Below are 57,671 nucleotides of genomic sequence, written 5' to 3'. Positions count from 1 at the left end.
GCAACGATTCCGCGGCAAAGAGTGATGCGAAGGACTTTTCTACTTCTTCTTTTTCTTCCCATACTGATCTCTGCTCAGGATAAGGCAGACGATATCCGTTGGACCACCCGTTTGGATTTTATGGTGCCACAGCCAGTGGCTAATAAAGCATTCAAACTTTCCTTTACAGGAATTTTTGATCTTGGCTTCAGTGTAAACCGCAGGATCGGAAAAATGCTGAACCTTGGAGTAGCTTACCGCTTTAAACAATTTCAGGTACGGGGCAACAAGATTCCCGATGTAGATATGCTCCAGCATACGCACAATGCCCTTCTCCGCTTCTCCTTCGATAAGCCTGTAGGAAAAAACGCCCTCCTCACACCTGCTCTCAATACAGGCTACAACTGGTTAGATTATTCTAAAATACCGTGTGTGAATGGAAATCCGTTCGATAAAAATGTGGAGGCCATCAATCTCGAACCAAATGTTTCCTATGTGTGGATGATTGACGAGGGGTTCGGAATGGGATTAATGGTGAACTATAACCTGCTGACTTACGAGTTTAACCCCGATGGCGTTTGCCTGAATGAGCATAAAAGTTATTCCGAAAAAGAAAAGACGGGGCTCACCAGTTCTTTTTCATTCGGCTTTTCTGTATTTATTGATTTCGCGCACAGGGCAGAGGGCTTTGAGGAGTAAAGGTATCCTTCTTCTCTTCGACCCCGGCCTTATTCCTCCGCCAGATCATCCACCATCTACCATCTATTTATTCTATGAGAGCATTACTAAAAACGGTTAAGCGTACATTTATTGTTCTGGCAATCCTCTATATAGTTCTTTGCTCTGTAGTCTATTTCTTCCAGGAAGCCCTCATTTTTCATCCAAAGAAACTGGACCGCGATTTCGCCTTCCAGTTTCAACATTCCTTCACAGAATCATTAATTCCCAGTGCCGGCGACACAATACACGGGCTGCTATTCAGATCGGATTCATCCAGAGGGCTGGTGTTTTACCTTCACGGGAATGCAGGAGCCTTAGATACCTGGGGGAAAGCGTACGAGTTATATATTGACCTGGGATATGATTTCTTCATCCTGGATTATCCCGGTTATGGCAAAAGCAGCGGAAATATTTATTCCGAAGATCAACTTCACCGAGGGGTACAGGCTGCCTATGAAACGATGATGAAAGACTATCGGGAGGATCAGATCATCGTGATAGGATATTCCATAGGAACAGGCCCCGCAGCGCGCTTAGCTTCAGTGCAACACCCTTCCCGACTTATCCTGCAAGCTCCTTACTTTAACCTCGGTGACATGGCGCATCGCACCTATCCCTATCTCCCTTCATTTCTGATGAAATATACTTTTGCCACGAACGAATATTTGCCAAAGGTGACCTGTCCTGTTACCCTCTTTCACGGAGACGCAGACGAAATCATTCCCCACGAAAGCTCCACCATGCTTTCTTCCTTATTTAAGAAAGGTGACACCCTCATCACCCTCAGCGGAGCAACCCATAATGGCATGAACTTACGTCAGGATTACCGCGAGGCATTGGCCTCCTTATTAATTCAGTGATAGAAGCAGAAATACCTGATGCTTTCTTCGGCAAAACCCGTGAGATTAACCCTCAGCGTATCAGTTTCCGGAACTCCTCCTCCCCTATTACTTTCACTCCCAGCGATTCAGCTTTCCTCAGCTTTTCAGGCCCGGCTTCGTCACCTGCCAGCAGATAAGATGTCTTCTTTGAAACGGACCCGGTGGATTTTCCGCCATTCTTCTCAATTTCCGCTTTGATACCGTCGCGTGAGAAATTGGCGAATACCCCGCTCACCACGAAGGTCATTCCTGCCAGCTTGTCTGTTCGTCCCTTCAATACTTCGTCTGACAATTTGAAATTCAAACCATGTTTTTTTAAACGCCGGACCATTTCCAAATTATCCTTACTTGAAAAGTGATCCACCACACTCTTCGCAATCACTTCTCCGATATCGCCCACATCCAGTAACTGCATCTCATTCGCTATCATCAACGCATCAATTTCCCTGAAATGCCATGCCAGCTTTTTAGCGGTCGTTTCGCCAACATGTCGTATTCCCAGCGCAAACAAAACACGCTCAAAGGGGGCGGATCGGGATGCTTCAATGCCGTCCATAACATTTTGAGCGCTCTTCTCCTTAAAGCGTTCCAGTTTCAATATGTCATTCTTTTTCAGATCATAGATATCAGCCGCATTCTTCAAGAGTCCGGCTTCAAAAAACTGCAGAATCGTTTCGCTGCCTAAGGATTCAATATTCATAGCGCGACGATGCGTAAAATGCTCCATTTTTCCAACTATCTGCGGAGCGCAGCCGGTATCGTTTGGGCAAAAATGCTGCGCTTCGTCATCGCGCCTCACCAGAGTTGCACCGCACTCCGGACATTTGGAGATATAATGTGATTTGCGCGAGTCGGACGGGCGCTTTTTGAGATCGACCCCTACAATTTTGGGAATAATCTCTCCGCCTTTTTCTACGAATACCGTATCACCGATCCTCACATCCAGCTTCTCAATAATATCTGCGTTATGAAGCGAAGCCCGTTTCACAGTGGTTCCGGCCAGCTGCACCGGCTTTAAATTCGCAACGGGCGTGATCGCTCCTGTTCTTCCCACCTGGTAGGAAATACTCTCCAGCAGCGTGACAGCCTGCGCAGCCTTGAACTTATAGGCGATTGCCCAGCGCGGACTTTTTGCAGTAAAGCCTAACTGCTGCTGCTGCTTATATGAATTCACCTTGATCACCACGCCATCCGTATCGTAATCCAGTTCATGCCTGGCTTTGTCCCAGTACACCAGGTATTTCATAACCTCTTCCAGCGAACGACATATCTTCATGTGGGGGTTGATCCGAAAGCCCCATTCTTTCGATTTGAGCATATTCTTCACATGTTCATCGTACGGAAGATCTTCTCCCAGAAGGAAATAAAGAAAACAATCCAGTCTGCGCCTGGCAACTTCCGCGGAATCCTGTTGCTTCATGGTTCCTGCCGCTGCGTTGCGGGGATTGGCAAGTAATGCATCGCCTATTTCCTCCCTTTCCCTGTTGATTGCTTCAAATACCTTGCGCGGCATGTAAATCTCCCCTCGGATTTCGAATTCATCAGGGTATCCCCGGCCCTTTAAACGAAGCGGGATGCTCCGGATAGTCTTCACGTTTGCCGTTACATCATCACCCTTCTCGCCATCGCCCCGTGTAACAGCTCTGAGCAATTCACCCTGCGCGTAGGTAAGTCCGATCGCAAAACCATCGTACTTCAGCTCGCATACATATTCAGGTTTTTCGCTGAGAGATTTACGCACCCGTTCGTCAAAATCCCGCACATCATCTTCCGAGTAGCTGTTTGAAAGAGACAGCATAGGATATTTATGCTTCACCGTCTTAAATTCCCTGGTAACGGTTCCGCCTACACGCAAGGAAGGTGATTGCGGAGAAAGAAATTCGGGATATTTCTTCTCTAACAAGATGAGTTCTTCCATCATCTTGTCAAACTCAAAATCTGAAACAGAAGGCTCTGCCAGGACATAATACCTGTAATTATGCTCTTCCAGTTCCCCGGACAGCGCTGCAATGCGTTTTTTCGCCTGCTCTCTGGTCATGCCTTAAAAATAACGAATTTCACGGTGCATATGCGTGTATAAAGCGATCCTTTCCACTCAGATCCTTCCGTATGCTCACGCAGCGATATCCCTTCGTTTCAAAAAAGTCCTTAATCTCTGAAGTGTACTTCGCGTTACATTCCATCCATATTTGTCCGCCGCTTTTCAGCAGGATCAGACCATATGCTGCCAGGGCTCTGTAAAACTGAAGCGGGTCGTTTTCTGTGACAAACAGGGCAAGAGCAGGTTCATGATCGAGTACCAAATTCTCCATTTCCGCGGATTCTTCCATGGTGATATAGGGAGGATTCGACACTAAAACATCCAGTTCGCGGGGAAGAAATCCGGGGTCTTTCTGCAATATATCATGCAACCAGAATTCCACGTCAACTCTGTTGTCGGCTGCGTTTTTCACGGCCAGGCGTAACGCTGCGGAAGATACATCCGAGGCTACCACCTGCCATAGCGGACGTGCACGGGCCAGCGCAACAGAAATGCAGCCGCTGCCTGTTCCCATATCCAGTACCCGCATTACCGGCCCGGGATTCTCCTTCAGTATCAGACAGACCATTTCCTCCGTTTCGGGTCGAGGAATCAGCACCGAAGGATCCACCGCAATCCTGCAGTTCAGAAAATCAGTGTAGCCGGAGACATACTGCACCGGTTCACCGTTAAGCACTCTCCGGACAGCGTTCTCGAAAAGCTCCTGTTCCGTAAAATCCTGCTTCAATATCCGCAGAATGGCCTCTCCCTCACTCCGGCCATACAAGGCCGTCAGCTTCTTTCCGGCGGCCACCCGCTGCTCTTCGGATATTATTCCCATTTGATTTTGCAGATGACTATCTTTTCATTCTTGTTATAAGGATTCAAACGGTGAAGAATGTGGTCCATCAGGCTGGGTTCAATCGCTGTTACCGGCTCCAGCTTAAAGTAATTCTGCACAGAATCCATACGCTCCTGCACTCGCTCTTCAAACATGAACAGCATGTAATTAGGTCGCTCCTGCCTGGGTAAAAACATCAGCTGCTCATGAACCCAGGTCGCCGGAATATCAGACATGATGCGCCAGGAAGAATAGCCTTTCCCTGAATAAAAGTCCGGAAGCATGGTGATCTTAGAATGATTGCTGTCTTCAATGACATAGGAAACAAAATCCTCCTGTTTTCCAAGCCAGGACATTGTTTCCACCCGGCTGCGTTTGGAATACATCAAGGTTACCGGAATCAAGGCTAAAATGTTAAGACTCCAGAAAAATATCATAGAAATCCGTATGACTTTTTTCCATCCGGTTCCGTTCAGCTTACGTTCACACAGTAAGATCCAGCCACCGTATCCGGCGATCAGCAGAAAAGGAAGTACCGGCAAAATAAAACGTTCCTGTTTATTGGGGAACCAGGTATGAAACGCCAGAAAAATGAGCACCGGGACGGAAAGGAGCAATGCCCTCCTGAATCCCGCCACAAAACCGGAAAGTATAAATACACTGAAAGGCGGCAGGAGCATACCGGCCAGCACCACAAGGTACATATACCACTCCCTCACGAAATAATCGGTGGCTCCGGCCGACTGATTATAGGTAGTATACTCCCAGAATTCCGCAAACGGAACCCCCCAGATGATGTAATCCACCAGTCCCTGGGTAATAAGCACCGTAGCGGCAAGTGCAAGGGACCAGGCCATTGTTCTTAAAAAAGGAACTGTAAAAAGGAGAACGAGGCCTGTTCCCGCTGTAAATAGCACGGTTTGATAGCGAATGGAGAAAGCCATTCCGAAAAAGAATCCCGACAACAGCACCCATTTCCATTTCAGAGATTCTACGCGTAAAAGAAACCATGTACCTCCGAGCAGAAAAGGGATACAAACCATTTCAACCAGATTGCGCACCGAAAGAAACGGCATGAAATAAAACAATGCGAGCAGTAAACCGGTCGTCCGGGCCACGGGCATCCCATACAGGCGCTCCGCAATGCGGTATCCATAATATACTACAAGCAAAGAGAAGAGGGCGTGAATGAGCCGGATAAAAACCATTTGCCACTGCGGATCAGTTATTCCTGCGGTTTCGAGGAAACTGAATATACCAAACATGATTCCGCTGTATGTAAAGCTATGCCCTGAAGGCTTGAATGCGCCCTGATGCGAAGAGGGCAGCCAGTTATTATAATCCTGCCCGTGTACCCATGAATGCGGAGGCTCTATTGTCAGGAAATGATCATCATGCCATCCGTAACCCCGGGAGAACAGGGCGGCGATGATCCGTATGCTCAACGCAGCGTACAAAACAAGCTGCAAGGGGCGATGTTCCCAACTTCTACTGAAATGCTGAAATATCCTGTTCATGCGGTGTTGGTAAAATTATGAATTGCGGGGGCACAATTAGAATAAATTTGAAAGCCGTGGACGAGATTTGGATGAAACGTTGCCTGGAACTGGCCGCAAACGGGCTGGGGTGCGTAGCTCCCAATCCTATGGTTGGTGCTGTTCTGGTCAGGGACGGGGAAGTAGTGGGGGAAGGTTTTCATCGTGAATTCGGTGGCCCTCACGCCGAAGTAGAGGCAATTCAAACAGCAGGAAAGGGAGTGGATCTCAGCACCTGCACACTTTATGTTTCTCTGGAACCATGTTGTCATCAGGGCAAAACCCCACCCTGCACGGACCTCATACTCTCCAAAAAAATAAAAAAAGTGGTTGTAGGAACCACCGATCCGAACCCGCTTGTTGCCGGCCAGGGGCTCGAACAACTCCGCAGGTCGGGCATAGATGTCATCAGCGGGGTACTGGAAAATGAGTGCCGGGAGCTGAACCGCCGCTATTTCACCTTTTTGAACAAACAACGCCCGTATGTGATACTCAAATGGGCCAGGAGTGCTGACGGTTACATTGACCGGAAACGGTCCATGGCAGAAGTGGGAAACCAGGAACGTATTACCTGTAATGAATCGAACATCACCGTTCACCGCTGGCGCTCGGAAGAGCAGGCTATAATGGTGGGGACCACAACAGCGCTCATGGACAATCCCAGTTTGTCCGTCAGACATGTTAAGGGCCGTAATCCTTTGCGGGTGGTGGTAGACAAAGACCTGAGAATCCCTGACCATTACCGCGTATTCGACAAAACACAAAAAACAATTGTTTTCACTGCGTCCTCTCATCACTCCGAGCCTAATATTGATTTTGTGCAGGTGGATTTCCTGGAAGAAGTTATTCCAAGGATACTAGGGGAATTATATAAACTGAACATTCAATCCATCATTGTAGAGGGAGGCAGGGAACTGGTGAATAGTTTCATTCAGGGAAACAATTGGGATGAAGCACGGGTGTTCACGGCACCCCTGAAACTGGGAAGCGGAGTGAAAGGCCCATCCCTGCCTGTTCCTCCGGCCGGACAACATAAATCCGGACTCGACCACTTGCATATCTACCGGTCGGAATGATCTGGCTGCTGATTAGTATTTTCTGCAATGCCATGATGTTCGTGGTATTACGGTCCTTCAGTCATTTCGGTGTCCGTTCCCTACCAGCCCTTGTGATCAATTACTTCACCGCAGGGATCTGTACTTTCTTCTTCCCGGGAACCATAACTGTACTGCTGAATGCGCCCGAACAGCCCTGGTTCACGGCCGCGCTCGGAACAGGAGCGGTCTTCATATCCGTATTCATACTGGTTACCCGGACTGCAAACACGCTGGGGATCGCCACCGCGAGCGTTGCGAACAAGATGTCCTTTATCCTGCCGGTGCTAATCGGAGTTTTTTTCTTTAACGAAGAGTTATTCATCAGCCGGGTGATTGCCTTTCTTCTAGCCATGGCTGCCGTTGTTTTAGTTTCGATAAAACGGCCGGAAACATTTCCCTCCGGGTCAGCCGGAAAAGTTTCCTTCCCTCTTCTGCTCGGACTGGTGGTTTTTGTGGGATCCGGACTGGTGGACGCCATCATCAGTTATATGCAGCAGACCTTTTTCATGGAAGGAGGATTTATTCCGTATGTGGGCCTTAGCTTTCTTTCCGCGGGAACCATCGGCGCTGTCGCTTTGCTGATACGCAGGGAAGAACCCTCGCTGAAAGAGATCAGAGCCGGTATTCTGCTGGGAATTCCTAATGTAGCTTCCATCGTATGCATGATGGCAGCAATAGGCGAAAAGCTGGTGGACAGCGGTGTACTTTTCGCTGTCTGCAATATGGGAGTGGTAATCCTGTCAACACTCAGTTCAATCGTGTTCTTCCGTGAACGACTATCAGCACTTAACTGGGCAGGGCTGGCGCTGGGGGTGATAGCCATAGCCATATCGGCCGCGCGTTAAATAATCTTAACGGGTTAATAAAGCACTCCCGCTTTTCGTTAATTTCGTAATGCAAACCCTGAACATGACCCTCATGCGGTTTCCGACCCGCCTCCTTTTGTTTCTCTCCGGATTATGTACCCTCATCGCATGTTCACAAACACCCGTAAACGAAATGAAATCCAAACAAGCCACCGGCGCGGATTCCTCCTTTGAGATCCGCCGCACAGAAGAAGAATGGAAGAAATCGCTGAGCCCTGAACAATATTACATACTAAGGGAAAAAGGCACGGAACGTCCCTACTCCGGGAAATTTCTGATGCACCGGGAAGAAGGCCATTATAGTTGCGCTGCCTGCGGAAATATTCTTTTTGCGTCCAGCGCTAAATTCGAGTCGCATTGCGGATGGCCCAGCTTTGACGCACAGGTTAACAGTAGAGCCATTGTGATGCAAAAGGACAGCAGTCACGGCATGCTCCGGGAAGAGATCCTGTGCGGGAAATGCGGCAGTCATATCGGACACATCTTCGATGACGGGCCCACCGCGACCGGAAAAAGGTACTGCGCCAATTCGGTGTCACTGGGATTTGAATCTGCATCAGATAAGCACCTTTCCGGCATGGGCAGTACGGACACACTTGTGCTGGGTGGCGGATGTTTCTGGTGTATAGAAGCCATTTACCGGGAACTGAAAGGAGTGCTCAGCGTGGAGTCCGGATACTGCGGAGGAACAACAGAAAATCCTACTTATAAGGAGGTATGCACAGGAACCACCGGCCATGCCGAGGTTGCCCGGATTGTTTTCGATCCTTTCAAAATCAACGCAGCGGATATCCTCAAAGTTTTCTTTACCGTACATGATCCAACAACGCTGAACCGGCAGGGAGCTGATGTGGGTACGCAATACCGTTCGGTAATATTTTACAGGAATGAGGATCAGAAAAAACTGGCACAGGAAATTATCGCAGGGCTCACAAAGGAAAAAGCTTACGATGGTCCTGTTATTACAGAGCTGTCACAACTTGGAAAGTTTTACAAAGCCGAGGACTATCATCAGAATTATTACAGCAGCAACAAGGAGCAGCCTTATTGTAAAATGACCATTCCGCCGAAAATGGAAAAACTGGAAAAAGTATTTGGAAATCTGTTGAAGAAGGATTGATGAAAAGTAGGCGCCGGTTCAGGCATCCGGGCGATCCAGACTGAAAACATGTTCCAGTATGTCCCTCTCGGCACCAGTCAGCCGGAGTCCGCGGCGTTCCATTACACGATCCGCAGTTTCAAATGCGTCCTTTAATTTGTAGGTGGTAATCCCGGCGGCACCACCCCATCCGAAGGAAGGAAAATAATTGCGGGGAAATCCGGAGCCGAATACATTGGCGAACACTCCCACCACGGTGCCTGTGTTGAACATGGTATTAATACCGCACTTGCTGTGATCACCCATCATTAACCCGCAAAAAATCGTTCCGGTACCTTCAAAGCGCCTGGTAATGTAGTTCCAAAGTTTCACCTCCGCGTAGTTGTTCTTGAGATTAGAATTATTAGAATCGGCACCAATATTCACCCACTCACCGAGAACAGAATTGCCCAGAAAGCCATCGTGCGCCTTATTGGAATAACCGAAGATGACGGAGTTATTGACTTCTCCCCCGACTTTGCAGTGCGGTCCGACGGTGGTTGCCCCGTAAATTTTTGCCCCCATCTTAAGGGCAGAATGCGCTCCCAGCGAGAAGGGACCTCTTACCATGGAACCCTCCATTATTTCAGAATCTTTTGCAAGATAAACAGGTCCGGTTCCGGCATTCAGCACCGCACATTCCACACGGGCGCCTTCCTCAAGAAAAATATTCTCAGCGCCAATTACCTTGTTGGTACCACTCAGCGGAGCAGATTTCCTTCCGCCGGTGATCAATTCGAAATCTGCCCTCAGCGCCATATCATTTTTCAGAAAGATATCCCACGGACGGGTAATACGGAAGAGCTCTCCTGTATATGGCTGCGGCTCCTTTACCGCTTTCCCGCCAAACGATGCAATGACCAGTTCATTCTGCACCAACGACTTTCCGGGCGGTAAGGATTTTATCGCCTGAACCAAGCCGGCATCCGGGAGCACCGAGCCGTTAATCCAAAGAGAGGAGGGATTGTTTCCGGATGGAAACTTTGCCGATAAATAATCCTCTGTATCAGTAGCCGAAGATACACCCAGTATCTTTTCCCATTTTTCGCGAATAGTTAGTATACCAATCCGGATGTCGGCTACCGGCCGTGTGAAGGTGAATGGCAGCAAATTTCCGCGCGTGTGGTCGTCGAAGAGAACGATCGTCTTCATCAGGCTATTATCGTGTGATCCTTCAATGCAGGAATGTGGTCTAATAAAAAACCCCCAACCGGGGATTCGCTGAGGGTTTTTCTTCTGTCTTGAGCCAGAAGTAAATTATTTTTTGTTCTTCTCGTAGCGCGAGCGGAATTTATCCACGCGCCCTGCGGTATCTACCAGCTTCATCTTACCGGTATAGAAAGGATGCGACATGTGAGAGATATCCAGTTTCACCAGCGGATATTCCTTTCCGTCTTCCCAGGTGATGGTATCTTTCGTTTCTGCAGTTGATTTTGTGAGAAACGCATAATCATTGGAAATATCCTTGAACACAACAAATCTGTAGTTCTCCGGATGCAGGCCTTTCTTCATGACATTCAGTGTTTTAAGGGACGCGAAGATAATCATTTTCCGGACAATTCAATGGCACAAGCTAAAAATAAATATTCTATGATACTGTATTTCAGTTGATTATCCTGTTTGTCGCACGTCAAAAGCCCCCCTTCCGGCCCGGTACTACAGCAGGTGGGAGCGAGTTTCGTAAGTAAATACCGCAAAGCCTGAGGCACTCAGTACCTTTTAGGTTTTCCGTTATATTTACCCGCATGCAAGAATTATCAGGAAAGGTGGTTTGGGTTACGGGGGCCTCGTCAGGTATTGGCGCTGCACTGGTACATGAACTGGCGGCAGCAGGCGCGAAAGTAATATTATCGGCACGGCAGGAGAAGGAACTTGAAAAAATCAGGATGGCCGCAGGATTAGGAGACGACCGATCGATGATCTGTTCATTTTCACTGGACGATATTGCCTCCTTCGGGAACCATGTTTCGGAAGTGATTGCAAAATTCGGACGCGTGGATGTGCTGATCAATAACGGCGGGATCAGTCAGCGCAGCAAGGCGGCGGAGACCGATCCGCAGGTAGAACGACAGATTATGGAAGTGAATTATTTCGGAACGGTGTCACTTACACGTGCGGTGCTGCCCCATATGATACAAAACAAATCAGGGCAGATTGTGGTAATCAGCAGCATCGCCGGCAAGTTCGGGTTTTTCCTCCGCTCCAGTTACTCAGCATCCAAGCATGCCTTGCACGGCTATTTTGAATCGCTGCGGCTGGAACTGAAAAGCCGGCATATTCATGTTATGCTGGTTTGCCCCGGCCGGATCCGAACCGCCATTTCCCAGCATGCACTTACCGCTACAGGAAAATCAGGCAATGTAATGGAGGAAGAACATGTGAAGGGGATGAGTGCAGAAGCATGCGCCCATCAGATCATTCGCGGCATCCGGTGCAGGAGAGATGAAATATTCATCGGCGGATCGGAACTTCGCGCGGTATGGATCAAGCGGTTCTTCCCCGCATTGTTTCAAAAACTTATTTTCAAACAAAAACCCAAAGGCTTTGACTTCTGAATCCAATGACCGCTATCTGATTGCAGGCATACAACAGATCGGACTCGGTGTTCCCGATACCCCGGCTGCTTTCGCTTTCTACCGCAAACTTTTCGGAGCGGATATACCGGTGATCAATGAATCCGCCGAGGCCAAGCTCATGCTTCCCTATACCGGAGGAAAGCCTCACCGCCGACACGCCATCCTTGCGATCAACATCAATGGCGGCGGAGGCTTTGAAATCTGGCAGTATATCAGCCGCAAACCGGTTCCGCCTTCTTTTGAAGTCCGGATGGGGGATTTGGGTTTCAATCTCGTTAAAATAAAATGCATGGATGTGCATGGCTTCCACCGGTCACTGGCCGGGGGAAATGCGGAGGTGATGGACAGCCCTTCGAATGATCCTGCAGGTCAGCCGCGATTTCATATCCGGGATCCATGGGGAACTATTTTTGAGATAACCGGTTCTGCCGACTGGTTCAGCCGCAAACGGAAGCTGACAGGAGGCACCTGCGGTTCCATTATCGGTGTTAGCGACATGGAAAAATCTATGCGTTTTTATTCAGAAATTCTGGGATACGATAAGGTGATCTATGATACCACCGGAGTATTCGCGGATCTGGCAGCTTTACCAGGCGGAACAAATAAATTTAGAAGGGTACTGATCGGGCACAGCAAACCACGGGAAGGAGCATTTTCCCGCTTACTGGGAAGCAGCACGATTGAGCTGATCCGGGTGTTGGATCGTGAGCCCCGTAAGATTTACGAGAATCGCTGGTGGGGCGACCAGGGCATTATTCATCTGAGCTTTGACATAGCCAACATGGAAGCACTTCGGCGAAAATGCGAGCAAATGGGCTCACCATTTACTGTGGACAGCGGTGCAGGCTTCGAGATGGGATCTACCGCGGGGCATTTCAGTTACATCGAAGATCCCGACGGAACTCTTATTGAGTTTGTGGAAACCAAGAAGCTCCCCATACTAAAAGCACTTGGCTGGAATCTGGACCTGCGCAAACGTGACCGCACAAAACCACTACCGGACTGGATGCTTAAAACGCTTTCGTTTAGCCGGGTGAAGGACTGATCAGTTCCGGCCCGGTATCTGCACGTTCCTGTATGCATTAATGAGTGAGGCAATGCGACCTGTTATCTTCTCTCGCAGACCCCGGATGCGTTCAGCTTCGGCGTGCTTACTCCGGAGCAAACGGCGCAACTTCCAAGCGCTGGAGATACTTCTCCAGGCATTCAGGAAGGGTGCCATCGTCAGGAGGGAGATTGGAGCCGCCACAACATACAGCAGTGACCAGATATAATGTGGGGCTAAGACTGCGATCAATGTGATACCAATGGCATAATAAGCAAACCAAAAGAGCATGCCCATCATGGCATGTACCGAAGCGTGGAATTCTATCTTGCGTACCTTCTTCTTTGCTCTCCGATAGGCGAAATCGAATACCATCCCACCCGAAAACCATCCGAACAGAAAGAACGGAAGAGACAAAACCAGCAACAGGGAACAGAACAACAGATGCGAAACGGAAGGATTTTCCTGATGGCTTCCGGACATCCAGTGCCGGTTAATATTTCCTTTATTCAAGCCCTCCGCCATTTCCCTTGTTTCTTCCGCAAGCGCACTCACCATTTCCGGATCCGATACAAATCCGTGATTCAGCGCTCCGGAAAATTCCATTAACCCACGGTATTCTCCATACATACCTCTCTCCCACTTTCCCTTATTCACCGGATGCCCCGAAACCCTGCTGATCAATCGCTGATAAACGGGATAGAGTGTTTCCTCTTCCACACATATAGTAATGGCCTTCATCGCCTTTTCAAGATCTGCAGTGAACTGGCGAAGGGTGTCCGCCTTATTCTCCTTATACCGTGCGGTATAATCTTCCAGGCTCAGGGGGTTCCCGACCACTATGAGCAATTTACTTCCAAAACGGGCAGGTTCCCAGTAATTCAATCCCACCGGATAGATCAGCACATTCCTGCGTAGTGCAGATTCTTCATAAACTCCAAACACAATGCGGGCCAATCCTTTCTTGAGCTTTCTCACCTTCGGCACCTGCTCACAAACTGCTTCAGGAAAAATCAATAATGCTTCGCCGCGCAGAAGACGTTGCTTACTTTCTTCAAAGGTGGCATCATTTTTCTTCAGGTCCGCGTATCCCTCCTGAATTCTATAAATAGGAGAAATGTTCATGCTTTCCAGCGCCCATCTCCCGAAGGCTGAGGTTCGGAAAACATCTCCCCGTGCGAAAAACCTCACCTTTCTTCTAATCCATGTTGCAATAATGGTCGGATCAATAAACGCATTCACATGATTAGGCGCCAGAACAACAGGAACTCCGGTAGCAATTTCAGCCTCATACCGTATTTCAACTTTGTAATAGGTTCTGTAAAAAAGCTGATAAAGAATTTTCAGAACATAATAGAGCATATTTCCGTCTTGTATCTGATATACCTTTTTGCTTTTACAAACCGGGGTCCTCTGCCGCTGATTCATTTTCTGTACCGGAATACCAGAGGTACATCCCGGCAGCGAGCAACCCAAGCAGGAGCAAATATACGAGTCCCGTTGTTCCTGAAGGCTGCCCCGTGATCATACTTAATACATCATTGCCGTTCCATGCCCCTTGCTTCACTGCGGGCCAGAGAATCTGCACCACGGGGTTTCTTTCCTCCGTTGGAAGGGAATAAGCATGAGTCATCTTCGCCATAAGGCTCATCAGGATTCCAGCGAAAGAGAAAGAGGCCGCCCAGGGAAACCAGGTCCTTTGAGACAGGAGCGGAAGGGCCCTGACCATCAGAAGAACAGCAATGGGAAAAAGGAGCCTGGGTCCATAGGTCCATCCGCCATGCCATCCAAAATAACCGGCAATAAATAGAAAGAAAATTAGAGAAGCCGGCACTACGTACTCTGCTCTCAGGCGTTGTAATATATTCCCCCGGCGCAGGGCTGACAAACCCGCGGCAAGAAAAATGATCAGCACAGGAGCGTAAAAAAACAAACCGCGGTAGGGGCTGAAACTGAGTCCCCATAAAGAATCCAGGGAGGGCAATGCAAAGCCGTAATCCTGGTGAAGCTCCTGGAAGGTATGGTATTTATAAAGCATCTCGAACGGAGAGCCGGTAAAAATGTAATTATAAAACATGAGAAAAAGTAATGGCGGGAGACTACCCAATAAAAAACGTGCGGTAATTCGCCATGATTTCTTCTTCAGATAGAGGTGCACAAGCCAGACCGGGATAAAAAGCAGCAGTGTATACTCGCAGAGAAAAGCGGCACCGGTAAATGCACCTGCCCGAACATATTGGTCCTCTTCCATGTCCAGCCACGCATGGAGAATAAAGAGCGCAGAGAGCATGTGGGCAAAGAAAGTACCAGCCATTATAAAGATAAAAGATCCAAAAAAAGAAAGCATTAGGAGAACAATACCTCTTGAAAGTTTCGTTTTCTTTCGTTTCATATATCGGAGTCCGCCCAGCAGTATCAGCGCAAACGGAAGCGAGCCGCAGATAAAATTCCCCAGATAATATACCTCGGGGCCAAAAAAGGATCCATTATGATCTGTAACCAGCCCGGTCCACTTCATCACGGCGAAAAATGGAATAGTCAGGAGTGCCGGAAGAGGGGCTTTATCGCTGTAATAATGCCCGTTAACGAAGCTTTTATCCTTGGTTTTTTCATGGTAGCGGTCAATGCAGAAAGTTCCGGACTCCACCACGCTCAGGACGGTAAGCGCCCTGCTGGTGGTATTGGCATTCGTGATCCACCGGTCAGTAAACCAGCACGACACGATCAGCACGGAAACGAAGAATATGCCGCTTTTACGATCCATCCTGTTAAATTACAAAATCCAATAAACCGGAGGTTTTCCCGTTCTTAGTATCTTTAAAAATTCATGTTCCGTAACCTGACCTTCCCCGCCCTTCTTCTGCTCCTGGCAGCATCCAGCTCCTGCCGGAAGGATCAGCTGCTAACCGACGCGGCGGCAAAGCTGGAAATGAGTACGGATTCTATTCTTTACGATACTGTGTTTACCAGCATAGGTTCCACCACCCGATCGTTTCTGGTGTATAACCGCCATGAACAGCCAATGAACATCAGCAGGATATGGCTGGAATCAGGCCAGGCATCCGATTTCCGATTCAATATTGACGGGTTTCCCGGACCTGTGGTAAATGATGTGGAGATACCCGCCAAAGACAGCCTTTGGGTATTTGTGGAAGTAACCGTTGATCCGAACAGTCAAAATTCCCCGCTGATCATCACCGATAAACTACTCTTTGAGACCAACGGAAACATCCAGCAGGTAGTTTTGGAGGCATGGGGGCAGGATGCGCATTATTTTAACGGCCAGGTGCTATGCAATCAGACATGGAATAACGACAAACCCTATCTGATCTATAATTCCATTCTGGTAGATTCCTTATGCTCCTTAACGATCAATGCCGGTTGCAGGATCCACTTTCATAAGGGTTCTGCCCTGCTGGTCCAGGGAACACTCATCGTAAACGGAACACGATCGAATCCGGCCGTTTTTCAGGGAGACCGCCTGGAACCCTTTTATGCGGAAGTCGCTGATCAGTGGTTTGGAATCTGGTTGCTGAACGGCAGTAGAGACAATATAGTAGACGGTGCCGTGATCAAGAATGCGTATATAGGAATCCGGTCTGATACCATGAATTATTCGGTCAATCCCACCCTATTGCTAAAAAATTCCATTCTGAAAAATCACGCTGCGGCCGCGCTTTACGGCGTAGGTTCAAAGGTTCGTGCATACAACTGCACATTTGGAAACTGCGGTCAATATGCAGCCGCTCTTGCGATCGGAGGTGACTACTCCTTTTATCATTGCACATTTGCAAACTACTGGAACCTGGACAACCGTCAGACACCGGCTCTGATCATTAATAATTATTATGAATCATCCGACCAGAATATCATCACCCGCCCGCTGGATTCCTGCAATTTCTACAATTGCATCATCTATGGTGACCTGGCCAACGAGATTGAGCTGGATCAAAGCACGAACACCTCCGTCAACTACCGTTACAAATTTCATTACTGCGTATTAAAAACAGAGTTGCCAGTGACCGGCCCTTACTTTATTTCTCCGGTCGTAAACCAGGATCCGGCATTTCTGGACAGCCTGAACGGAGATTATAAATTAAGGCCGCTATCCTCCGCTATCAACAAAGGCGACATGAATGTTATAAGCACTTTTTTTCCCGGCGAGTTGAATCTCGACCTGAAGGGGAACTCAAGGATCACCGATGGTCCACCTGATTGCGGAGCCTACGAATACAACCAATAGATGCTTTTTCTTCAAAAAAAACAGCTAAATCCTGTCGGCCATCATTTTGTTTAACATAGAATAATTCCTATCATTGAACAAAATCTAAAACCCCTCCACATGAAAATCTTATCAAGAAATTTTCTTCCGCTCCTCGTTGTTGCCATTGCAGTAACAGCATGTACGTTTGAAAAACGTCAGTATATGAGCGGCTATCACGTTGATTTTAAGCACAAGACAGTTGCTCAAACGGCACAAACCGGCCCCGAGAAGATTCAACCGCTGAAAACTACCACGCCGTCCGTTGATAAGGTGGAGCAAGTTGTAACCCTGTCCACTCCGGTGTATGCCGCACCGCCGGATGCAAACACCATCACTCCCAAAAAACCGGTAGTAAATAAATCCGGTGTTACTTCTACCACCACCGAATCATCGGATAACAACACACTGGTCAGAAGTACCAAGGTGGAAAGCAAGCAGGAAAGGAAATCCGGCAAAAAAAACAGCAGCGGACCTGACAAGGGATTGTTGATCGTTCTTGCTATCCTGATACCCTGGCTGGCCGTGGGACTTGTGACCGACTGGGAAGTGAAGCCGGTGGTGATCAATCTGCTGTTGTGTCTGACCTGTATCGGCGGTATCATTCACGCTATCATTGTTGTCAACGACAGGGCTTAGTTTACGAAGGACGGGTATCCTGTTCATTCTCTGCGGGATGATTGCATTGCCGGTGTGGCTGATGCTGTCTCCCGCAGATTATTTTGATTATGGCGAGTCCGTATGTCCCTCGGTGCTTCTATTCGACAGAGAGTGCCCCGGATGCGGGATGACGCGTGCGACACAGCATTTGCTGCATTTCGAATTCTCCGAGGCAATGGATTTCAACAGGCTAAGTATCTTTTTGATCCCGGTACTGGCGCTGCTTTACGCCAACATTTTCAGAAAATTAGTGATGCGTATAATCAAACAGGGGAAGAAGTCCGGGTCTTTATAATCTGTGTGATAATCTCACCATATAGTACAAACTGACACCGCTTAGGATATGTTTCAGCGTATGACCGCTCCATAATTTCAAAAGACTGAAAATTTCCTTATCGAAATGTTCTGTAACCTTTGCCAGTAGATAGCAGATCAGTATCCAGCTGACGCCCAAAACAACCGGTCGCCCTGGTTTTGACCAGTAAAGAATAAGCGGAAGAGAGATCATCGGAAAAAACTGCACAAGCACATACGGGCGCAAATCTCCATGACCCTGCACTTCCGATAAATACCAGTAAATAACACTCAGAATCCCCACCGGTACAAGAATAAAAAAAAGCATCCGTCCCAGCTTCTCTGAAAGCAGGCTGAAAACCATGAGAGAGAAAAAAGACATAAACACCAGGGTCATTGGCAGGCGATCCCAAACAAGTGTTGCGTTACCGGGAGTATGATGATAATACGCTGATCCTAGTCCGGTAAGCAACATGCCGGCAATCAGGACCCATTTCATGGCATTGCTCAGGCCTGTCATTTTTTTCCAGCAAAACAAAGCGTAAACACCTGCCAGAAAGATCACGGCATTGCTGATCACATCCCAAAAATTAGGAATTCCAAAATATGTTCTTGTATCCGCGAACTGGTGGTAGGAAGTGTCTTGCGGAATGGGACCATACACCACCAGTCCGGCAGTGATAACCAGGGCAAGAATAAGCAAAACTCGGCCGTATTTACTCATAAAAAATCTCCCGGCCTTTTAAGCCTGGGAAGGAAAAACAAGCAGAAACCGGTATCACCCCTTGGGAGTGAGTGTCAGCGTTTCTCCTGTTCTGAAAAGGTCCAGCTTCGTTGCATCTGAAGATTTTACTTCCCACTCACGGGTCGTACTTCCGCAAACTGTCGTGATTTTTTTCTTGGCAGGGTTATAGGACCAGGTGCCGGAACACTCTACACCGTTCCATATTTCAGTGTACTTCCCATCATTGAAAAAATAAATACGGTCGCCGCCTTTGTGAAGTTGCTTCACATCGTTCTTAAGGTGTTTGGCGAATGCCATCATTTTACCGTAATGAAAAGACAGCGGATCTGCATCCGTGGTGTTTGTCTGTGGTGCAGGTACTACTTCGTTGTTTTGAGAAAATAACGCTGTACCTGTGAAGAGTATACAAACAAGGAAAATAACTTTTTTCATCAGTGAGAGGTTTTGGGTTTGACCGGTCTTTCGGTATAATATTAACTGATATTCAAAAACAATGCCATAATTAATGCCTGCTGCTGTTTTTCCAAAGATAGGAGAAAGGATCTCTGTATCTGAGAGCTACTTCCAGTCCTCCTCTGCCAAATGTAGCATTGGTAAGCTCCGAAACATTCACATCGTAGGACAGACCGACTGTAAATGAATCATATTCATACATCGCATTGATCACTACCGCATCCATCAGGCGGTGATGTAAACCGAGATAAACAGAAGTTCCTTTTTCATATCCGGTTACTTTAGAATTTTCCTTCACCTGGTATTTTACATCCAGTCCGAAATTGAGTTCAGTCTGAGGCCCCTGCATAAAGAAGAGAACAGAGGGCTGCAGTGCGAGCCGGGAATTTTTAATTCCTTTCGACATCCAGAAATGTCCAACATACTTGGAATAAAGCACATCGCCAGATCCGCCAAATGCATTGACCATGGGAAGGATATGAAAGTAGGCAACACCGGCATCTATATGCACATGATCATTCGATGTCATATACATATCGCCTTTTCTCAACGTCCAGAATATTCCTGCTCCCAGATCCTGCTGCATGAAGGCATTACCCCCCGGTTCTCCGCTGGGATTCGATGCAGCGTAACTGCCGTTCACATACTGAGACTCCCACTTCAGTGCTCCGAATGAGGCGCTCCGTTGTGCAAATCCATAATAGGCGCCCGCACTCAGCATACTTCTTTCACTCAGGCGAAGATGATAGGCAGCATTTAGATTTCCCTGCAGGGTACTCATGGATGCATCCCCGGCCTTATCGTTGTAAAAAAATATCCCAAGTCCGAAAAAACCTTTTTTCTTTTCCTTTTTATGACCTATTGCCACATCCAGAGAGGCAGAATAGGTCCGGTAAGGATAGCCCACGCTGCCCCATTGCGACTTGTAATTCACACTCGCCTGAATCCCTGTGAGCCCGCCGGCTGATGCCGGATTCAGCTGAAGTGGTGTCAGGGTAAATTGCGAGAAATGTATGTCCTGGGCAGAGGCCGCCCCAAACAGAAGTAGTGCCGCAATGTAATAGAGGTGTTTCATGTTTAGGTTATCCGTTATATTCAATTTTATATTTTGATCATTCCTTCATTGATCCGTTTATCTGACCAGCGTAACATTCCCCTTTAGCTTTTCATCCTTGCCGTTTAACTGCCGGTAGTGGAAATAATACACAAAAACAGCGGCGTCCAGCGGAGCACCACGAAATGTACCATCCCACTTTTTCCCAGGATCATCTGATTCAAAAATCTTCTCACCCCAACGGTCATATACCGCCAGCCACATACTTTCGAAACAGGGTATGATGGGATAAAATTCGTCATTCTTGCCGTCACCGTCGGGACTGAATCCAGTAGGAAGAAAAACTTCCGGACAATTCTGGTCCACGAAAACCGTCATGCAGGAATCATCGGTACATCCATTCGCATCGGTAACTGTTACGCAATAGGTTGTTGTTACTGTAGGTGATGCGGTAGGATTCGGGCAGGCGGTACAACTCAATCCGGTTGCCGGTGACCAGGTATAGCTTGTTCCTCCGCCCACTGGCAGCACCGTACTTCCTCCAATAGGAATCGTAACGTCTGGTCCCGTGGTGGCCGTGGGCATTGGATTTACTGTAATACTTTGTGAGGTAGTGTCTGTTCCATTCGCGTTGGATACGATCAGTGTCACCAGGTAAGTTCCTGCCGCTGTCCAGCATACCTGTCCGGGATTCTGCTGGGTTGAAGTTGCCGGCGTTCCGCCCTGGAAAGTCCATGACCAGGAAGTAGGACTATTGGTGCTGTTATCAGAAAAGGTAATACATCCCGGCATACAAACAGCAGTAGCGGAAGCGGTGATGGCTGCTACCGGAGGTGCACAGGGGTTCACTGTGATGGGAACCGCAGCAGTGTTGGTACAACCGTTGGCATCAGTTACGGTAACAGTGTAAGTAGTACTGGCTGTTGGCGAGGCAGTAGGATTAGCACAAGTGGTGCAGGAAAGCCCTGTGCCAGGTGCCCAGGCATAAGTCTGACCACCGGTAACGGTGAGACCTATATTATTTCCTGCGCAGATTGTTGCAGACGGAGGAGTAACCGATACCGTAGGGAGAGGATTCACCGTGACGGTAACAGTAGCACTTGAAGTGCAGTTACCAGCACCCGTTCCTATTACGGTATACGTTGTGGTAGCGGTAGGATTGGCCAGGGGATTTGCGCAAGTGGTGCATGAAAGACCGGTAGCGGGGCTCCACAACCAGGCATTCGCTCCTGAAGCAGTGAGTGGAGCATTGCCACCCTGGCAAAAGGCCGGCGCAGGAGGCGATACACTAACCGTGGGAAGCGGATTCACAGTGACCGTTACGGTGGCTGTCACAGTCGGACAGGTTCCGCCGGAAACCGCCACTGTGTAGGTGGTGGTGGTAGTTGGAGTAGCATAAGTGTTTTGACACGTGCCGCAGGAAACAGAAGCGGTTGGCGTCCAGGAATAATTGGTTCCGCCGCCTCCGCTCAGCAACGTAGAATCCCCAAAGCATATGCTTGAAGGATTTGCAGACGCGGTACCCACAAGACTTGGCGTGACGGTTACCGTGACGGTAGTGGTTGAAGTGCAGTTACCGGGACCAGTGCCCGTTACGGTATAGGTAGTGGTAGTAGTAACATTCGTGGTTGGGTTTGCACACGTTGTACAGGAAAGTCCGGTAGCCGGCGACCAATTGTAGCTCGTTGCTCCCGACGCAGTGAGCGAAGCATTACCTCCCGTACAATACGTGGGATTAGAGGGCGAAACGGTAATGGTAGGGATGGGATTAACGGTAATCACCTGCGTGGTGGAATTACTTCCGTTCGCATTGGTGGCAGTAAGCGTAACCGTATATGATCCGGCCGTGTTGTAGCAAACATTATTGGGATTCTGGGAATTTGAACTGGCGGGTGTGCCTCCGGGAAACAACCAGGACCATGCCGTGGGTGTGTTGGTGCTGTTATCCGTAAAATTAATGCAGGAACCTGCACAGATAGTGTTGTTTGAGGTAGTAAAAGCTGCTACGGGTGGGGATCCGCTGACAACAGAAAGGGTAATATCATCAATGGCCGTCGAAGGATCCGTTCCCACACCGTCATCGTTGTTCGTCCAACGGAAGCCAATCTTCACATTCGGGTTATTATTTGCAGAAACCGGCAGATTAATAACCGGTACAGCTGCCCAGCGACCCTGGCCGCCCACACAATTTGTCAGCGTTTTCCCCGGATCGGTGAGTTGCGACCACGATACGCCGTCGTAATACCAGACCGTCATATTGTCCGTGCTGGCCTGTCCGCCTTCGAGATACAGAAAATTCAGCTGGATATTAGTATATCCGGTGCAGTTAATCACCGGTGATTCCACCCGTTTATCGGCCGCCACACAAAAAAGCACACCGCAAAAGCCGCCGGCATTGTAAGCCGCTCCCGGATCAGTAGGAGTCCAGCCGTCGTTGGCACCAATGTGCAGCGTTCGGTTCAACAAAGCCGGATTACTCAGGCAGCCATCTCCGCAATTGTTCAAACCCATACCGGCTTCGCAGGAACTTACATACCATTCATTCGACTCCGGATCATTGATAAAATTGGTTTGTGTCCATGTTCCATTGGTGGTAACAAGACCATTTGCTGCAGTACCCTGTGTGCATCCATTACCAAAAGTTTCCGTCCAGAATATCTGGGCCCGGATCAGTCCGGCTGAGCAAAGAAGAAGTACAAGAACGAAACGTCTCATAGATGAGAATTTGAGGAATAAATATAAGCAAATTAACTTAAACTGCAGCCAGAAAACGGAGCGTGTCTTCACCGTCAGCATAGTTCCACGGTGCCGGGCGTTGGGCGGACCCGAATGGTATATTACGACCTAAAACGTTTACGGATCCTACGATACACTGAATAGATTCTTCCAACATACGCAGTTTATCCTCCAGGGAAGCGATGTTCCGGTACCTTTCATAATAGAGTACAGCAGGCGGCGAATGCAGCCCTGCATCCTCCTTGAGGAGGAGAAAATTGTTATCCAGTATGGAGGAACTGTTCATAAGATACAGGGCACGGTAGTAATCATAATTATTTCCGTATTTCTTATTGAGCAGAACATCCCGAAAAGGATACATCGCTTCAAAAAACCGATTAAGATCATACTCTTCAGGTATGTAAAGTTTCGTTACGTTCCTGCATCCAAGTCCGTAATATGAAAAGATATCATTCCCCAGTGCTGCAAGATCCCTTCCGGACTCATTTCCATCCAGCACAGCCACGGAAGTACGGTTACGTCGAAAAAGATGAGGGTACTTACCAAAATAATATTCGAAATATCTTGCACTGTTGTTGCTGCCTGTAGCGATAACCGCATCGAATCCGGTCATTTTCCCTTCCACCAGCAGGATACGCTTCCGCAGCGCCGGGTCGGCGTTTTCCAGCAGGTCAAGAACGGCCGGAAGCAACACGGCATCGGCAGACGACATTTTTACCATTGCCCTGTGACCAGACACCAGCACACAAAGAATATCGTGAAATCCAACCAGTGGAATATTTCCCGCCAGAATAACAGCAATCGTTTTGGGCACAGCCACCGGAAAAGTGTAAGGCTTCAGCCATTTTTCCATTGTACCTGGCTCCAGCATTTCAGCGATCGCAGCAATTGCCCGCTTGATTTCGGTGGAGGTGAACCAACCATTGGATGCATAGGCGTTCGTGAGGAGCGCTTCCCCCGGAAAATCTGCTTGCCGCAATTGGGCTCCCCATACCGAAAGCGCTTCCTGCATGCTGCGAATTTACTTCATTTGAAGGCAGAACGCTCCGTCTGGAAGCATTCTTTCTGCCGGACCTCTGCCTCTGGCGGCAGAGACATTCTCCCTAAAAAAAACAATAAATCCCGAAACTCCCCGTAACTTTGGCATTCTCCTTGCGTATTGTCCCCATGCGAAGTACGGCTTTTTGTCTTTCATTGTTGTTATTGCTTTCCGCCCGGGGGCAGGATCTGCGTACGCTGGAAGACAGCATGGCCGTGGTCGTAAGAGCATCACTTCGTGCGAACGATGATGCAGAAAAGCTCATCCTCAACGCACGCCTTACGGATCTTGTGGAACGTGCACTTCAGGATCCGAAAAGCGCGGAATTCGCATTCGATTCGCTCAGGAAATTCAGAATGCTTGTTATTTCTCCCGACCACGAACTGAGGATTTATAACTGGGCGGTTCAGTTGGATGACAAAACGTTCCGGTACTACGGATATCTTCAACATTACAATTCGAAGAAAAAGCACTGGGATGTATTTGAACTAACGGATAAGTCAGATGAAATCCGTAATCCCGAACAGCAAACCCTGGATGCAAAAAAATGGTATGGCGCTTTCTACAGCACCATCATTGTCACAAAAGTAAAAAAGAAAAAAATTTACACTTTGCTGGGATGGGATGGGAACGATCGTATTACGCAGAAAAAACTGATAGAAACATTACTATTCACCTCCGGGGGGCTTCCGCTTTTCGGGGAAGCGGTTATCGAAACTGAAAAGGAGATTAATCCTTACAAGAAGATCAGAGTGTATAACAAACGGCAGATTTTTGAATACAAGCAGGGAGTGTATATGACTCTGAAGTGGCATGAAAAGGAAAGCATGATCGTCTATGATGTGCTCGGTCCGACCGATTCTTCCAGAAAAGGAGTGTTCAGCGACTATGGACCCACCCTTGCCATTGACGGCTTTACCTGGGAAAAGGGTAAGTGGAAAATGCTGCGTGATCCGGATGTTCGAAATGAGAAAACGGGAAAGGAAGGAGACCACAATATGCCCGACAGCAGCCCGAATCCCAATGCTCCAAAATAACTTTATAACAAGCTGTTTTTGAGCCACTTGCTGTTTTCAGATTTCCTCTTTTATCCCGGTTAAGAATCCCTATTCTTACTAATTTCGGTTTGAATTTTAACACACGATTAACCTTATGAGCAAAGTGCACAATTTCAGCGCAGGTCCGGGCATCCTACCTGCGGAGGTGCTGAAACAGGCAGCGGAGGCCTGCCTAAATTTTGATCATCTCCGCCTTTCCTTGTTGGAAATTTCACACCGGAGTAAAAATTACGAGAAGGTAATGGACGAAGCCCGCCAGTTGGTAAAGGAGTTATTGCTACTGGACGATAATTATGAGGTGTTATTCCTGGGAGGAGGTGCGAGTATGCAATTCGCCATGGTTCCCTATAATCTACTCCGGACGGACGGAACGGCCGGTTATCTGAACACCGGAGTATGGGCAGGTAAGGCAATCAAAGAAGCCAAATTAATTGGCAATGTGAAAGTACTGGCTTCCTCTGAGGATAAACAATTTTCCTACATTCCCAAGACGTACGGTATTCCCGGCGACATTGATTATTTTCACATCACTTCCAATAATACGATCTACGGTACCCAAATGCGAAAATTTCCGATCAGCAGGGTTCCGGTTGTTTGTGATATGTCATCGGACATATTCAGCCGGAAGGTAGACGGAAAACAATTTGCCCTGATCTACGCCGGAGCACAAAAGAATATGGGGCCGGCAGGGGCCACCATGGTAGCATTAGATAAGCGCGTCCTTGGGAAGACCGGCCGAAAGATGCTTAGTATGATGGATTACCAGGTGCATATTAAAAGCGGGTCGATGTACAATACTCCGCCGGTGTTTCCGATCTATGTTAGCTTACTCACTCTTCAATGGCTTAAGAAAAACGGAGGCATAGAGTGGATCGAAAGCCTGAACAATGAGAAAGCGCGGGTGCTGTATGATGAGATTGACAGAAACAATTTATTCCGCGGCACCACAGAGCGCGAAGACCGGTCGAATATGAACGTGACTTTCATTATGAATGATCCGAGTAAAGAGCCGGAGTTTGACAAGATGTGGAAGGACGCAGGGATCAGCGGATTACGCGGGCACCGGGATGTGGGTGGATACAGAGCATCACTTTACAATGCCCTGCCACTGGAAAGTGTAAAAGCACTCGTGGCAGTGATGCAGGAATTTGAAAAGAAATTCAGTTAAAAAACGTTGGAAATGAGCGCGAAGAAGATTTTAGCCAATGACGGGATTGATGCAACCGGGAAAGCATTGTTGGAAAAGGCAGGATTCGAGGTGATCACAGAAAAAGTGGCACAGGAAAAATTGGCAGACACCCTGAACAAGGAAGATTATGTGGCGCTTACGGTTCGGTCCGCAACCAAAGTACGTAAAGATATCATTGATGCCTGTCCGGGACTAAAAGTGATTGGCCGTGGCGGTGTGGGCATGGACAATATTGATGTGGAGTATGCCAGGGGTAAAGGCATTGAGGTGATCAACACACCGGCTGCATCCTCGAATTCGGTTGCGGAACTGGTGATGGGGCATTTACTAGGACTGGTTCGCTTTTTGCATGATGCCAACCGAAAAATGACGTCAGAAGGTTCCGTGAAATTCGATGCGTTGAAAAAAAGCTATGCCGGTGGAATTGAAATAAGAGATAAAACGATCGGGATTATCGGGTTGGGGCGTATCGGACAGGCGGTAGCGCGATTGGCCCTGGGTTGCGGGATGAAAGTGGTAGCACACGATCCGTTTGTTCCGGAGGCAGAAATCAACGTGGATATTTACCAGCGTTCTCCCATTAAAGTTAAGATTACCGGTATTTCACTGGAAGAGCTTTACGCTCAATCCGATTTTATCACGGTGCATGTTCCCGGCGGAAAACTAATTACAGCCAAAGAAATCTCAAAAATGAAAAAGGGTGCCATTCTGCTGAATGCTTCCCGCGGCGGTGTAATTGATGAAAAAGACCTTCTTGCCGCTTTAGATTCCGGACATCTGGCCGGAGCCGGTCTTGATGTTTTTGAGAATGAGCCCACACCCAATTCAACACTCCTCGCCCACCCTAAAATTTCACTGACCCCTCATATCGGCGCTGCCACACTGGAAGCGCAGGAAAGGATTGGAGTGGAATTAGCTGAAAAGATTATTGCAGCACTAAAGAGGAATTCCTGATCATTTACCGGAAGACGTTTTCTTCCGGTAGGAATAAACATACGTTATTCTGTCGCCGTTCATGGTATTGATCTTAAGCACCGGCAGGTTCTGCTTGTCGAACACCTCAATAACAAAGGGTTTCCCGGAAGAAGCGTCTGAAAAGCGCTCAATCCATACATAACATCCGGCACTCTTCTTTTCGGAGAACACAGGACTGTTGCTAAACGGATTTTTTGTATAACGAATCTTTTCAGCTGGCGGCGGAGGATCCCAGGGCAATCCATTATCGTTTTCGTGCCATCCATTGTTCATTTCCTTCTTCTTGTTATCAACGTCCGTCCACGAATAACTCTGAAAAAGTTTTCCTGCTTTATAATGTACAAGGCTGTCGAAATTTCCGTCCGGTTTGTAAACAGTCAGCATCTTTTCTGTTTCGGACCACACCCCTCCCCTTTTTTCTGTAACCAGGTACAGTTTCGTATTCCCTTTTCGGAGGTTTCTGATCCGCCGAACTGTATCGCCCTTGTGAATAGTCAGAATCAGCTGGTTGATAAATTCAGGATCCGCAGGAATCGTGTCAATGGTATGCAGTCCCCGGTCGAATTCACGGGTAATGCTTACCTGTGGACCCATGTTTTTTTTATAAAATACCAGTTTTTCATAGAACAACACCTCTTTCCCGTTTTCGGTGATATAAATAGTAGAAGAAGAAAGGAGACTGTCGGGAGAAATCGCGAACTTCCGGTATGCCCATTCATCTGTATGATGGCTGTGCCGGAAGCGGAAGAGCACAGCGCCGCCCAGGTGATTCAACATGTATTCCGCCATCAGACTATCCTGCTTCATCAGCGTATCGCGGAAATATTCACGAAAAGTCGTTACGCCGGCAGCCGAAAGTGTTTCCGGAGGAACGGGCGTTACAATAAACTGTCCATTGACCTTAAGAGACAAACAGAAAGCCAGGATTCCCAGGAGGCAGGTGTTTCGGCCCATGCCCCGGAAAAATCAAAAATTGTACCGGATTCCGGAACCACCCTGCCACCAGAACCGAAAGGGCTGATCCGCCACTTCCATAAACATCACGGCATCCGTGAATACTGACAGCGGCACTTCCTTGAAATTGAATTCCAGTCCGATCACTCCGTCAATACCAATATCGAAATTCGTATACGAGTCACTCGAATACAGGATGGGTGAGGTCGCCGTTTCCTGGTAGTGATAATAATACTTGATGGTTTGTATCCTCACCTGTGCACCTGCTCCGAAATACCAGCTCAGGTCGCCGTACTTCTCACTGGCATAAAGCGGCTTATGGAAAAGATAGTTTGCCTGCAGCCCGAACGGGAAGCTGCGGGAATACGAACTGTAACTGTACCAGTACCAGTTATATTGCTTTTTATAGTAATTATGAAAATAGCTGTTATACCATCCGTCGCCGTTCCAAAGATAACTGCGCCCAAAGCTGATCTCGAAAGCTTTGCTCTCTCCAAGGTACTTTTTAAAAGTGATGCCGGAAGGTTCTCCGAAACGGAACCCAATTCCCATATTGGGAGTGTCGCCCGCCAGCAGAACCGCAGGACAAAGGACTAAAAACAGAAAGATTGTTTTCATAAGGATACGTGTTAATAATAGGTTAACCGGCGAACATTACATAAATGCTTTGCGAACCGGATTACCTGCCGTGTATAACCATACTCATTATCATACCACACATACAGTATCACATTCTTCCCATCCTTCCCCACAATAGTAGCAGGTGAGTCAAAAATGGAAGCGCAAGAATTTCCGACACAATCGCTGCTCACCAGTTCATTGGAAAAAGAGAACTGGATCTGTTCCACGAGGTCGCCGTTGAGGGCGGCATCGCGCATCAGTTCATTCACTTCTTCCTTCGTGGTGGATTTGGATACCGTAAGATTTAAGATAGCGAGCGACACGTTCGGGGTCGGCACACGAACAGCATTACCTGTCAGTTTTCCGGCCAGCTGAGGAATTACCTTTGCAACCGCTTTATCCGCACCTGTTTCGGTGATTACCATATTGATGGCAGCGGAGCGGCCGCGTCGGTATTTTTTATGAAAATTATCCAGGAGATTCTGGTCATTAGTATAGGAGTGAATCGTTTCGATGTGCCCGCGGTCAATTCCCAACTTTTCGAAGATCACTTTGAGTACAGGCACAATCGCGTTGGTAGTGCAGGAAGCGGCTGAGAATACCCGCTCATCTTCCTTATACTGCGTATGATTAACACCATGCACCACGTTTGGAATATCTCCTTTTCCAGGGGCGGTGAGCAACACTTTGGCAATGCCTTTGGCTTTAAGGTGCTGCGATAATCCTTCCCGGTCGCGGGCTACCCCTGTGTTGTCAATCAGCAGGGCATCGTTGATACCAAATGCAGTGTAATCAATTTTGGAGGGATCGGCGGCTGAGATCATATGGATCACATGACCATTTACGACAAGGCAGCGGTTGGCGGCATCCGCAATCACAGTTCCGGGAAATGGGCCGTGAACGGAGTCGGTACGAAGCAAATCAGCGCGCTTGATCATATCATCATCGGATTTGTCGCGAGTAACAATGGCACGCAGGCGGAGCTGTTCGCCCTTTCCGGCCTGGGAAATCAGTTCCCGCGCCGCAAGGCGGCCAATGCGGCCGAATCCGTACAGCACTACGTCTTTGGGGCGGAGGGCGAATTTTTCTTTTCCTATCAGGTGCCCTAACTTTCCATTGAGAAAATCCCTGGCAGGTGTGGAACTCTCCTGGTTCCATTCCGCGACCAGCTTCCCAATATCAATACGGGAAGGAACAAGATCGAAAGTAAGCAATGCCTTAGCCAGTTCAAGTGTTCTGGACACTTCGATGGGTTTATTCACCACATCTTTGGAATACTGGTGGAGGTTCATTATCTCAGAAGCGGAGCGATCTACCAACTGATTTCTGAACATCATTAATTCCACGGAATGCTCGAACCATAATGTTCCGATCACTCCAATCAGTTCAATGGCTTCCTTCTCTCTGTGGATCCAGGTGCCGAGCTGAGATTCAAAATCTGATTTTGTTTTTCCTTTCGCTGTTGCGGTTTCCATGCGCCGGGGTGTTGACAGGTGACGAGACATATTAAATGCGAAAGACCGCAGAGGTGGGGATGTTGTTTCCGTTTCCTTTGCGGTCTTTCATAGTTTCCGTTTTCAGATCAGCCGAGGTAAGCTTTCAAAAGTTTGCTGCGCGAACTGTGACGCAAGCGCCGGATCGCCTTCTCTTTTATCTGGCGTACCCTTTCGCGGGTCAGGTCGAATTTCGCTCCGATCTCTTCAAGGGTGAGTCCGTGATTTTCACCGATTCCAAAAAAAAGACGGATCACATCCCTTTCCCTTTCGGTGAGTGTGGAAAGAGAACGCTCAATCTCCTTTTGAAGTGACTCGGTCATCAGGGAATTATCGGCACGGGGCGAATCGTGGTTCACCAGAACATCCAGCAAACTGTTCTCTTCGCCGCTGATCAGGGGAGCGTCCATGGAAACATGACGTCCGGATACTTTCATTGTGTCAGCCACCTTGTCTTCCGGGAGATCCAAAATCTGCGATAACTCTTCTGCGCTCGGCTCACGTTCAAATTGCTGTTCAAGGCGACCGAATGCCTTATTGATTTTATTCAGTGAACCTACCTGATTGAGAGGTAAACGCACAATCCGCGACTGCTCTGCAAGCGCCTGAAGAATGCTTTGACGAATCCACCAAACGGCGTACGAAATGAATTTAAAACCACGGGTCTCATCAAAACGGCGGGCCGCCTTGATTAATCCCAGGTTTCCTTCGTTGATCAGGTCGGGCAAACTGAGCCCCTGGTTTTGGTACTGCTTGGCCACTGAAACCACAAAGCGCAGGTTGGCTTTGGTCAGTTTCTCAAGAGCTACCTGATCTCCTTCCTTGATCCTCTTGGCTAAAGCCACTTCCTCTTCAGCGGTGATTAATTCCTCTCGCCCGATCTCCTGGAGGTATTTGTCTAATGATGCGGACTCTCTATTGGTGATTGACTTGGTAATTTTTAGCTGCCTCATTTTGCTTTCCTGGCTTTTAAATTAGGTAGGACTAATAACTATTCTTTAACAGACACTTCAAACTCACTTAACCGGCTGCAAAGGTACGCCATTATACGGAGTTTTCCAAGCCCTGATTTTCCCAGTATTTGCTGAAAGTCAATAACTTGTGAATAACTCAATAAAGAAAGGAAAGCGCTCCTTAAAGATGGCTTTCCTTTCGACGAACCTTGTGTGATTGTTAGTAATCCTACAGCCCAAAGGCATAGTAAGCCCTCATTCCGTTGGCATACACACCTTCTATAAGCACACCACCTTTTTTGTTTTCAAGTGCTTTCTTCAGGTCGTCCAGCGAATTCACCTTCTTTTTATCAATGGAGGTGATAATAAATCCTTCCTTAATACCGGCACTGCGCAGTTTGCCGCCCTCCATTTCAACAATCTTCAGTCCGCTTTCAATTCCAAGCTTCTTCTTCTCCGCGTCCGAGATATTTTCGAAGGTAGCCCCCAGCAGTTTCACTGACTCCTCCACATCCATTTTCTCCAGCAGTTTCGTTTCATTTTTTCGATTCTTCAGCACCACCGGCAGTGTTACTTCCTTGGCATCGCGGCGAAGGGTAACCGTTACCTTGTCGCCGGGGCGAAAGCGGGAGACCTGTTCCATGAGTTCAGCGGTATTGTTTACCGGAGCATCTCCCACCCGGATGATAATATCTCCCTCTTTAATACCTGCTTTGTCTGCTCCTCCGCCTTCGGTGAGTCCATTTACGTAGACGCCCTTCATATCCTTCAGAGATTTCTCCTCCTTCAGCCGGGAATCAATATCACGAATACTCACTCCGAGGAATGCCCTCTGTACCTGCCCAAACTCCAGCAAATCATTTACCACTTTCCGAACCAGGTTCACAGGAATGGCAAATCCATACCCGGCGTAGCTGCCCGTATTGGAAGCGATGGCGGTATTAATTCCCACCAGCTCCCCTTTCACATTCACCAGAGCGCCACCGCTGTTACCCGGATTAATAGCGGCATCGGTTTGAATAAACGATTCAACGGGGAACATTCCCTTCTCCGGATTCCCTTCAATGATGTTAATATTTCTTCCCTTTGCGGAAACAATACCGGCGGTGACCGTACTGGTAAGATTAAAAGGATTTCCGACCGCCAGCACCCACTCCCCCACTTTGCAATTGTCGGAATTACCATACAGCAGATAAGGAAGATCCTTTTCTTTGATCTTCAGGAGGGCCAGATCCGTAGATGGGTCTGTTCCGATAAGCTCTGCCGTGTAAGTTCTTTTATCGTTGAGTGTAATTTCAATTTTGTCGGCGCCGTTCACCACATGATTATTGGTTACAATATAACCGTCGCCGGAAACAATCACTCCGGATCCGGAGGCCACGCTGGGTCCTCTGGGCTGAAATGGATTGCCCCAGAAAAAATCATGGAAAGGGTTCATCTCGTTATAGGAGGTTTCGGGATGTTCCACGGTGGTATTCACGTGAACCACCGCATGAACGCTCAGGTCGGCCGCGGCCACAAAGTCAGGAGCAGCAGTATTGCCCGGCAGATTCACATAATAACCCGTTTGCCTGATGCCCTCATATTTTCCGGTTTCACTGCCCTTTTGATCGCCCTTCCACAAATCGTAGATTCCGAGAGAAACGGCACCACCCGCAAGAGCGGCTGCAAACACGATAAGGATCTTTTTCATAGCTATTCCGTTTTGAAGTTTAAACGATGGATGCAGTGCAAAATTGCAGCCAAATGTGCTCATCCTGACATTTTTAACAAAAATTAACCGCGCTCAGGCAGGGATTTGTAATTTTGTCAGGATGGTTAAAAGTTCAGGCAACCGGGTGATCTATTTTCTGTTCGGAATCACAGTAGGATTGCTGGTGGGCGCGGGCTTTTTTATTTTCAAGATTGACGAATACATTTCCCGCATTGAACTTTTTAATAAGCAGGGATCAGACAGCCTGCTTACTGAAACCATTGACGAACAACCAAGAAAGGTTTACGACCAACAGCCCACGGTAAAAAATACTGAGAAACAGCAGGGTGCAGACTCCGTGCAGATCACTTTGCAGACCAATCCAAAGGATTCTTTCTTTGCCGACAGTCTTTTCAGAACCACCAGGGGCGGAGATGAATTGTTTGAAGTAAAAAAGGACGAGCTGGTAACCACCCGCGAGATCAGTATTTCCACCCAGTCTTCGGAGATTCCCAATGCAAAAGATTCCGCATTGAAGGACATCTCGGGTATTCGTGAGGATAAAGATGCCTCCGGAAGTATCACTGTGGAATTCTGGCTTTCACCCATTAACTACCGGGGCTATAAAATGTCGAAGGGCAAACTGGTTCTCTTTGGCATGAGTGCTAACGCTGATGTTCTGCTCTTCCGATCCGGCGGTTTCACCGTTTTACGTCATGGGGACTCGTATTACCGGCTGGAGAACACCTCAGAATTCCGGCCGATGGAGAAAACATCACCACCGGAAGGGAGCGGTAACTGATTACCTCACCGGAAGGTGTTTACGCACCTCCTTGAGCACATCGTCCGGGCGAAGGTCTTTCATGCAGGATGCGCCTCTGACACAACTTCCTTTATAAAAGCATTCACACCCATCAGGAGGTTCCACAATACTGCCCCGGCCAAATAAATCGAACTCATGTTTGTTAAAAATATTATTCATAAGTACCACCTTCTTTTTCAGTGCGATACTGATGTGCATAGCCATGGTTACCTGCGTGATCACAAGGTCACATTGCGCAACGAGATTAATGAACTGCTCCAGTGAAAAATGCCCATAATAAGCCGCGCCAGATTTCTTCGCCAGCACCTGATTGTTCTTATGTTCTGCCTCGCCTCCCAGCAACACAGGGAAGTAGCCGGCCTGTTTAAGTTTCTTCACCATGTTAATCCAGTGCCCGTTCGGCCAGAGCCGTGTAGTCCACCGTCCACCACAGCCGGTGTTCAGTCCCACAATTTTCTTACCCCTGTTTCCGATTTTCCATTTGAATCCCTTGTCGGAATGATCATCAAAAAGATACTCTTCCCCTTTGTATTTCCATCCGCAGATATTAAAAATCTCCTCGCAATAAGAAAGCGTATTGGCTTTGCTTACGTCATCGAACATTCCCGTATTAAACTTATGGAAAGCCATTGGATTTGCAGGTTGGATCACATTATTCTTCAAAATGTATCCGAATTTCAATTCGGCACTGATACCGGCCAACAGCGCACCGGCTTCCTTTTCCTTGTCCAGGTTAACAGCAATATCAAATGAGGCTTCCTGCAGCCAGGTGATCCCCGCCAGATTAAACGGAACGATCTCATCAATGCCTTTTTTGGGAAGAATCGCCGGGGTGAGTGTAAGCCAGGTAATATAGCAATCCGGGTATTCCTCTCTGAATCTCCTGACCAGAGGCGTTGTACGTATCACATCGCCGATCGCTCCCAGTTTAATCACAAGTATCCTTTTCCCAACGCGGTCGTAAGACGGACAATCTTTACAATGGTAACCGTGTTCCTTATGCGGCGCGCAGGGAAGATCGCCCCGGTAATAACGGCAATCGGTGCGTATATAAAAACTCATTTTACCAAAGATTTCCTGACCGTGCGTTCCCTCTTTTTCATCAGGCGGATCAGTCGTCCGGCTTTCCATCGGTACTTCCCATGCATAGAAGCATGCAGTTGGCGCGAACCGGCTAAACCGTCCTGCACTATTTTCAGCGTTTTATCGGAAGCAAAACCGAACCGTGCACGGGTATAATCCACACGTATTCTGTAATAGAGCATGCGGCTGAGTACTTCCTTGCGGGTAACCGTACTCTTCAGAAGATCAGTCTGCTCCACTACTTTATCATACTGACCGATTTTATATAACTGGTAGATGTACTCCCCGGGAAGCCTGAGTTCATCCTCCCGTACTTCCTCCATCAGTGCTTTCATCTTACGGGCGTATTTGGGGCTGAGCCGCGGGCTGAACATTTTATCCAACCGGTAAAGAGAATCATAGTATACCTTTCGGAAATCCGGACGGACCAGGGAAATCTCATCTGCAGTATTCCAAAGGGAAAGCATGAAGTAATAAAAGCTCTTTGACTGGTGGTCATTTTTTTCGGTGGATGGGAAGAACTTCTGAAGGTTTCCCCGGCAAGCCTGGTAATTCCTGGAATCGTAAAACCAGAATCCTATTTCCTTTTCCACGCCGGCTTTAGCGGTCCGGATTTTTTCCATCCTGGCGTTCAACTCCGCTTTTCGTCCGGGATCGGCTACCGCCCCTTCCGCTTCCTTGAAAAAGTCTTCTGTGATTCTGCAGAGGGTGAGTGAGTTTACATCCTTCATGCGGAATACATCCTCCAGCTGGGAAATAACCCGGTCGATGGCCAGCCATGCCGCATCCTGCTTAAAAGCGGCCAGGGACGAAGAGTAGCGTTCGTTGATCAGGGGCGTATACTTCCCGGCATTCTTCTGATACTCACGGTACGCATTGATCACAGGATTTACTCCGTAGGACTTTTCAATATTTTGATACGATAGCTGAACCAGAAGAAAATACGAATCAGAAATGTATTCTTTCGCCTTATCTGCTTTGGGGCTCTCGGGGTAAAGTGTTAAAAACTCTTTAAACCCTTCAATGGCCTTTGCATACTTCCTGTTTTCGAAATTCAGGAAAGGTATCTCCCAGGCAGCCTTCTCCTTCAGGTTTTTTGCACCGATCCCGATCAGGTTTACCTCCGTCCGGTACTCTCCGCTGTCGCGGAAAGCGACCTGAAATTTATTAACCTGATCAACCACTTCCGTCAGCCGGACTATTTTCTTTTCGTCCACCGAACGGATCGCCTGTTCGTACCCTGCCTTTATGATATAATAATTAACTAATTCCCTGTATCGGGTGTCGGGATACTCCCTGAGAAGATTATTAAAGGAGGTCATCGCCGCTTTATAATCCTCCATGTGGTAATACTGGAGGGCGATCTCCATATCTTTTTTCTCCAGCTTCACCCGGAGTTTATCAATCAGGAGGTTGCAGGTATCCATCCTGGTGCTGTTGGGATACCTGTTAATGAACGTTTGCAATTCCCTGATCGCATTGCGGGTCTCTGTCTGGTCGAGGGTATAGCGGGGCGATTCCTGATAATAGCATAAAGCAGCCATAAAGGCACACTCCTCGGCGTGTTTACTGGTCGGATAACTCTTAGTGAATATCCGGAAATGATACGCAGCCAGCAGGTGGTCTCCTACACAATAGTGGCTATAGGCATAGTAAAAGTAAATGCTCTCGTATTTTGGCGTACCCTTATATACAGTGAGCAATTCATCGAACAACTGAAGCGAACGGACACAATCGCCCTTTTCGTAGAACCGGACTGCCTCACTGTACTTCTTATCCAAATCAGCACTTTTCAGTAACTTTTTATATTCCCGGCAAGAGACCAGGGAGCAGGCGGCAAGAAGCAGAAAAATAAATCGTACCAGCATAGAATAAGTTGCGAAGATACACATTTATCGCACAGGAAATCACCCGGAATCCTGTCAGTTTCAGGTTGATAAGTTCCGAAACTGCCTTTGGCAGGTGTAATCAAATGACTTAACTTCGCAACCAATAGCTAACGCTGCCATGAAAGATATATTTGACAAGATTCGAAACAACCGGGGCCCTCTCGGTCAGTATTCCAAAGATTCACACGGCTACTATACTTTTCCTAAGCTGGAGGGAGAGATCGGACCACATATGGTTTTCAGGGGAAGGGAACGTCTTAACTGGAGCCTGAACAACTACCTGGGACTTGCCAATCATCCGGAGGTAAGGAAGGCTGATGCGGAAGCAACTGCAGCGTATGGTCTGGCCTATCCAATGGGTGCCCGTATCATGAGCGGCAATTCCAATCATCATGAAAAGCTGGAATCAGAGCTTTCCGCCTATGTTCATAAGGAGGACACGATTTTGTGTAATTACGGATACATGGCGATGCTTTCCGCCATTGATTCACTGGTAGACCGCAGGGATGTGATCGTGTATGACAGTGAAGCACATGCATGTATCATCGACGGAGTCCGGCTCCACATGGGAAAACGGTTTGTGTATCCACACAATGACATTGCAAATCTTGAAAAACAGCTGGATCGTGCTACCAAAATGGTTTCTGAAACCGGAGGCGGTATTCTGGTGATCACCGAAGGTGTGTTTGGAATGCGGGGCGATATGGGCAAAATCAGGGAGATTGTTGAACTTAAAAAGAAGTTCAGTTTCCGTCTCTTTGTTGATGATGCCCACGGGATTGGCACCATGGGAAAAACAGGCGGAGGAACCGGCGAACACCAGGACTGCCAGGACGGAATCGACATTTATTTCGGAACCTTTGCCAAATCTTTTGCGCTCATCGGCGGTTTCATTTCGTCCAACGAAGATGTGATTGACTATCTACGCTACAACATGCGCTCTCAGATTTTCGCAAAGTCGTTGCCCATGCCTATTGTTATCGGCGCGTTGAAGCGACTAGAGCTGATGCGTACCAAGCCTGAACTTAGAGACAACTTATGGAAGATCGTAAATGCCTTGCAGAGCGGCCTGAAGAATGCGGGATTTGATATAGGCAATACGGAATCACCGGTTACACCGGTGTATATGAAAGGTTCGGTAGAGGAAGCCACCGGGCTGGTACTTGACCTTCGTGAAAATCACAATGTTTTCTGCTCAATCGTGGTTTATCCTGTAATTCCAAAAGGAATGATCATTCTGCGCCTGATACCCACTGCAGTTCATACGATTGGAGATGTTGATTATACGATCAAAGCCTTTTTGTCTGTAAAGGATAAACTCGCTTCCGGCGGCTACGCCGGTGCGAAGATCGCCACGATACCGAAGTAAGGTTAAAACGAGAAAGAGATTAAGAATAAAAGGTACTCCGGGGCGATCAGGAAACCAGATAAGGTAGCTGGTGAACGAACGACTTTTCATTCAGAATTTTACGAATGAAATGGACGATGTCCTCACGCTTAACATACCACCCGGGTGTTTTTCCTACCTGTCCTGCCCAGTAAGTTCCATTGCTCCGAGCCCCTAATTGCAAGGGTGTACGAATGATAGTCCAATCCAGACCGGATTCCATAATTACTTTGGCATGACAGACTCCGTCATTCACTCTCTGCGGATCCAGAAGGGCAATCACGCGGGTTGTAATTTCATTTACCCAGTGTAGAAATCCGGAACGCCTGTCGTTGGTAAGATCGGGAACACCGGAACCTGTGAGTGAGATCAGGCGTATGACGTTTAGCTCCATCATCAGGGGTACCAAACGAGTCATGAAGGCGGTTTGCAGATCCCCGGGCGAGCCTTTCTTATGTCCGAGCAAAGAAACCACCGCATCCATTCCCTTCAGTGCTTCCCGGAGTTGCGCGGCGCATTGAATGTCCTCCATGTAATACTCCATACCGGAGCCTTTTACACTTCCCTTGCGCCGGACTACGCAACGTACCGAATACTCTGCCGGTAATTGCTTGAGGAATTCCTGCCCGCACTTTCCTGTACCACCGAATAAAAGTATATTCATTTCATGTTAACAAACTGCAGGGGGATCCCATACTTTCCCACTTTACAAAAGGCAATCACTTCCTGCAGATCATCGATCTTTTTCCCTGTAACCCGCACCTGATCATCCATGATTTGGGCCTGAACCTTTAACCGGGTTTCCTTGACATCCTTCACAATCTTTTTTGCCGTTTCCTTGTCAATGCCTTCTTTAATTTTAATGTCCTTGCGCAACATATTTCCGCTGGCATATTGCTCTTTACCGAAATCCATACAGTTGGAATCAATTCCCTGTTTGATCATCCGGGAACGGATTACATCTTCAATATGCCCGAGCCGCATGTCGTTCTCGGTGGTCACAACCAACAACAGGTCTTTCTTGTTAAAGTCAATTATCGATTTAGAATCCCGGAAATCGTAACGGTTCAGTATCTCCTTCCGGGCGTTATTGATCGCGTTGTCGAGTGACTGGTGATCAATTTTAGATACGATATCGAAGGATGGCATAGGAATGGGACACTAAGATAATAAGATACCGGGAAACCATCCCCTTTGCCCGCAAAAATACCAGCCATTCCGGAAGAGCGAACGGCATGGTCTAGCGTTCCCAGGCATTCATATCTGCGATCATGCATCGAACACTGCCGCCTCCGGCAGATTCAATGGTTGGAACCGGGCAATGGATGATGCGTCCAAACCTTTCCAAAGAAGTTTTCTGCGCAGGGTTCAGACTTTCAAACGCTCGGCTCGACATTAAAATCAGATTCTCTCCTCCGCTGCTTACCAATTCATAACTGTTTCCGGCAAAAGAACGGATTTGGTCTTCCGTCAGGTGAATCACCTGCTTTCCTGATCGTTCAAGAAAAGAAATTACTTTTTCACGCTCTTTTTTGTCAGGAATCAGTCCGCTCCCGAGCATGGCAAAACCACTACCTACTGTCAGGATCACGTTTGTATGATAAATGTCTCCTGTAGTCCGGAATGTAACGGCAACCATTCCAAACATTCCCGCCCACTGGTTCACCAGCACCTCAGATGTTCTGGGAGAAAGCGCTGCATATACAATGCGGCGGCCGTAGTCCACCACCAAACTACCCGTCCCTTCAAGAAACAATCCTGCCCTTTCATGAATACTCAAATCCACTATGCGGCTTTCGGGGACGTAAGGTTTTAAAAACTCCAGGATTTCTGCCGAACGCTCTTTCCTCCTGTTTTCTGTCTGCATGGGGTAAAGAAACAGGCCCGATTCATGAAAACTTATCCAGTTATTGGGAAAGATACTATCAGGAGTATCCCGGTCGGAACGCTCCCTGAACATGATCACCTCCACTCCGTTATTCTTCAACAGATCTGCTAACGCATCGAATTCCTCCGCAGCCTTTGCAGACACCGCATCAGCCCCGGCCAATACCGGTTGCTGAAAGGAATTCGTAACGGCGGTTTGTTCATTGATCTTAAAGCGAAAAGGACGGATCATAAAGACCCTGCCTGCATTCTCCATGCTGCAAACTTACTTATCTTTGACTGTGAATTTATCGCGGTCTTCACATTTAAAATTTATCTTACCTCTGATTGCCGTTCTGGGACTGGAGGTTACCTACCTTGTAAAAGACCGCTATTTCAATTTCAATCCGGTAGCCGGCACCCCTGACACCTACGAGAAGACAGCAGACCTGCGTTACAGGAAGTGGCTAGCATCTGAACAAAAAAAAACCAACAAACCCGTTGAACCGGTGAAATTCCGTTTAGAAAGTTCCTACATCCGAAACGGGCAGATCTGGCTTTATTATATCGATTCCACCATTCAGCACGGCATCCATAATTTTCCGCATCATTCCAACCTTCGTCTGAACGCATATGGCGCCCTCTATGCCGTTTACCTTCCCGAAGAAGTGTGCAAGGCATTGTCCCTTGCTCAACAAGAACTTAAGCGGGAATATCCTTATTATAATCTCATAGTGCTCGATGGCACCCGTGCAGCGCATATAGACAGTGCGACCTACGACACCTGTCATAAGTTGAGTACAGGAAAGGCCGGACATTATATACACGGGAATCCGCATCATTACGGCAGTGCTGTGGATATGGGGATTGTGAATGAAAAAGGAGTTTTTCAAAGCATGGGACTACCTTACAATATCTTTGAGGAGTATGGAATGAAGGATCCTTACAGGAAGGATACGCTGGGTCCCATTCAAAGAGAACTGGCCAACCGCGAATTGCTGCGCAAAGTGATGACCAAGGCCGGATTCCGCCCCTCCGCTCTGAACTACTGGCATTTCGAATACGGTACCCCCGGATCATGGAAAGAAAAATTCCGCATTATTCCCTGAAAACTTAATCTTTTCTGCGATTTTTTCTGCGTTACTCCTCCTGTGAATAATTACGCGAAGGAAAGCAGGAGATTTTAGTTTAAATTGCAGGAGTGAGCAACCGCAGCTTTGTAGTCTACCGGTCTTCCGCCGGATCAGGGAAAACCTTCACACTGGTGAAGGAATACCTGCGGTTGGCGCTGGACGATGCCCACACCCCTCCTTCCCGGTACCGCTCTGTGAACGCCATCACTTTTACAAACAAAGCATCGGCGGAAATGAAAGAGAGGATACTCCTCACACTACGCCGTATGCAGGAAGGACACCCCGGTGCGGAAGTGCTAACGATGATGCTGGAGAAGGAGCTGGGATTGCCGCAAACAATTCTGCGCCAGCGGGTCGGGGTTCTGTTAAACAGTATTCTGCATCACTACTCGGATTTTTCCATCAGCACCATTGACAGCTTCACGCATCGGGTAATCCGCACCTTTGCGCATGACCTGCATCTTCCGCAACAGTTTGAATTAAGTACAGACCGTAATCATCTTGTTCGCCAGGCCGTGGACATCCTCCTGGATCGTTCGGGAAAGGAAGATAAAGTGACCAATTACCTGCTCGAATTCATGAAAAATCACATGGAGGAAGAGAGAAACTGGAATGTCAGGGACACCTTAATTGACGCAACCATCCGGATACTGAAGACGGAGGACCGGGTTCGTGGAGAGGAATTAAGTATTCCGGAGGAAGGAGCATTGCGTGAATTAAAGAAAAAGCTCTTCGCTGAAATGCAAAGTTTCCGCAGCAAGACACATCAATTGGCCGCGGGTATACTGGAACAGCTGAAGCGCGGAGGACTCTCGGTATCCGAACTTTCGTTCGGGCAAAGAGGTATAGGAGGCTGGCTGCAAACCATGTCTGCCTGGTCGGGCGCATTACCCGACATCAATCAAAACGCGGTAAAAGCCATAACGGGTGAGCAATGGACGGCAAAAGCGAACAAAGAGGCGGAAGCGAAAATGACGCCACTGCTCGGGAACTGCACCGCTGCCGCGCGCACACTGCTGGATCTGATCGAAAAGGAAGGCGGTGACTTCACCGTACGCCGCATCGTGGCCCAACATCTTGACGTGATGGTACTATTCAGGGATATCCGCTCGAGAATGGAAGAATACCGAAAAGAAAATGATCTGCTTCTGATCGGAGATCTCAATAAACTGATCGCACAGGTTGTACGACAGCAACCCGCACCATTCATTTACGAAAGACTTGGAACCCGCTTCCGTCATTACCTGATTGATGAATTTCAGGACACTTCAGGATTGCAGTGGACGAATCTTTTGCCCCTGTTACACCAGTCGCTGTCGGAAGGAAATTTCAATATGGTAGTTGGCGACGGAAAACAGGCTATTTACCGCTTCAGGGGCGGAGAAGTCAGGCAATTTACGGGCCTGCCTGCGATTGACATGGATGCCGGAGACGAGATTATGGGCGAACGCGCCGGTGCCATACAAAGAAACTTCCGGGAAGCCCGGCTGGGAACCAATTACAGAAGCGGGGGCGCGATTGTCCAATTCAATAATGAATTATACCAATGGCTGGTCAGGGAAAGCACGGGAACCGAACAAGAGGTTTTCCGCAACGCCCGGCAGGAATGGAATGGAGACGATCAGGAGGGATATGTGGAGATCGCATTCCCTGAAACGAAAGATTCCCATCCTGAACAGGCACTGGATATTATCCGTCGGATGCAAAGCAATGGATTTGAATTCCGGGATATTGCATTGCTTACACGCGACAACAAAGACGCTGCAGAGATCGCACATTTTATGCAGCACAGCGGAATTCCTGTTATTTCCTCGGATTCTCTTTTAATATCCGCTTCGCCGGAAGTTCGCTTTATACTCAATCTCCTCCGCGCTGTAAACGGAGATCTGTCACCGGCAGGAAATACCGCACTGATCGAGTATGTTCTCCGGAAAGAGGAGAAAAAAATTACACTCCAATCCCTGCGCGCCGCACCCTCGTTCCTTTCTGAAACGGATCTGGAAACGTACCGGAACATATCCCTTACGGAGATCACAGAAAGTGTGATCCGAAAATGGAACCTTCAGCCGCTGCCGGATCCTTATATTACAACCTTCTGTGATCTTGTACTGGCTTACACCACGCATAAAGGCAATGATCCCGGAGGGTTCCTGGAATGGTGGGAAGAACGATCCGGAAAGGAGTACGTTCACGTACCTGAAGGCCTGAATGCGGTAAGGGTGATGACGATACATAAATCAAAAGGACTGGAATTCCCGGTAGTAATACTTCCCCGCTGTAACTGGGATACACAAAAACTTCCAGAACTGACGGTAGCAGACATCTCTCCGGTGGCGGGTGGAAAGCATTATTCGATGGCCATTCCACTTTCCAAAGCACTGGAAAACACTTTTCTTCAGCCCATTCTTTCCGAAGAGCTGGAAAAAGCACGCCTGGATAACCTGAATCTCCTTTACGTAGCTACTACGCGTGCAGCCAGCGCCCTGTTCATGTTGTGTGAACGCAAGCATAAAGCGAAAGAGGTAAGTGCCTGGGTATTGGAATGGCTGGTCAGCCGGGGCTATTCTTCCGACCATGAGGAAGTTTTCCGCACCGGCCGGCTTGCTCCCCACGATAACACCGGCCATAGAAAAGATATAACTGCAACACTTGAGAAAACACATTCCGCCTCATGGAGGGAACGGCTACAATTAAGAAGAAGATACCGGGAACAAGCGCTGCCGGGCTTTAACAGCAGTGCCAGAAATAAGGGAATCGTGATCCACCATGCCCTGGCTCAGATGGCCTGCTCATCCGATACAGACCATGCTACAGAAGTGTTGCTCCGCAAAGGATTGATAGTGCCCGGAGACAAGGAGGCGGTAACAGCAGAACTCAGGCGCATAATGCAAAATAAAAAAATCAGGAATCTCTTTGATCAGGGCAAGCCTCTGATGGAAAGAGAGGTGTTATTACCCGACGGAGAATTCATAAGACCCGACAGAATACAATTTCTGAACGCTGAAACACATGTAATAGATTTTAAGACGGGGATGCCGCGGGAGGAACATGCTGCTCAGGTGAGGCACTACGGCAGCGTTCTTGCGGAGGCAGGCTATCCCGGGATTAAATCCTGGCTCATTTATACAGACAGCGGGGAACTGATGACCTGCTGAAGCTGCACGATAATTGTTATATCTTTGGTTAAACACCAAATATCCTATGCGAATCAAACGTAACGTTCTTGCTGCCATTGGATTAGCCGCCGGACTAATTCTGGGATTCAGGGCAATGGAAGAAAAGGGAGTAGATCTGGAGGGCATAGACACGAATGTAAAACCAACGGACAATTTCTTTGAATATGCAAACGGAACCTGGTTGAAGAAAACGCCTATTCCGGAGACGGAATCGGTATGGGGTAGCTTCGCAGAGCTTCGGGAGAGCAACAGTGCGAAGATTAGGCAACTGCTCACGAATGCAGCCCAACAAGCAGCCGGTGCAGGTCCCGATGTTCAGAAAGTTGCGGACTACTACCGTTCGGGCATGGATTCATCCGGAAGAAATAAAAAAGGGATTGAAACATTAAAAGCCGAACTCGACCTCATCGCTTCCATGACCTCAACCAAAGATGTCGGGAAAGTGCTCGGGCGGCTCCACAGCAACCGCATCAGCGGGCTGTTCTTCTTCTATGTAGATCAGGATCTGAAATCCTCGACGGAGATGATTCCTGCCATTTATAATTCCGGTCTCGGACTGCCGGACAGGGATTATTACACCCGCATGGACGAAGATGCGCTCCGCATCCGGAAAAAATACACAGAATACATGATGAATTTATTTCAGGAAGCGGGAATAAAGAACAAAGATCTTTCCAAGACCATTGGACGTATCATAAGTTTTGAAACGGAACTGGCAAAAAAACATCTGACGAATGTAGAACGCCGTGATATTCAACGACAGTACAACCGGATGAGTATTGATAGTCTTAAAAAATTATGTCCGGGACTGAACTGGGATGATTATTTCCGTACACTGGGTCTTCCCTCCTTCCAGAAAGAACTCGTAATCAACAATCCTGCTTTCATGCAGCAGATTTCTTTCATGCTGGAAAACTACGATCTTGAGAACTGGCAGAATTATCTCAGGTGGAACCTGCTGAATACCTGTGCAGATCATGCCACGGATCTGATGGAGCACCACTATTTCGCATTCTATGAACAAACGCTGAAGGGTGTAAAAAAGCAAAAGCCGAGGTGGAAAAGAGTAGCGGAGTCTGTGGATCATTCACTGGGCGATGCGCTGGGAAAAATGTTTGTGGATAAATACTTTCCTCCGGATGCGAAGAAAAAAGTAGATGAAATGGTTGACTATCTTTTTGCCGCTTACAGGGAGCGCATTAAGAGCCGAACATGGATGAGTGAGGAAACAAAAAAGGCTGCACTGGTTAAGCTGGATGCGATTATCCGGAAACTGGGCTATCCTGAACAATGGAAAGATTATTCGGAAGTGACCGTTTCCTCCACGGATTATATCCGGAATATGTTGAACGCGGCCAACTTTGAATTCCGGCGAAACCTTAACAAGCTGGGGAAACCGGTGAACAGAAAAGAATTCGGCATGACCACTCCCACCATCAATGCCTACTACAGTCCGAGCATGAACGAGATTGTGTTTCCGGCGGGGATTATGCAGTATCCCTTCTTCGATGCAGGGATGGATATGGCCATTAACTTCGGTGCCATGGGAGGTGTTATCGGACACGAACTCACGCATGGATTCGACGATCAGGGAGCACAGTTTGATGCGCAGGGTAACTTTACCATGTGGTGGAAAGAAGAAGATTATAAACAGTTTCAGTTGCGGGCCGACAAGGTGGTGAAACAATTTGACAGTTTTACTGCACTGGATACTCTCCGCGTAAACGGAAAACTGACGCTGGGAGAGAACATTGCGGATCTGGGCGGACTCACTATGGCCTATCATGCGATGAAAATGTACCTGGAAAAACATCCGGAACTCAAACAGAAAAAGCAGGGATTTACCCCTGAACAGCGCTTTTTTATGGGCTGGGCAAAAGTGTGGTGCGTGAAACATCGAGATGCTGCTCTTAAGCAACGGCTGATCACAGATGTTCATGCTCCCGGACGCTTCCGTGTGAATGGTCCGCTCAGCAACATGCCGGAGTTCTATGATGCTTTCGGGGTGAAAGAAGGAGATGGAATGTATAGAAAACCGGACGAAAGGGCGGAGATTTGGTAAGGACCATTAAACCTTGTTCGCTACCGTGCGTCTTATGGTCATGAGATCACTCTTGTTTTTATTATTGTTGGGCGGTTCCCTCACTGCCCAGCTTAGCCCCATTTTTGATTCTGTTCCCACGGCCGATAACCGTAAGCTCGCCTGCAGCATTTATCTTCCCTCCGGTTGGACCAGTGGACCGGTGATTGTTATTCAGACTCCTTATAACCGTTTGGCCTACCAGGTCATCGGACTTCCACTTGGTGTTGGAATGAACCTGAACAACAGCAATTACGCATTCGTAATCGTTGACTGGCGGGGTTTCTACGGCTCGCAGGCGGCCTATTACCTGAACTGTCCTGCCCGCGGCAACGATGGTTATGACGTGATCGAATGGGTGAACACCCGTGCCTGGTGCAACGGAAAAATAGGTACCTGGGGTCCTTCCGCATTAGGGAGGGTCCAGTTTATGACTGCGAAGAAAAATCCTCCCTCCCTTGACTGTATGGTTCCGCTCGTGGCCGGACCGCAATACAGTTATCTCGAGTATTTTCCCGGAGGATCCATTCGAACAGAGTATGTTGAACAACTGGATGGTCTGGGCTTTGGAATGTCAGCGACACTGCTGGCAAATCCGGTATACAATATACTCTGGCAGGTATCCGAGATGACGAATTTCTACCCTGACAGTATACGGATTCCGACGTTTATGATCGGCGGATGGTATGATCATACCATTGATGTAATGATTGATTTTTTTAACGGAATCCGCAGTAACTCTCCTGCAAACGTACAGAACCAGCATCGTCTGCTGATGGGACCCTGGGTACACGGCGGATACGGACCCGCACAGGTAGGAAGTCCGAACCAGGGGCAATTGTCTTATCCCAATGCAGCCTGGTGGAATGACTCACTGGCTCTGTTGTTTTACGATTATCACCTGCGCGCCATTCCCAACAATTGGAACAGCACTCCCTTTATTCAGTATTACCAGATGGGAAGTAATGTCTGGAATTCTTCAACGACCTGGCCTCCCACCGGAATGAATAATATCAATCTGTATTTTCATCCGGGCGGTGGCCTGGATAATATCTCTCCTGTTAGCGCAACGGGTGATGCCTCTTTTTTGTATGACCCTACCGATCCTTCTCCCACCATTGGCGGTACTACCCTTCGCGCGGATCTTGATCAGGGCCCGTTTGATCAGGTTCCGCTGGTTGAATCCAGGAGCGACATTCTCACTTTTACCACAGCACCCCTTGGTGCAGATGTGATCCTGAAAGGAAAACCACAAGTCCGGATGAAAGTATCGTCGGACCGGCTAGATACTGATTTTTCGGTTCGCCTGACGGATGTATATCCAGACGGAAGGAGCATGCTTATTCACGATGGCATATTCCGCATGAGATTTCGGAACGGGTACATGGCTGCTGACACCGCGGTAATGAATCCGGGTACCATCTACGACATCCTTGTTGATCTGCCCCATACGGCGATTACCTTCCTTGCCGGGCATAAGATCCGTGTAGACATTACTTCCTCGAACTATCCCCGGTTCAACAGAAATATGAATACAGGAGGTGCCATGTATCCGGGTCCGAGTCTCGATACGCTGGTAAATCCTCTTATTGCGAGCAACAGCATCTATATGAACAGCACTGATTATTCATACATCACGCTTCCGCTGGTTGATTTCAACGGAGGCTCTGCTGAAAATGTCATCGCGCCTCTTTTTATCTTTCCAAATCCGGCCAGCGATTATCTAATTGTTAGCTCTTGCAGTCAGAAAGGAACTGTTCAGATCATGGACGGCACAGGACGTATCGTACTGGAGCAATTGTGTGCTGCTGCCGGTGATGTACGGATTGATCTCACCGGACTTCCTGCCGGAATATATAGTGTACGGACAACGTGGGGGCAGACAGAAAAACTAATTGTGATTCGTTAACGGGATTCTACCGGCACACCAAGAGACTTTCTGAGCTTTTCCACGACGTAGTCTACCTCGTCCCTGGTATTAAATTTTGAGAAAGAGAAACGAATCGAGGGTCTGTTCATATCCGAATGAATCCCACGCAGTACATGTGAGCCCACGTTGCTTCCGGAAGTGCATGCACTTCCTCCCGAACAGGCCACGCCGGCAATATCCAGATTAAAAATCAGCATTTCAGCATTAGGGGTAGAAGGTAACTGCACATTCAGTACCGTATAAAGAGAGGAGCCTTCCGGATCACCGTTGAAATTCACACCAGGAATCTGTTCCTTCAGTTTCAGGATCATATAGGATTTGAGTTCCTGCACATGAGCCTGGTGCTCATTAAGATGACCATATGCCACTTCCATTGCTTTGGCCAGGCCAATTATTCCTGTAAGATTTTCTGTGCCCCCCCGCATATTTCGTTCCTGAGACCCGCCGTGAATAAAAGGATGAACTTTTATCCGGCTGTTGATATAAATGAATCCGACTCCCTTGGGGCCGTGAAATTTATGGGCGGCACAGCTCAGGAAATCAACTGGTACCTCATTCAGGTTAAAGGTATAATGACCCATGGTCTGCACCGTATCAGTATGAAAGAATGCCTCAAACTTGCTGCACAGCTCTGAAACTTTCTTCAGGGGCAGCAAATTTCCGATCTCGTTGTTGGCATGCATAAGGGAGACCAGTATCTTTCCTCCTTCTTTCAGCAACTCCTCCAGGTGGGCGAGATCGATAAATCCTTTCGGGTCGAGGCGCAGCATTTTAACGCGCACTTTTCCTTCTTCCACAAGCACTTCAATAGTATGGAGTACCGCATGATGCTCGATCGGAGAAGTAATAATGGTATCCACGCCCAGGTCGCGAACTGCACACTGAATGGCCATGTTGTTGGATTCCGTACCACCGGAAGTAAAAAAGATTTCTCCCGGGGAAACGTGAAGAAATCTGGCCACGGTTTTTCTGGCGTTTTCAATGGCAGCCCGTGTTTGTCTTCCGAAGCTGTGAATGGAAGAAGGATTCCCGAAATGCTCCTTCATAAACGGGATCATGGCTTCTACCACTTCCGGATCCATGGGAGTGGTTGCTGCGTTGTCGAAATACACTTTCATCACAGACCTTCTCGTTACTTCTGACCGGAAAGCAGATGCACAATCTGCTTCAGGTAGACTCTTTCTCCTTTATAAATAGCCGTAATAAAGGCATCGTCTATGCCTGCCTTTACCGCTTTGCTTTTAAAATTTTGTGCTTTGTTCAGCGTATTGAAGGTACCCACAGTGAAACGGGTAATTCCGTCGGACAGCACCGTATTCTCCACCTTGCCGAGCCTGGAAGCCTGCTTTTTGTCGAAATTCTTTGCATTACTGAAGGCTCCTACCTGAACCTTGAATACCAGTCCTTCAGCACTTTTGTCGCCATACAGAATGAGCACCTCCTGGAAGTTCAGTGTCTTTTCCACAATCGTATCAGAAACCGTCATTATGCTGTCCTGCTTTTGAAGCATTCTCTTCCGGTATTCCTCCGTGTACAGTTTGATTGGCCAATTGGTTTCCGTGTAATCCTGGATTTCTATCGTATTCAGATAATTCTTGTCGGAGATCAGATCCTTGTACTTGAACTTCACCTCATATTTAGCACCGCGGGGTAGGTAAATGAAATACCGGCCGGTGGTGGGATCGGAGAGCAGTGTTTTCACCAAAGCGCCTGTGCTGGAATTATACACCAGAACTTCTACCTGCGCCGGAAGATCATCCACAGTTACCACACCTTGCACCACCTGTACAGCAAATTTCTTATCAAAGGGGTTCTCAATCAGGTAGAGATCCTGTTTACCATATCCGCCCTTACGGTCGGACGAGTAATAGCCGCGTTTTCCGCTAAGGGAAAGATGAAAGTAAATATCATCTCCAGGAGTATTGATGGGATAGCCAAGGTTTACAGGCTCTGACCAGTTGCTGTCCGCAGTCATCTCGGAATAAAAAAGATCATATCCGCCCATGCTGTTTCTTCCGTTGGAAGCGAATATGAGGAAAAGTCCGTTCGGATGAAGAAATGGCGCATCTTCATCTGCTTCCGTATTAATAGTTTTTCCCAGGCCTTTTACTTTATTCCATTTATCGCCGGCATCCTTGAAAGCGATATAGATATCCTTTTTACCTTCGCCTCCGCTGCGTTCGGAAGCAAAGAATAGCATTTTTTCGTCAAAAGAAAGACACACACTTCCTTCCCAGGCGCCGCTCTCAATATCACCCTTCAACAAGCGGGGACGGATCCATCCTGTAGAGTCCTTAAATGTGTAAGCGATCTGTCCGGGATCATGGGAAGGATTCATGAACATAAAAAGTTTCAGTCCGTCTGCTGAGAGCGAAATATTTGCATCGTGACCTGTGGTATTTACAGAATCGGACAAAGGTTCAGGGCTTGTCCATCCGTCAGCTGTTTTGCGGGAGGTAAAAATGTCCTCGAAATAATCTCCGTTTTCGTCAGGAACATCCGGCACCACCTGCTTGCCACCTACGGATTTTTCTCCCCGGTAGGTAAAATACATGATGTTCTCCTCCATATTAAGCACCGGCACATACTCGCTGCCGGATGTATTCAATGGTCCTTCCAAGTTTTTTACCGTTGCCTTCCCTGGATTCTTCATCAACTCTATCCCGTTCTGGCAATATTTAATAACACGTTCAGCATCCAACTTCAACTTAGCCGAGGCCCATTTACTCTGCCTGTATTCATTCAAGAGTGCTATCGCCTCCTCAAAGCGGTAATCAAGATGATAGGCCCTTCCCAGATAATAGAGCAGGTCCGTTTTTCTGAATTTCTTTCGGTCCAGTTTGCTCAGGTTTTCGATGGCCTTTGTAAATCCTCCGTCGACAAAAACATTGCAACACCCTACCTTATAGATCAAATAGGGTTCGTTGGGGTAATTCCGCTCCATTTTTTCGTAGGTCTTGAGCGCATTATCATAATCACCGTTCATGAAAAGCAACTCCGCTTCGTCAAAATCGCGCTTATCTGAAGCCGTTTTCAGGAAGCCCTTTTTCTGTGCCTGCACCAGAGCCGGGGTGAGGAACAGGGAAACGAGCATCAAGAAAATAATTTTCCTGGTCATGTGAATGTTTTTGATCAGGGCAAATTTACTGATTTTGAGCTAATAACACCCATAGCGGCTACATAGGCTGTACTCCAGGCCGCCTGGAAATTAAACCCTCCGGTAAACCCGTCAATATCCAGTACCTCCCCGGCGAAGAATAGCCCGGGCACCTGGCGGCTTTCCATTGTTTTCATATTTACCTCTTTCAATGAGACCCCTCCGCAGGTAACAAATTCTTCCCTAAATGTGGTCTTTCCTTCCATCATGTATTCATCCCTTTCTATGACATTTCGCAGCACACTTTTGTCTGCCTTACTTAAATCAGCAGCCCGTTTTAAAGGGTCTATCGCAGTCCGCTTCAGAAGGTACTCCCACAACCGGGAAGGCAGACCGGTAATAATATTCTTCATCTGAGTTCCCGCCCCTGAAGCTATTCGCTCCTCGAGCAATATGCTATCCGTCCAGCGAACGTGAACCGAACAGCGATAGTTACAGGCACTCAGGATGCGGGCGGCGGAGGCGGATAGCTTCAGTACCGCCGGACCTGACAGACCCCAATGAGTAACAAGCAGTGGGCCGGCGGCTTCCAATCCCGGTTCAGGCAGAGAAATGATTGCTTCCGGAACCGTAACGCCCATTAGGCTATTCAAGCCCCGATCCGGAATATTAAATGTAAACAATGACGGTACGGGCTCCACTATGCTCACCCCAAGATTTCGCAGGACATCAAAATGTGCCGGCGTGGTGTTGCCCCCCGTTGTGAATAAAACCCTATCTGCATTTTCCACTTCTCCTCCCTGTGAGTAAATTTGGAACATTCCATTCTCCTTCCCGATGCGCACCACTTTAAATTCCCTCCGCACCCGGATTCCCGACTTCCCGGCCGCATCGAGAAAAAAATTGACAATGGTTTGAGACTGGTTGGTAGCCGGAAACATTCTGCCGTCAGGCTCTGTGTGAAGGCGCACTCCCTTTTTTTCGAACCAGTTCACCAGGTCCTCGACGCAGAATCTTGAAAAAACCTGCCGTAATTCCTTGTTTCCTCTCGGATAATAGTCGACCAGAAGAGAAGGGTCCGTACACTGGTGGGTTACATTGCATCTACCCCCTCCGCTGACCCGGACCTTATTGAGAAGCCGCTGACCTGCTTCATAAATCGTTACCTCTATATTCGGCTCATTTTCAATTATCTGCAATGCTCCGAAAAAGCCAGCTGCACCTCCTCCTACAACTGCAATGCGGCGTTTATCCATGCTGCAATATTCCGTAAAAAAAACTAGCTCCGTAGACAGATTTCAAGGTATAAACGTAGGTTTTCAGTGGCACAAGGTGTAACTTCAGGGCCGGAAAAACTAAAAACCTAGGCATGGGACTCTTTGACAAAATTAAAGGTGAATTTATTGACATCATCGAATGGGTTGACAACACTCAGGATACGATGATCTGGAAATTTCCCCGTTACCAGGACGAGATCAAAATGGGGGCGAAACTGACGGTACGTGAATCGCAGGTGGCATTATTTCTGAATGAAGGGAAGATCGCCGACGTGTTTGAACCGGGGATGCACACTCTCACCACACAGAACATGCCCATCATGACCACGTTGCGGGGATGGAAATATGGTTTCAACTCTCCGTTCAAGGCGGATGTCTACTTTGTGAGCAAGAAGAATTTTCCAAATTTAAAATGGGGAACTAAAAACCCGATTACTCTGGAGGATCAGCGCTTTGGCTTCGTGGAATTCCGCGCGTTCGGTAATTATTCAATGAAAGTAGACGACGGGCCAAAGTTTTTCCGTGAAATTGCTGGCACGAATCCGGATTTTGACACTGCAAAGATCCAGGAACAATTACGCACCTGGGTAGTTCGGGAGATCACCGATGCCCTTGGTGAGAGCGGTATTCCCATCGAAAAAATTGCCGGAAGCGTTAATGAACTTTCCGATCTGGTACAATCTAAGGTGGGCAACCGGTTTGATACCTACGGGCTCAAGGTGACAGATCTTTCAGTAGAAAACGTGAGCATGCCGGAGGAACTCAAGAAAGAAATATTCGAGTTGAGCCGTCTGAGCAAAATTGACATCAACAAACTTGCGCAAATGAAAGCCGCCAAGAGCATTGAGACGGCGGCACAGAACCAGGGCGCCATGGGCGGTGCCATGGGAATGGGCATGGGATTCGGCATGGGAAATATGATGGCGAATGTGATGGGAGGCATGATGAATCCCCAGCAACAACAGAACACCAATATGCCACCTCCTCCGCCGGTGCTTCAGTTTTTTGTAGCGGTGAACGGGCAGCAATCAGGACCATTCACAATGGAACAGCTTGGCCAGGCTGCTACGGCCGGACAATTCAAAAAAGAATCATTGGTATGGAAAGCCGGCATGTCAGGCTGGCTCCCGGCAGAACAGGTTCCGGAACTGGCTGCTGTTTTCAATCAGGTACCCCCCCCACCCCCTCCTCCCGCAGGATGATCTGATCAAACCACATTATGGAAGAAACCGTTCAACAGGTCAGTAATGAGACCAAGTGCCGTGATTGCGGCGCCGTACTGAAATTTGCACCAGGAACCAATCACCTGAAATGCGATTACTGCGGTGCAGAAAACGAAATTACCTCCCCTGTAGCCTCTCAGGAAGTGGACCAGGAGGAAATTGACTTTGAAAAGTTTCTGTCAGAAAATAATGTTGCGGCTTCCGATAAACAGGAGGTATCTGCTGTTAAATGCGAGGGCTGCGGGGCCACCACTACGCTTCAACCGAACGTAAGTTCCGATGAATGTCCGTTCTGCGGAAACTCTCTGGTGATCAAAAATGCCAGCACCTGCTCCATTATCCGGCCTAAATATGTACTTCCTTTTAGCATTGATAGTAAGAAAGGCATGGAAGCCTTCCGTAAATGGGTGGACGGCCTTTGGTTTACTCCGGGCGACTTGAAGAAGTATGCGCAGAATGCCGACAAACTTGCGGGAATGTATCTTCCGTACTGGACGTATGATTCAGACACAGCATCAGCGTACACAGGAATGCGCGGAATGAATTACACAACTACAGAATCATATACCACAATTGAAAACGGAAAATCGGTTTCCCGAACGCGCACGGTAACAAAGATCCGGTGGACTCCCTGCGCAGGGCATGTCAGCAATGAGTTTGACGATGTGCTGGTTCTGGCCAGCAAATCCTTGCCTGAGAATTATGCAAACGCACTTGAACCCTGGGACCTTGCCAACCTTGCCGGTTATGACGACCGGTTCCTGTCAGGGTTCCGGGCTGAAACCTACCAGGTAGATGTACGTGCGGGATTTGACAAGGCGAAAGTTCGAATGACCGATGAGATCCGGAATACCTGTCGCCGCGATATAGGCGGTGATCACCAACAGGTACTTACCGTGAATACCACTTACAGCAACATCACTTTTAAGCATATTCTGCTGCCGATATGGATCAGTGCGTTCCGCTACAATGATAAAGTGTACCGGTTCATGGTGAATGGCCGTACCGGAGAAGTCCAGGGTGAACGCCCCTGGAGCGTGTGGAAGATCGTTGGACTCGCCGTGGGAGTTATTGCGGCAGCCGCCATTGCCTGGTGGTTGTTCGGCAACAAGTAATCAGGGAGCCAACCGGAGCCTTTGCCATACAGGCTCCGAAAAAGAAAACGTGATACGGTCGTGTAAGCGTCCGGGTCGTCCCTGCCAGAATTCATAATACACAGGTTTTACAATGAAACCTCCCCAAAAAGGAGGTCGTGGAATTTCTTTTCCCTCGTACTTACGGTCAAAGTCCATGAATGCGCTGTAAAGATCCTCCCGAGATTCAACCGGCTTGCTTTGTTCCGAAATCCAGGCGCCGATTTGTGATTCTCTGGGCCGCGACCGGAAATAGACATCGCTTTCCGCTTCAGTTTGTTGTGAAACGGTTCCCTTTATTCTGACCTGTCGTTCGTGGTGGGGCCAGAAAAATAAGAGCGAGGCCCGCGGGTTCTGTTTCAGTTCTTCACTCTTACGGGAATTGTAATTCGTATAGAACACAAAACCCTCATCCCCGAAATTTCGGAGGAGCACAATACGTCCACCCGGAAAATCCGCTGCACCTGAAGTAGACAACACCATGGCATTCGGTTCGGGGATATTTCCTTCCACCGCTTCATGGAACCATCTTGAAAAAAGTGCGAGGGGATCATTCCCTGCCATTTCCTCGGTTAACTCCCTTTTCCCGAAATCGTGACGCAACTTATTGATATAGGCTCTCAGATCCTCCATGCGTACAAAGGTAAATAAAGCCATCATACATTGCATCTGCCTGATTTTCATGCTCTTTCTGTTTTAAAAAATAAAATAAAAAACACATGCAGAGCTGGCAGGAGAAACTGAATGTTTCGATATTCGCCGCAAACAAACCGGTTCTTCAATGCTCTTCGATAAGATATTCGGAAATGAAAAGCCTGCCAGGGGAATGTTTCTGGTTTCGGAGCCGTTCATGATGGACCCCAACTTCCGCCGAACGGTGGTATTGATTACGGAACACGATGAAAAAGGAACGGTGGGGTTTGTTCTGAACAAGGAACTGGAAGTGAAGCCACACGAAGCCATAACAGATTTTCCGGAATTTGATCACCCTTTGCTGCTGGGCGGGCCGGTGCAGAAAGACAACCTTTTTTTTATTCATAGCCTGGGCGGCCGGATCAAGGGAGCACTGGAGATAACCCACGGATTATTCTGGGGAGGAGATTATGAGGAGGTGAAGAAATTGCTTGCCCGGGGAGAACTTCATGCCGGCAACGTTCGCTTCTTTGTTGGTTATTCGGGTTGGGATAGCGGGCAGTTGGATAAAGAACTGGAGATCAACTCCTGGATCGTTGCACGCGGCGGACCTTCAGATCTCTTTGAAACTCCTCCCGATGATCTCTGGAAAAAAGTACTGCGCAGGATGGGGAAGGATTTTGCTGTTGTGGCCGACCTTCCGGAAGATCCATCACTTAACTGATCACTCGAGGCTTTCGTTCAGCTTCTCGACCAGCATTTTACTCATGGTGTTGGTGAATCGCTTGGCTTTATAAGCCGAGATCCAGCTGATGCCACTTACGACGTTCGTCAGGAACAGCTCGTCCGAATTCAACAATACGTTCATAGCCAGGGAGACTTCATATACAGAAATCCTGTTTTGCTTAGCCACATGAATCACCTGTTTGCGCATTATGCCGTCGACACAGCCATCGGCAATAGGCGGAGTATACAGCACGCCGTTCTTAACGGCGAAAACGTTAGCGTTGATAGCCTCCGCTATACTGAAATTGGAATTCAGAATGATACAATCATCCAGCTCATTTTGTTTCTTGTAGAGTGCAGCAAGTACAGGCACCTGGGCATTATTGCTCTTTATCGAAGAAAGTTTATTCACCTGCTTCTTAAAATCCGGAAAGATGTCCACAACAAGTCCGGCCGGGTTAAGGTTGTAGTTCGACTCGTCAATGGGGTCACACTCAAGAAGAAAACACCCTTCATTAGAATCGGGAGTATAATACCCTCCTTCCTTACGGAAAACGGTAAGCCGTATTCTTCCTCCCCTCTCTACAGCATTCCGGGCGGAAAGCTCCACGATCATGGACCGAAGTGAGCTTTCTTCGAGTGCCGGCGGAAAAGAGATGTGCAACACTTCCAGAGAAGATTTCAGGCGGGCCACATGGTGCGCCAGGAACTGGGGCTTTCCATTGGCATGCCGGATAGTCTCAAATACGCCATCGCCGTACCGGAAGGAGCGGTTATCGGCTCGCAGGACCGGAGAATCAGCGGAAAGAAGATTCCCGTTATAGTTTACCTGAAACACAAGCGACATAAACTGCCTGCAAATTAGTCAATTAATTGAATTATTTCCAACAGGGAACGATTCGCCTCAATAAGTATTCCTGTAACACCCGCCTTTCGGGCGGCTTCAACGTCACGGTCCTTGTCTCCGATAAAATAACAGGCCGAAGCCTTGAGTCTGAACCGGCTGAGTGCCTTTTCGATAAAAAGAGAATCCGGCTTCCGGCAGATACATGCAGACACGTCGGGATGGTGTACGCAGTAATAGATCTCGTCAAATTCAATACCCTCGGCGGCCATTTCCTTCACCAAATGGGAATGAAGCAACTCCGTATCTTCCTGCCGGTACAGCCCCTTGGCGATCCCGCTTTGGTTGGAAACAATAATAAAGCGGTAGCCCTTTGCCTGCCATATTTTTAAGGCAGGCACAAAACCTGGCAGAATTTCAAAATCCTCCAATTTCCAGGTAAAACTCCTTTCACGGTTCACTACCCCGTCGCGGTCCAGAAAAATTGCTTTAGAA

General features: G+C 48.1%; 52 protein-coding genes (3 of these 52 running past the window's edge). 23 read left to right on the top strand and 29 right to left on the bottom strand.

The annotated features are described in order from the left end of the window. From IT233_05140 to IT233_05130, 3 genes are all read left to right on the top strand, one after another. Positions 1-25: the final stretch of an SDR family oxidoreductase gene (locus IT233_05140; protein MCC7302006.1), read on the top strand. The gene continues 794 nt to the left of window position 1, outside the view; only the last 25 of its 819 coding nucleotides appear in the window; its start codon lies off the left edge, out of view; its stop codon occupies positions 23-25. Then, positions 25-678, top strand: coding sequence for a hypothetical protein (locus IT233_05135; GenBank protein MCC7302005.1), 654 nt, complete (start codon positions 25-27; stop codon positions 676-678). The genes IT233_05140 and IT233_05135 overlap by 1 nt, the downstream gene beginning before the upstream one ends. Positions 679-752: 74 nt before the next feature. Further along, complete coding sequence (locus tag IT233_05130; protein MCC7302004.1) at positions 753-1,559, top strand: alpha/beta hydrolase; 807 nt, start codon at positions 753-755, stop codon at positions 1,557-1,559. Positions 1,560-1,611: 52 nt separating this feature from the next. On the opposite strand, the gene ligA is transcribed toward IT233_05130, so the two are convergent. The 3 genes from ligA to IT233_05115 are packed head-to-tail and all read right to left on the bottom strand — an operon-like array spanning position 1,612 to position 5,958. Beyond that, positions 1,612-3,618, bottom strand: a complete 2,007-nt coding sequence (gene ligA / locus IT233_05125) for an NAD-dependent DNA ligase LigA (GenBank protein MCC7302003.1) — start codon at positions 3,616-3,618, stop codon at positions 1,612-1,614. A 19-nt stretch (positions 3,619-3,637) separates the two neighbouring features. Beyond that, positions 3,638-4,441, bottom strand: a complete 804-nt coding sequence (prmC, locus tag IT233_05120) for a peptide chain release factor N(5)-glutamine methyltransferase (protein ID MCC7302002.1) — start codon at positions 4,439-4,441, stop codon at positions 3,638-3,640. After that, a complete protein-coding gene (locus tag IT233_05115; protein MCC7302001.1) occupies positions 4,432-5,958 on the bottom strand; it encodes a glycosyltransferase family 39 protein in 1,527 nt (508 codons plus the stop codon). The genes prmC and IT233_05115 overlap by 10 nt, the downstream gene beginning before the upstream one ends. A gap of 17 nt (positions 5,959-5,975) precedes the next feature. Here IT233_05115 and ribD point away from each other — a divergent pair, with 17 nt between their 5' ends. From ribD to IT233_05100, 3 genes are all read left to right on the top strand, one after another. Beyond that, positions 5,976-7,052 (top strand): bifunctional diaminohydroxyphosphoribosylaminopyrimidine deaminase/5-amino-6-(5-phosphoribosylamino)uracil reductase RibD, encoded by a 1,077-nt coding sequence (ribD, locus tag IT233_05110; protein ID MCC7302000.1) that lies wholly within the window; start codon positions 5,976-5,978, stop codon positions 7,050-7,052. Next, a complete protein-coding gene (locus IT233_05105; GenBank protein MCC7301999.1) occupies positions 7,049-7,918 on the top strand; it encodes a DMT family transporter in 870 nt (289 codons plus the stop codon). Before ribD ends, IT233_05105 begins: the two co-directional genes overlap by 4 nt. Positions 7,919-7,991: 73 nt before the next feature. Beyond that, complete coding sequence (locus IT233_05100; protein ID MCC7301998.1) at positions 7,992-9,059, top strand: bifunctional methionine sulfoxide reductase B/A protein; 1,068 nt, start codon at positions 7,992-7,994, stop codon at positions 9,057-9,059. 18 nt (positions 9,060-9,077) lie between these two features. On the opposite strand, the gene IT233_05095 is transcribed toward IT233_05100, so the two are convergent. Continuing rightward, positions 9,078-10,229, bottom strand: a complete 1,152-nt coding sequence (locus IT233_05095) for a GlmU family protein (protein MCC7301997.1) — start codon at positions 10,227-10,229, stop codon at positions 9,078-9,080. Between the two features lie 105 nt (positions 10,230-10,334). Next, positions 10,335-10,589, bottom strand: coding sequence for a type B 50S ribosomal protein L31 (locus IT233_05090; protein MCC7301996.1), 255 nt, complete (start codon positions 10,587-10,589; stop codon positions 10,335-10,337). Positions 10,590-10,822: 233 nt separating this feature from the next. Here IT233_05090 and IT233_05085 point away from each other — a divergent pair, with 233 nt between their 5' ends. Next, entirely contained in the window at positions 10,823-11,632 is an 810-nt protein-coding gene (locus IT233_05085) for an SDR family oxidoreductase (GenBank protein MCC7301995.1), read from the top strand. Next, entirely contained in the window at positions 11,520-12,698 is a 1,179-nt protein-coding gene (locus IT233_05080; protein ID MCC7301994.1) for a VOC family protein, read from the top strand. The genes IT233_05085 and IT233_05080 overlap by 113 nt, the downstream gene beginning before the upstream one ends. Here IT233_05080 and IT233_05075 read toward each other — a convergent pair whose 3' ends face one another. Together IT233_05075 and IT233_05070 are read right to left on the bottom strand one after the other, a co-directional pair. Beyond that, positions 12,699-14,060, bottom strand: coding sequence for a 1-acyl-sn-glycerol-3-phosphate acyltransferase (locus tag IT233_05075; GenBank protein ID MCC7301993.1), 1,362 nt, complete (start codon positions 14,058-14,060; stop codon positions 12,699-12,701). It abuts the gene before it with no gap. A gap of 34 nt (positions 14,061-14,094) precedes the next feature. After that, entirely contained in the window at positions 14,095-15,462 is a 1,368-nt protein-coding gene (locus IT233_05070) for a hypothetical protein (protein MCC7301992.1), read from the bottom strand. 63 nt (positions 15,463-15,525) lie between these two features. Here IT233_05070 and IT233_05065 point away from each other — a divergent pair, with 63 nt between their 5' ends. The 3 genes from IT233_05065 (at position 15,526) to IT233_05055 (ending at position 17,914) form a co-directional block, all read left to right on the top strand. Next, entirely contained in the window at positions 15,526-16,941 is a 1,416-nt protein-coding gene (locus IT233_05065) for a hypothetical protein (GenBank protein MCC7301991.1), read from the top strand. A gap of 99 nt (positions 16,942-17,040) precedes the next feature. Next, positions 17,041-17,598 carry a YqaE/Pmp3 family membrane protein gene (locus tag IT233_05060; GenBank protein ID MCC7301990.1) on the top strand — a complete coding sequence of 186 codons (558 nt, stop codon included), beginning with the start codon at positions 17,041-17,043 and terminating at the stop codon, positions 17,596-17,598. Positions 17,599-17,635: 37 nt separating this feature from the next. Next, on the top strand, positions 17,636-17,914 hold the full coding sequence (locus IT233_05055; GenBank protein ID MCC7301989.1) for a DUF2752 domain-containing protein: 279 nt from the start codon (positions 17,636-17,638) through the stop codon (positions 17,912-17,914). Here the strand turns inward: IT233_05055 and IT233_05050 are convergent. The 5 genes from IT233_05050 to IT233_05030 all read right to left on the bottom strand — a co-directional run bounded on the left by IT233_05050 (position 17,909) and on the right by IT233_05030 (position 23,913). Continuing rightward, positions 17,909-18,616: an alkaline phytoceramidase gene (locus IT233_05050; protein MCC7301988.1), complete on the bottom strand. Its 708-nt coding sequence runs from the start codon at positions 18,614-18,616 to the stop codon at positions 17,909-17,911. The genes IT233_05055 and IT233_05050 overlap by 6 nt on opposite strands. A gap of 75 nt (positions 18,617-18,691) precedes the next feature. Next, a complete protein-coding gene (locus IT233_05045; GenBank protein ID MCC7301987.1) occupies positions 18,692-19,090 on the bottom strand; it encodes a hypothetical protein in 399 nt (132 codons plus the stop codon). A gap of 70 nt (positions 19,091-19,160) precedes the next feature. Continuing rightward, on the bottom strand, positions 19,161-20,186 hold the full coding sequence (locus IT233_05040; GenBank protein ID MCC7301986.1) for a PorP/SprF family type IX secretion system membrane protein: 1,026 nt from the start codon (positions 20,184-20,186) through the stop codon (positions 19,161-19,163). Positions 20,187-20,243: 57 nt separating this feature from the next. Further along, complete coding sequence (locus IT233_05035) at positions 20,244-22,880, bottom strand: gliding motility-associated C-terminal domain-containing protein (GenBank protein MCC7301985.1); 2,637 nt, start codon at positions 22,878-22,880, stop codon at positions 20,244-20,246. A gap of 37 nt (positions 22,881-22,917) precedes the next feature. Continuing rightward, positions 22,918-23,913, bottom strand: coding sequence for an acyl-CoA reductase (locus IT233_05030; protein ID MCC7301984.1), 996 nt, complete (start codon positions 23,911-23,913; stop codon positions 22,918-22,920). A gap of 128 nt (positions 23,914-24,041) precedes the next feature. Here IT233_05030 and IT233_05025 point away from each other — a divergent pair, with 128 nt between their 5' ends. From IT233_05025 to IT233_05015, 3 genes are all read left to right on the top strand, one after another. Continuing rightward, on the top strand, positions 24,042-24,977 hold the full coding sequence (locus tag IT233_05025; protein MCC7301983.1) for a hypothetical protein: 936 nt from the start codon (positions 24,042-24,044) through the stop codon (positions 24,975-24,977). Positions 24,978-25,092: 115 nt separating this feature from the next. Further along, positions 25,093-26,166, top strand: a complete 1,074-nt coding sequence (gene serC, locus IT233_05020; GenBank protein MCC7301982.1) for a 3-phosphoserine/phosphohydroxythreonine transaminase — start codon at positions 25,093-25,095, stop codon at positions 26,164-26,166. 12 nt (positions 26,167-26,178) lie between these two features. Beyond that, on the top strand, positions 26,179-27,141 hold the full coding sequence (locus tag IT233_05015) for a D-2-hydroxyacid dehydrogenase (GenBank protein MCC7301981.1): 963 nt from the start codon (positions 26,179-26,181) through the stop codon (positions 27,139-27,141). On the opposite strand, the gene IT233_05010 is transcribed toward IT233_05015, so the two are convergent. The 5 genes from IT233_05010 to IT233_04990 form a co-directional block, all read right to left on the bottom strand. Then, positions 27,142-28,116, bottom strand: coding sequence for a hypothetical protein (locus IT233_05010; protein ID MCC7301980.1), 975 nt, complete (start codon positions 28,114-28,116; stop codon positions 27,142-27,144). It abuts the gene before it with no gap. Between the two features lie 12 nt (positions 28,117-28,128). Continuing rightward, complete coding sequence (locus IT233_05005) at positions 28,129-28,734, bottom strand: hypothetical protein (GenBank protein ID MCC7301979.1); 606 nt, start codon at positions 28,732-28,734, stop codon at positions 28,129-28,131. 11 nt (positions 28,735-28,745) lie between these two features. After that, the gene (locus IT233_05000) at positions 28,746-30,212 is read right to left on the bottom strand and encodes a glyceraldehyde-3-phosphate dehydrogenase (protein MCC7301978.1); all 1,467 of its coding nucleotides are present in this window, start codon (positions 30,210-30,212) and stop codon (positions 28,746-28,748) included. A gap of 107 nt (positions 30,213-30,319) precedes the next feature. Then, positions 30,320-31,183, bottom strand: coding sequence for an RNA polymerase sigma factor RpoD/SigA (locus IT233_04995; protein MCC7301977.1), 864 nt, complete (start codon positions 31,181-31,183; stop codon positions 30,320-30,322). Positions 31,184-31,412: 229 nt separating this feature from the next. Continuing rightward, positions 31,413-32,882, bottom strand: coding sequence for a Do family serine endopeptidase (locus IT233_04990; protein MCC7301976.1), 1,470 nt, complete (start codon positions 32,880-32,882; stop codon positions 31,413-31,415). Positions 32,883-32,997: 115 nt separating this feature from the next. Here IT233_04990 and IT233_04985 point away from each other — a divergent pair, with 115 nt between their 5' ends. Then, complete coding sequence (locus IT233_04985; protein MCC7301975.1) at positions 32,998-33,678, top strand: hypothetical protein; 681 nt, start codon at positions 32,998-33,000, stop codon at positions 33,676-33,678. Here IT233_04985 and IT233_04980 read toward each other — a convergent pair whose 3' ends face one another. Both IT233_04980 and bamD read right to left on the bottom strand, forming a co-directional pair. Next, a complete protein-coding gene (locus IT233_04980) occupies positions 33,679-34,761 on the bottom strand; it encodes a glycosyltransferase family 9 protein (GenBank protein ID MCC7301974.1) in 1,083 nt (360 codons plus the stop codon). Continuing rightward, a complete protein-coding gene (gene bamD / locus IT233_04975) occupies positions 34,758-36,674 on the bottom strand; it encodes an outer membrane protein assembly factor BamD (protein ID MCC7301973.1) in 1,917 nt (638 codons plus the stop codon). The genes IT233_04980 and bamD overlap by 4 nt, the downstream gene beginning before the upstream one ends. A 115-nt stretch (positions 36,675-36,789) precedes the next feature. On the opposite strand from bamD, the gene IT233_04970 reads away from it, so the two are divergent. Beyond that, on the top strand, positions 36,790-38,040 hold the full coding sequence (locus tag IT233_04970) for an aminotransferase class I/II-fold pyridoxal phosphate-dependent enzyme (GenBank protein ID MCC7301972.1): 1,251 nt from the start codon (positions 36,790-36,792) through the stop codon (positions 38,038-38,040). A gap of 46 nt (positions 38,041-38,086) precedes the next feature. On the opposite strand, the gene IT233_04965 is transcribed toward IT233_04970, so the two are convergent. From IT233_04965 to IT233_04955, 3 genes are all read right to left on the bottom strand, one after another. Then, on the bottom strand, positions 38,087-38,722 hold the full coding sequence (locus IT233_04965) for an NAD(P)H-binding protein (GenBank protein MCC7301971.1): 636 nt from the start codon (positions 38,720-38,722) through the stop codon (positions 38,087-38,089). Further along, positions 38,719-39,207, bottom strand: a complete 489-nt coding sequence (locus IT233_04960; GenBank protein ID MCC7301970.1) for a YajQ family cyclic di-GMP-binding protein — start codon at positions 39,205-39,207, stop codon at positions 38,719-38,721. Before IT233_04960 ends, IT233_04965 begins: the two co-directional genes overlap by 4 nt. A 91-nt stretch (positions 39,208-39,298) precedes the next feature. Beyond that, entirely contained in the window at positions 39,299-40,201 is a 903-nt protein-coding gene (locus IT233_04955; protein MCC7301969.1) for an amidinotransferase, read from the bottom strand. A 25-nt stretch (positions 40,202-40,226) separates the two neighbouring features. On the opposite strand from IT233_04955, the gene IT233_04950 reads away from it, so the two are divergent. The 4 genes from IT233_04950 to IT233_04935 all read left to right on the top strand — a co-directional run bounded on the left by IT233_04950 (position 40,227) and on the right by IT233_04935 (position 48,222). Continuing rightward, positions 40,227-41,033, top strand: a complete 807-nt coding sequence (locus IT233_04950; protein ID MCC7301968.1) for a hypothetical protein — start codon at positions 40,227-40,229, stop codon at positions 41,031-41,033. 92 nt (positions 41,034-41,125) lie between these two features. After that, entirely contained in the window at positions 41,126-44,212 is a 3,087-nt protein-coding gene (locus IT233_04945) for a UvrD-helicase domain-containing protein (GenBank protein MCC7301967.1), read from the top strand. Positions 44,213-44,258: 46 nt separating this feature from the next. Further along, a complete protein-coding gene (locus IT233_04940; GenBank protein MCC7301966.1) occupies positions 44,259-46,295 on the top strand; it encodes a M13 family metallopeptidase in 2,037 nt (678 codons plus the stop codon). Between the two features lie 40 nt (positions 46,296-46,335). Next, positions 46,336-48,222, top strand: a complete 1,887-nt coding sequence (locus tag IT233_04935; GenBank protein MCC7301965.1) for a CocE/NonD family hydrolase — start codon at positions 46,336-46,338, stop codon at positions 48,220-48,222. Here IT233_04935 and IT233_04930 read toward each other — a convergent pair. Genes IT233_04930 through IT233_04920 form a run of 3 tightly spaced genes read right to left on the bottom strand, consistent with a single transcriptional unit; the run spans position 48,219 to position 52,596 of the window. Further along, on the bottom strand, positions 48,219-49,361 hold the full coding sequence (locus IT233_04930; GenBank protein ID MCC7301964.1) for a cysteine desulfurase: 1,143 nt from the start codon (positions 49,359-49,361) through the stop codon (positions 48,219-48,221). The two genes, IT233_04935 and IT233_04930, sit on opposite strands and share 4 nt — an antisense overlap. Positions 49,362-49,375: 14 nt before the next feature. Then, positions 49,376-51,361, bottom strand: a complete 1,986-nt coding sequence (locus tag IT233_04925; protein ID MCC7301963.1) for a PD40 domain-containing protein — start codon at positions 51,359-51,361, stop codon at positions 49,376-49,378. A gap of 14 nt (positions 51,362-51,375) precedes the next feature. Continuing rightward, positions 51,376-52,596: an NAD(P)/FAD-dependent oxidoreductase gene (locus IT233_04920; GenBank protein MCC7301962.1), complete on the bottom strand. Its 1,221-nt coding sequence runs from the start codon at positions 52,594-52,596 to the stop codon at positions 51,376-51,378. Between the two features lie 113 nt (positions 52,597-52,709). Between IT233_04920 and IT233_04915 the strand changes: the two genes are divergently transcribed. Both IT233_04915 and IT233_04910 read left to right on the top strand, forming a co-directional pair. Then, complete coding sequence (locus IT233_04915) at positions 52,710-53,819, top strand: SPFH domain-containing protein (protein ID MCC7301961.1); 1,110 nt, start codon at positions 52,710-52,712, stop codon at positions 53,817-53,819. A gap of 17 nt (positions 53,820-53,836) precedes the next feature. Next, positions 53,837-54,955, top strand: a complete 1,119-nt coding sequence (locus tag IT233_04910; protein MCC7301960.1) for a hypothetical protein — start codon at positions 53,837-53,839, stop codon at positions 54,953-54,955. Here IT233_04910 and pdxH read toward each other — a convergent pair whose 3' ends face one another. Then, on the bottom strand, positions 54,956-55,597 hold the full coding sequence (gene pdxH, locus IT233_04905) for a pyridoxamine 5'-phosphate oxidase (protein ID MCC7301959.1): 642 nt from the start codon (positions 55,595-55,597) through the stop codon (positions 54,956-54,958). 157 nt (positions 55,598-55,754) lie between these two features. On the opposite strand from pdxH, the gene IT233_04900 reads away from it, so the two are divergent. Further along, positions 55,755-56,330 (top strand): YqgE/AlgH family protein, encoded by a 576-nt coding sequence (locus tag IT233_04900; protein ID MCC7301958.1) that lies wholly within the window; start codon positions 55,755-55,757, stop codon positions 56,328-56,330. On the opposite strand, the gene IT233_04895 is transcribed toward IT233_04900, so the two are convergent. Continuing rightward, a complete protein-coding gene (locus IT233_04895) occupies positions 56,331-57,179 on the bottom strand; it encodes an aminotransferase class IV family protein (protein ID MCC7301957.1) in 849 nt (282 codons plus the stop codon). Positions 57,180-57,193: 14 nt separating this feature from the next. Next, positions 57,194-57,671, bottom strand: partial view of an HAD family hydrolase gene (locus IT233_04890; GenBank protein MCC7301956.1) — the 3' portion only. The gene runs 5 nt beyond the window's last position; 478 of the gene's 483 nt are visible here — the last part of the coding sequence; its start codon lies beyond the right edge, outside the window; the stop codon is at positions 57,194-57,196. Further along, positions 57,666-57,671: the end of a rhomboid family intramembrane serine protease gene (locus IT233_04885; GenBank protein MCC7301955.1), read on the bottom strand. It continues 654 nt past the right edge of the window; the window shows 6 of its 660 coding nt (coding positions 655-660); its start codon lies off the right edge, out of view; the stop codon is at positions 57,666-57,668. The genes IT233_04890 and IT233_04885 overlap by 11 nt, the downstream gene beginning before the upstream one ends.

This window comes from Bacteroidia bacterium, from assembly GCA_020852255.1.
In the GTDB taxonomy this organism is placed as follows: Bacteria; Bacteroidota; Bacteroidia; order JADZBD01; family JADZBD01; genus JADZBD01.
This window is presented reverse-complemented; position numbering and strand designations above follow the sequence as displayed.

Bases quoted from the DNA above. Each gene is read 5' to 3' on its own strand.
- IT233_05135 (MCC7302005.1), top strand. From the start codon at position 25: ATGCGAAGGACTTTTCTACTTCTTCTTTTTCTTCCCATACTGATCTCT.
- IT233_05130 (MCC7302004.1), top strand. From the start codon at position 753: ATGAGAGCATTACTAAAAACGGTTAAGCGTACATTTATTGTTCTGGCA.
- ligA (MCC7302003.1), bottom strand. From the start codon at position 3,618: ATGACCAGAGAGCAGGCGAAAAAACGCATTGCAGCGCTGTCCGGGGAA.
- prmC (MCC7302002.1), bottom strand. From the start codon at position 4,441: ATGGGAATAATATCCGAAGAGCAGCGGGTGGCCGCCGGAAAGAAGCTG.
- IT233_05115 (MCC7302001.1), bottom strand. From the start codon at position 5,958: ATGAACAGGATATTTCAGCATTTCAGTAGAAGTTGGGAACATCGCCCC.
- ribD (MCC7302000.1), top strand. From the start codon at position 5,976: ATGAATTGCGGGGGCACAATTAGAATAAATTTGAAAGCCGTGGACGAG.
- IT233_05105 (MCC7301999.1), top strand. From the start codon at position 7,049: ATGATCTGGCTGCTGATTAGTATTTTCTGCAATGCCATGATGTTCGTG.
- IT233_05100 (MCC7301998.1), top strand. From the start codon at position 7,992: ATGCGGTTTCCGACCCGCCTCCTTTTGTTTCTCTCCGGATTATGTACC.
- IT233_05095 (MCC7301997.1), bottom strand. From the start codon at position 10,229: ATGAAGACGATCGTTCTCTTCGACGACCACACGCGCGGAAATTTGCTG.
- IT233_05090 (MCC7301996.1), bottom strand. From the start codon at position 10,589: ATGAAGAAAGGCCTGCATCCGGAGAACTACAGATTTGTTGTGTTCAAG.
- IT233_05085 (MCC7301995.1), top strand. From the start codon at position 10,823: ATGCAAGAATTATCAGGAAAGGTGGTTTGGGTTACGGGGGCCTCGTCA.
- IT233_05080 (MCC7301994.1), top strand. From the start codon at position 11,520: ATGAAATATTCATCGGCGGATCGGAACTTCGCGCGGTATGGATCAAGC.
- IT233_05075 (MCC7301993.1), bottom strand. From the start codon at position 14,060: ATGCTCTATTATGTTCTGAAAATTCTTTATCAGCTTTTTTACAGAACC.
- IT233_05070 (MCC7301992.1), bottom strand. From the start codon at position 15,462: ATGGATCGTAAAAGCGGCATATTCTTCGTTTCCGTGCTGATCGTGTCG.
- IT233_05065 (MCC7301991.1), top strand. From the start codon at position 15,526: ATGTTCCGTAACCTGACCTTCCCCGCCCTTCTTCTGCTCCTGGCAGCA.
- IT233_05060 (MCC7301990.1), top strand. From the start codon at position 17,041: ATGAAAATCTTATCAAGAAATTTTCTTCCGCTCCTCGTTGTTGCCATT.
- IT233_05055 (MCC7301989.1), top strand. From the start codon at position 17,636: ATGATTGCATTGCCGGTGTGGCTGATGCTGTCTCCCGCAGATTATTTT.
- IT233_05045 (MCC7301987.1), bottom strand. From the start codon at position 19,090: ATGAAAAAAGTTATTTTCCTTGTTTGTATACTCTTCACAGGTACAGCG.
- IT233_05040 (MCC7301986.1), bottom strand. From the start codon at position 20,186: ATGAAACACCTCTATTACATTGCGGCACTACTTCTGTTTGGGGCGGCC.
- IT233_05035 (MCC7301985.1), bottom strand. From the start codon at position 22,880: ATGAGACGTTTCGTTCTTGTACTTCTTCTTTGCTCAGCCGGACTGATC.
- IT233_05030 (MCC7301984.1), bottom strand. From the start codon at position 23,913: ATGCAGGAAGCGCTTTCGGTATGGGGAGCCCAATTGCGGCAAGCAGAT.
- serC (MCC7301982.1), top strand. From the start codon at position 25,093: ATGAGCAAAGTGCACAATTTCAGCGCAGGTCCGGGCATCCTACCTGCG.
- IT233_05015 (MCC7301981.1), top strand. From the start codon at position 26,179: ATGAGCGCGAAGAAGATTTTAGCCAATGACGGGATTGATGCAACCGGG.
- IT233_05010 (MCC7301980.1), bottom strand. From the start codon at position 28,116: ATGGGCCGAAACACCTGCCTCCTGGGAATCCTGGCTTTCTGTTTGTCT.
- IT233_05005 (MCC7301979.1), bottom strand. From the start codon at position 28,734: ATGAAAACAATCTTTCTGTTTTTAGTCCTTTGTCCTGCGGTTCTGCTG.
- IT233_05000 (MCC7301978.1), bottom strand. From the start codon at position 30,212: ATGGAAACCGCAACAGCGAAAGGAAAAACAAAATCAGATTTTGAATCT.
- IT233_04995 (MCC7301977.1), bottom strand. From the start codon at position 31,183: ATGAGGCAGCTAAAAATTACCAAGTCAATCACCAATAGAGAGTCCGCA.
- IT233_04985 (MCC7301975.1), top strand. From the start codon at position 32,998: ATGGTTAAAAGTTCAGGCAACCGGGTGATCTATTTTCTGTTCGGAATC.
- IT233_04980 (MCC7301974.1), bottom strand. From the start codon at position 34,761: ATGAGTTTTTATATACGCACCGATTGCCGTTATTACCGGGGCGATCTT.
- bamD (MCC7301973.1), bottom strand. From the start codon at position 36,674: ATGTGTATCTTCGCAACTTATTCTATGCTGGTACGATTTATTTTTCTG.
- IT233_04970 (MCC7301972.1), top strand. From the start codon at position 36,790: ATGAAAGATATATTTGACAAGATTCGAAACAACCGGGGCCCTCTCGGT.
- IT233_04965 (MCC7301971.1), bottom strand. From the start codon at position 38,722: ATGAATATACTTTTATTCGGTGGTACAGGAAAGTGCGGGCAGGAATTC.
- IT233_04960 (MCC7301970.1), bottom strand. From the start codon at position 39,207: ATGCCATCCTTCGATATCGTATCTAAAATTGATCACCAGTCACTCGAC.
- IT233_04955 (MCC7301969.1), bottom strand. From the start codon at position 40,201: ATGGAGAATGCAGGCAGGGTCTTTATGATCCGTCCTTTTCGCTTTAAG.
- IT233_04940 (MCC7301966.1), top strand. From the start codon at position 44,259: ATGCGAATCAAACGTAACGTTCTTGCTGCCATTGGATTAGCCGCCGGA.
- IT233_04935 (MCC7301965.1), top strand. From the start codon at position 46,336: ATGAGATCACTCTTGTTTTTATTATTGTTGGGCGGTTCCCTCACTGCC.
- IT233_04930 (MCC7301964.1), bottom strand. From the start codon at position 49,361: ATGAAAGTGTATTTCGACAACGCAGCAACCACTCCCATGGATCCGGAA.
- IT233_04925 (MCC7301963.1), bottom strand. From the start codon at position 51,361: ATGACCAGGAAAATTATTTTCTTGATGCTCGTTTCCCTGTTCCTCACC.
- IT233_04920 (MCC7301962.1), bottom strand. From the start codon at position 52,596: ATGGATAAACGCCGCATTGCAGTTGTAGGAGGAGGTGCAGCTGGCTTT.
- IT233_04915 (MCC7301961.1), top strand. From the start codon at position 52,710: ATGGGACTCTTTGACAAAATTAAAGGTGAATTTATTGACATCATCGAA.
- IT233_04910 (MCC7301960.1), top strand. From the start codon at position 53,837: ATGGAAGAAACCGTTCAACAGGTCAGTAATGAGACCAAGTGCCGTGAT.
- IT233_04900 (MCC7301958.1), top strand. From the start codon at position 55,755: ATGCTCTTCGATAAGATATTCGGAAATGAAAAGCCTGCCAGGGGAATG.
- IT233_04895 (MCC7301957.1), bottom strand. From the start codon at position 57,179: ATGTCGCTTGTGTTTCAGGTAAACTATAACGGGAATCTTCTTTCCGCT.